The 56028-nt window shown below is 58.0% G+C and carries 51 protein-coding genes and 7 pseudogenes; 15 read left to right on the top strand and 43 right to left on the bottom strand.

Annotation, left to right across the window (positions count from 1 at the left end; genetic code table 11):
- The first annotated feature begins 8 nt into the window (after window positions 1-8).
- A complete protein-coding gene (locus DU29_RS0114265) occupies window positions 9-374 on the top strand; it encodes a DUF3742 family protein (protein WP_442961305.1) in 366 nt (121 codons plus the stop codon).
- A 12-nt stretch (window positions 375-386) separates the two neighbouring features.
- Here the strand turns inward: DU29_RS0114265 and DU29_RS0114260 are convergent, their stop codons facing one another.
- From DU29_RS0114260 to DU29_RS0114185, 16 genes are all read right to left on the bottom strand, one after another.
- Window positions 387-1907 carry a conjugal transfer protein TraG N-terminal domain-containing protein gene (locus DU29_RS0114260; protein WP_028622329.1) on the bottom strand — a complete coding sequence of 507 codons (1521 nt, stop codon included), beginning with the start codon at window positions 1905-1907 and terminating at the stop codon, window positions 387-389.
- 15 nt (window positions 1908-1922) lie between these two features.
- Complete coding sequence (locus tag DU29_RS0114255; RefSeq protein ID WP_028622328.1) at window positions 1923-2273, bottom strand: hypothetical protein; 351 nt, start codon at window positions 2271-2273, stop codon at window positions 1923-1925.
- A complete protein-coding gene (locus DU29_RS0114250) occupies window positions 2270-3661 on the bottom strand; it encodes an integrating conjugative element protein (RefSeq protein WP_028622327.1) in 1392 nt (463 codons plus the stop codon). Before DU29_RS0114250 ends, DU29_RS0114255 begins: the two co-directional genes overlap by 4 nt.
- Window positions 3662-3671: 10 nt before the next feature.
- Entirely contained in the window at window positions 3672-4607 is a 936-nt protein-coding gene (locus DU29_RS0114245; RefSeq protein WP_028622326.1) for a TIGR03756 family integrating conjugative element protein, read from the bottom strand.
- Window positions 4604-5023 (bottom strand): TIGR03757 family integrating conjugative element protein, encoded by a 420-nt coding sequence (locus tag DU29_RS0114240; RefSeq protein ID WP_050483107.1) that lies wholly within the window; start codon window positions 5021-5023, stop codon window positions 4604-4606. Before DU29_RS0114240 ends, DU29_RS0114245 begins: the two co-directional genes overlap by 4 nt.
- Window positions 5024-5217: 194 nt before the next feature.
- Window positions 5218-5697 (bottom strand): RadC family protein, encoded by a 480-nt coding sequence (radC, locus tag DU29_RS0114235; RefSeq protein WP_236645611.1) that lies wholly within the window; start codon window positions 5695-5697, stop codon window positions 5218-5220.
- A gap of 192 nt (window positions 5698-5889) precedes the next feature.
- A complete protein-coding gene (locus DU29_RS0114230) occupies window positions 5890-6660 on the bottom strand; it encodes a DsbA family protein (RefSeq protein WP_442961308.1) in 771 nt (256 codons plus the stop codon).
- Complete coding sequence (locus tag DU29_RS0114225; RefSeq protein ID WP_028622322.1) at window positions 6656-9520, bottom strand: conjugative transfer ATPase; 2865 nt, start codon at window positions 9518-9520, stop codon at window positions 6656-6658. Before DU29_RS0114225 ends, DU29_RS0114230 begins: the two co-directional genes overlap by 5 nt.
- A complete protein-coding gene (locus DU29_RS0114220; protein WP_028622321.1) occupies window positions 9520-9954 on the bottom strand; it encodes a TIGR03751 family conjugal transfer lipoprotein in 435 nt (144 codons plus the stop codon). The genes DU29_RS0114225 and DU29_RS0114220 overlap by 1 nt, the downstream gene beginning before the upstream one ends.
- Window positions 9935-11368, bottom strand: coding sequence for a TIGR03752 family integrating conjugative element protein (locus tag DU29_RS0114215; RefSeq protein WP_028622320.1), 1434 nt, complete (start codon window positions 11366-11368; stop codon window positions 9935-9937). Before DU29_RS0114215 ends, DU29_RS0114220 begins: the two co-directional genes overlap by 20 nt.
- Window positions 11358-12266 carry a TIGR03749 family integrating conjugative element protein gene (locus DU29_RS0114210; RefSeq protein ID WP_028622319.1) on the bottom strand — a complete coding sequence of 303 codons (909 nt, stop codon included), beginning with the start codon at window positions 12264-12266 and terminating at the stop codon, window positions 11358-11360. Before DU29_RS0114210 ends, DU29_RS0114215 begins: the two co-directional genes overlap by 11 nt.
- Window positions 12263-12955: a PFL_4703 family integrating conjugative element protein gene (locus tag DU29_RS0114205; protein ID WP_028622318.1), complete on the bottom strand. Its 693-nt coding sequence runs from the start codon at window positions 12953-12955 to the stop codon at window positions 12263-12265. Before DU29_RS0114205 ends, DU29_RS0114210 begins: the two co-directional genes overlap by 4 nt.
- Window positions 12952-13353, bottom strand: coding sequence for a TIGR03750 family conjugal transfer protein (locus tag DU29_RS0114200; protein ID WP_028622317.1), 402 nt, complete (start codon window positions 13351-13353; stop codon window positions 12952-12954). The genes DU29_RS0114205 and DU29_RS0114200 overlap by 4 nt, the downstream gene beginning before the upstream one ends.
- A 10-nt stretch (window positions 13354-13363) precedes the next feature.
- Window positions 13364-13726 (bottom strand): TIGR03745 family integrating conjugative element membrane protein, encoded by a 363-nt coding sequence (locus DU29_RS0114195; RefSeq protein WP_028622316.1) that lies wholly within the window; start codon window positions 13724-13726, stop codon window positions 13364-13366.
- 16 nt (window positions 13727-13742) lie between these two features.
- The gene (locus DU29_RS0114190; RefSeq protein ID WP_028622315.1) at window positions 13743-13976 is read right to left on the bottom strand and encodes a TIGR03758 family integrating conjugative element protein; all 234 of its coding nucleotides are present in this window, start codon (window positions 13974-13976) and stop codon (window positions 13743-13745) included.
- The gene (locus DU29_RS0114185) at window positions 13973-14329 is read right to left on the bottom strand and encodes an integrative conjugative element protein, RAQPRD family (RefSeq protein WP_028622314.1); all 357 of its coding nucleotides are present in this window, start codon (window positions 14327-14329) and stop codon (window positions 13973-13975) included. The genes DU29_RS0114190 and DU29_RS0114185 overlap by 4 nt, the downstream gene beginning before the upstream one ends.
- A gap of 377 nt (window positions 14330-14706) precedes the next feature.
- Between DU29_RS0114185 and DU29_RS0114180 the strand changes: the two genes are divergently transcribed.
- Complete coding sequence (locus DU29_RS0114180; protein WP_024718120.1) at window positions 14707-15030, top strand: helix-turn-helix domain-containing protein; 324 nt, start codon at window positions 14707-14709, stop codon at window positions 15028-15030.
- On the top strand, window positions 15027-16316 hold the full coding sequence (locus DU29_RS0114175; protein ID WP_028622313.1) for a type II toxin-antitoxin system HipA family toxin: 1290 nt from the start codon (window positions 15027-15029) through the stop codon (window positions 16314-16316). The genes DU29_RS0114180 and DU29_RS0114175 overlap by 4 nt, the downstream gene beginning before the upstream one ends.
- Window positions 16317-16331: 15 nt before the next feature.
- Here the strand turns inward: DU29_RS0114175 and DU29_RS0114170 are convergent, their stop codons facing one another.
- The 17 genes from DU29_RS0114170 to DU29_RS1000000132925 form a co-directional block, all read right to left on the bottom strand.
- A complete protein-coding gene (locus tag DU29_RS0114170) occupies window positions 16332-17081 on the bottom strand; it encodes a TIGR03747 family integrating conjugative element membrane protein (protein WP_028622312.1) in 750 nt (249 codons plus the stop codon).
- The gene (traD, locus tag DU29_RS0114165) at window positions 17078-19249 is read right to left on the bottom strand and encodes a type IV conjugative transfer system coupling protein TraD (protein WP_028622311.1); all 2172 of its coding nucleotides are present in this window, start codon (window positions 19247-19249) and stop codon (window positions 17078-17080) included. The genes DU29_RS0114170 and traD overlap by 4 nt, the downstream gene beginning before the upstream one ends.
- 10 nt (window positions 19250-19259) lie before the next feature.
- A complete protein-coding gene (locus DU29_RS0114160) occupies window positions 19260-19811 on the bottom strand; it encodes an integrating conjugative element protein (RefSeq protein WP_033050504.1) in 552 nt (183 codons plus the stop codon).
- Window positions 19808-20395: a transglycosylase SLT domain-containing protein gene (locus DU29_RS0114155; RefSeq protein WP_028622309.1), complete on the bottom strand. Its 588-nt coding sequence runs from the start codon at window positions 20393-20395 to the stop codon at window positions 19808-19810. The genes DU29_RS0114160 and DU29_RS0114155 overlap by 4 nt, the downstream gene beginning before the upstream one ends.
- On the bottom strand, window positions 20374-21117 hold the full coding sequence (locus DU29_RS0114150; RefSeq protein WP_028622308.1) for a TIGR03759 family integrating conjugative element protein: 744 nt from the start codon (window positions 21115-21117) through the stop codon (window positions 20374-20376). The genes DU29_RS0114155 and DU29_RS0114150 overlap by 22 nt, the downstream gene beginning before the upstream one ends.
- 9 nt (window positions 21118-21126) lie before the next feature.
- Window positions 21127-21783 carry a hypothetical protein gene (locus DU29_RS0114145; protein ID WP_028622307.1) on the bottom strand — a complete coding sequence of 219 codons (657 nt, stop codon included), beginning with the start codon at window positions 21781-21783 and terminating at the stop codon, window positions 21127-21129.
- Window positions 21780-22364 (bottom strand): PFGI-1 class ICE element type IV pilus protein PilL2, encoded by a 585-nt coding sequence (pilL2, locus tag DU29_RS01000000129905; protein WP_081832493.1) that lies wholly within the window; start codon window positions 22362-22364, stop codon window positions 21780-21782. The genes DU29_RS0114145 and pilL2 overlap by 4 nt, the downstream gene beginning before the upstream one ends.
- A gap of 235 nt (window positions 22365-22599) precedes the next feature.
- Window positions 22600-22908 (bottom strand): hypothetical protein, encoded by a 309-nt coding sequence (locus DU29_RS0114135; RefSeq protein WP_028622306.1) that lies wholly within the window; start codon window positions 22906-22908, stop codon window positions 22600-22602.
- Window positions 22909-22986: 78 nt separating this feature from the next.
- Complete coding sequence (locus tag DU29_RS1000000132840) at window positions 22987-23142, bottom strand: hypothetical protein (RefSeq protein WP_158249416.1); 156 nt, start codon at window positions 23140-23142, stop codon at window positions 22987-22989.
- Between the two features lie 494 nt (window positions 23143-23636).
- Window positions 23637-24464: a DUF932 domain-containing protein gene (locus DU29_RS0114125; RefSeq protein WP_028622305.1), complete on the bottom strand. Its 828-nt coding sequence runs from the start codon at window positions 24462-24464 to the stop codon at window positions 23637-23639.
- A gap of 263 nt (window positions 24465-24727) precedes the next feature.
- Complete coding sequence (locus tag DU29_RS0114120; RefSeq protein ID WP_028622304.1) at window positions 24728-25279, bottom strand: STY4534 family ICE replication protein; 552 nt, start codon at window positions 25277-25279, stop codon at window positions 24728-24730.
- A 319-nt stretch (window positions 25280-25598) separates the two neighbouring features.
- Window positions 25599-26441, bottom strand: coding sequence for a Nin-like protein (locus DU29_RS0114115; protein ID WP_028622303.1), 843 nt, complete (start codon window positions 26439-26441; stop codon window positions 25599-25601).
- 143 nt (window positions 26442-26584) lie between these two features.
- The gene (locus DU29_RS0114110; protein ID WP_028622302.1) at window positions 26585-26947 is read right to left on the bottom strand and encodes a DUF3085 domain-containing protein; all 363 of its coding nucleotides are present in this window, start codon (window positions 26945-26947) and stop codon (window positions 26585-26587) included.
- Window positions 26948-27030: 83 nt separating this feature from the next.
- Window positions 27031-27831 carry a hypothetical protein gene (locus tag DU29_RS0114105; protein ID WP_028622301.1) on the bottom strand — a complete coding sequence of 267 codons (801 nt, stop codon included), beginning with the start codon at window positions 27829-27831 and terminating at the stop codon, window positions 27031-27033.
- Between the two features lie 309 nt (window positions 27832-28140).
- A complete protein-coding gene (locus DU29_RS0114100; RefSeq protein ID WP_028622300.1) occupies window positions 28141-28854 on the bottom strand; it encodes a DUF5983 family protein in 714 nt (237 codons plus the stop codon).
- 1608 nt (window positions 28855-30462) lie between these two features.
- Window positions 30463-32487, bottom strand: a complete 2025-nt coding sequence (locus DU29_RS0114095) for a DNA topoisomerase III (RefSeq protein WP_028622299.1) — start codon at window positions 32485-32487, stop codon at window positions 30463-30465.
- Window positions 32488-32805: 318 nt separating this feature from the next.
- Window positions 32806-33177, bottom strand: a complete 372-nt coding sequence (locus tag DU29_RS1000000132925) for a hypothetical protein (protein WP_028622298.1) — start codon at window positions 33175-33177, stop codon at window positions 32806-32808.
- Between the two features lie 387 nt (window positions 33178-33564).
- Here DU29_RS1000000132925 and DU29_RS0114080 point away from each other — a divergent pair, with 387 nt between their 5' ends.
- Window positions 33565-35223: an ATP-dependent nuclease gene (locus tag DU29_RS0114080; protein WP_028622297.1), complete on the top strand. Its 1659-nt coding sequence runs from the start codon at window positions 33565-33567 to the stop codon at window positions 35221-35223.
- Window positions 35216-36415, top strand: coding sequence for a UvrD-helicase domain-containing protein (locus DU29_RS0114075; RefSeq protein WP_028622296.1), 1200 nt, complete (start codon window positions 35216-35218; stop codon window positions 36413-36415). Before DU29_RS0114080 ends, DU29_RS0114075 begins: the two co-directional genes overlap by 8 nt.
- Window positions 36416-36455: 40 nt before the next feature.
- Here the strand turns inward: DU29_RS0114075 and DU29_RS0114070 are convergent, their stop codons facing one another.
- The gene (locus DU29_RS0114070) at window positions 36456-36665 is read right to left on the bottom strand and encodes a hypothetical protein (protein WP_028622295.1); all 210 of its coding nucleotides are present in this window, start codon (window positions 36663-36665) and stop codon (window positions 36456-36458) included.
- A 337-nt stretch (window positions 36666-37002) separates the two neighbouring features.
- Here DU29_RS0114070 and DU29_RS0114065 point away from each other — a divergent pair, with 337 nt between their 5' ends.
- The 3 genes and pseudogenes from DU29_RS0114065 to DU29_RS1000000133275 all read left to right on the top strand — a co-directional run.
- Window positions 37003-41961 carry an AAA domain-containing protein gene (locus tag DU29_RS0114065; protein WP_028622294.1) on the top strand — a complete coding sequence of 1653 codons (4959 nt, stop codon included), beginning with the start codon at window positions 37003-37005 and terminating at the stop codon, window positions 41959-41961.
- The gene (locus DU29_RS0114060) at window positions 41954-43510 is read left to right on the top strand and encodes a hypothetical protein (RefSeq protein WP_028622293.1); all 1557 of its coding nucleotides are present in this window, start codon (window positions 41954-41956) and stop codon (window positions 43508-43510) included. The genes DU29_RS0114065 and DU29_RS0114060 overlap by 8 nt, the downstream gene beginning before the upstream one ends.
- Window positions 43511-43550: 40 nt before the next feature.
- Window positions 43551-43763 (top strand): annotated as a pseudogene (locus DU29_RS1000000133275) (DNA polymerase V subunit UmuC); the annotation flags it as partial.
- Between the two features lie 279 nt (window positions 43764-44042).
- On the opposite strand, the pseudogene DU29_RS1000000132355 reads toward DU29_RS1000000133275, so the two are convergent.
- Window positions 44043-44209 (bottom strand): annotated as a pseudogene (locus DU29_RS1000000132355) (AcaB family transcriptional regulator); the annotation flags it as partial.
- Here DU29_RS1000000132355 and DU29_RS01000000129895 point away from each other — a divergent pair.
- The 5 genes and pseudogenes from DU29_RS01000000129895 to DU29_RS1000000131485 all read left to right on the top strand — a co-directional run.
- A pseudogene (locus DU29_RS01000000129895) lies at window positions 44201-45154 on the top strand (Mu transposase domain-containing protein); the annotation flags it as partial. The pseudogenes DU29_RS1000000132355 and DU29_RS01000000129895 sit on opposite strands and share 9 nt — an antisense overlap.
- A complete protein-coding gene (istB, locus tag DU29_RS0114050) occupies window positions 45147-45950 on the top strand; it encodes an IS21-like element helper ATPase IstB (protein ID WP_028622292.1) in 804 nt (267 codons plus the stop codon). The pseudogene DU29_RS01000000129895 and the gene istB, both read left to right, overlap by 8 nt.
- 396 nt (window positions 45951-46346) lie before the next feature.
- Window positions 46347-46559, top strand: a pseudogene (locus DU29_RS1000000131490) (heavy metal-binding domain-containing protein); the annotation flags it as partial.
- Window position 46560: 1 nt separating this feature from the next.
- Complete coding sequence (locus DU29_RS0114040; RefSeq protein ID WP_028622291.1) at window positions 46561-46770, top strand: hypothetical protein; 210 nt, start codon at window positions 46561-46563, stop codon at window positions 46768-46770.
- 124 nt (window positions 46771-46894) lie between these two features.
- Window positions 46895-47086: pseudogene (locus DU29_RS1000000131485) on the top strand (transposase domain-containing protein); the annotation flags it as partial.
- 682 nt (window positions 47087-47768) lie between these two features.
- On the opposite strand, the pseudogene DU29_RS1000000133270 reads toward DU29_RS1000000131485, so the two are convergent.
- From DU29_RS1000000133270 to DU29_RS1000000131475, 3 genes and pseudogenes are all read right to left on the bottom strand, one after another.
- A pseudogene (locus tag DU29_RS1000000133270) lies at window positions 47769-47885 on the bottom strand (lysis protein); the annotation flags it as partial.
- Window positions 47886-48138: 253 nt separating this feature from the next.
- Entirely contained in the window at window positions 48139-48843 is a 705-nt protein-coding gene (locus DU29_RS01000000129890) for a methyl-accepting chemotaxis protein (RefSeq protein WP_442961307.1), read from the bottom strand.
- A 307-nt stretch (window positions 48844-49150) separates the two neighbouring features.
- Window positions 49151-49315 (bottom strand): MbcA/ParS/Xre antitoxin family protein, encoded by a 165-nt coding sequence (locus DU29_RS1000000131475; RefSeq protein ID WP_081832491.1) that lies wholly within the window; start codon window positions 49313-49315, stop codon window positions 49151-49153.
- Between DU29_RS1000000131475 and DU29_RS01000000129880 the strand changes: the two are divergent.
- Window positions 49315-50323 (top strand): annotated as a pseudogene (locus tag DU29_RS01000000129880) (IS3 family transposase); the annotation flags it as partial. The gene DU29_RS1000000131475 and the pseudogene DU29_RS01000000129880 overlap by 1 nt on opposite strands.
- A 254-nt stretch (window positions 50324-50577) precedes the next feature.
- Here the strand turns inward: DU29_RS01000000129880 and copD are convergent.
- The 5 genes from copD to DU29_RS0113990 form a co-directional block, all read right to left on the bottom strand.
- On the bottom strand, window positions 50578-51543 hold the full coding sequence (gene copD / locus DU29_RS0114015) for a copper homeostasis membrane protein CopD (protein WP_028622290.1): 966 nt from the start codon (window positions 51541-51543) through the stop codon (window positions 50578-50580).
- 3 nt (window positions 51544-51546) lie between these two features.
- Window positions 51547-51930 (bottom strand): copper homeostasis periplasmic binding protein CopC, encoded by a 384-nt coding sequence (gene copC / locus DU29_RS0114010; protein WP_028622289.1) that lies wholly within the window; start codon window positions 51928-51930, stop codon window positions 51547-51549.
- Between the two features lie 152 nt (window positions 51931-52082).
- A protein-coding gene (locus DU29_RS1000000131470; RefSeq protein ID WP_086005488.1) for an IS5 family transposase occupies window positions 52083-52936 on the bottom strand; the annotation gives its coding sequence in 2 pieces (ribosomal slippage) (window positions 52083-52592 and window positions 52595-52936; 852 coding nt in all).
- Window positions 52937-53210: 274 nt separating this feature from the next.
- A complete protein-coding gene (locus DU29_RS0113995; RefSeq protein WP_028622288.1) occupies window positions 53211-54599 on the bottom strand; it encodes a heavy metal sensor histidine kinase in 1389 nt (462 codons plus the stop codon).
- A complete protein-coding gene (locus DU29_RS0113990) occupies window positions 54596-55285 on the bottom strand; it encodes a heavy metal response regulator transcription factor (RefSeq protein ID WP_028622287.1) in 690 nt (229 codons plus the stop codon). Before DU29_RS0113990 ends, DU29_RS0113995 begins: the two co-directional genes overlap by 4 nt.
- Before the next feature lie 209 nt (window positions 55286-55494).
- On the opposite strand from DU29_RS0113990, the gene DU29_RS0113985 reads away from it, so the two are divergent.
- Window positions 55495-55848, top strand: a complete 354-nt coding sequence (locus DU29_RS0113985) for a co-regulatory protein PtrA N-terminal domain-containing protein (protein ID WP_028622286.1) — start codon at window positions 55495-55497, stop codon at window positions 55846-55848.
- Window positions 55849-56028: the final 180 nt, after the last annotated feature.

Genomic DNA, 56028 nt, shown 5'->3' with positions numbered 1-56028 from the left:
AGCAGGTGATGACTATGAGCACAAGAACTCGCATCAGCAATGCAGAACGCTTTGGCCGCTGGCTCGGCCGCGGATGGCGTGCTTATGTGCGCAGAGAACGGCGGGTATCGGGATGGCTGGTTGCGCAAGGCGTGCCTCCGCCAGCGGTGGCTGTGTTGATCTGGGTCGTCAAACTCGCGGTGCTGGCTGTGTTGCTCTATACCGCTTTCTGGCTGGCTCTGCTGCTGGTGTTCGGCGTGGCTGCAGCTTGGGTGGCCCGCAATACCGATTGGGATGAGCCGCAAACTGAATGGCGGAGCGGCAATCTCGGATTTGGCCTTTACCATCCTGATGGCTCAAGGATCGATCCTCACGATCCCAACGACGAAATGTAGGAGTAACTCATTTTACTTCTTGGCGACATTCATCAGTGAGGTACCCCCTTTTCCGCCTGCCGTTTGCGCGTCCTTGCTGCCATTTACGAGGGCCTGAGTGATTGCACCGGCTTGGAAGCCTGCCCAGCCCAACGCAGTCATCCAAAACGCAGGCAGCACCAAGAACATTGTCCCCATGACGAAATTCAGCAACAGATCGCCCAAGGCATTATTCAACCCCATCACCGGATCGAAATTAGTGACGGGCCGGTTCCAACCCCAGCCCGAGCCATAGAGCGCGTCGAGGATGGTGCTGTCGATCCAGCGAGCGAGCTGGAACCAGAAGTCGACGAAAAACAGCGCGAACTGGACCACGCTGACGGTGACCACGGTCTTCAGGTCGTAGGTGCCCATCAACAGCACCAGCGGGATGCAGATCACCAAGGCCATTTTCAGCAGCGACAACACCATCGGCAGGGCCTGGCGCACCACGTCCATCGCCGGAAATGCAGGAATGGCTCCCACCGCAAGTCCCACGTCGCCCGCTGCGCGGGTAACGATGTTCGGCAGGGTCTTGTCGATCTGGCCACCATAGTCGGTGTAAACCGTTCCCTGATTGAGCTTCTGTTGGCGCGGGGAGGCGATCGCACGGATCACCGAGTCATCAACCTCGCTACGGCTCAGAAAGCCTGCCCAGCCGGCCAGGCGTGTAAGCAAGCTGGGATCGACCTGGCCCAGCAGACGTGCCCGCAGACCATTGCCATTGTCGCTCCACCATTGCTGGCAGGTCGGGTAGCCGCCCCCGCCGGGCACCTGCGCAAGGCCCGCGTCGCGGTCAGTGTCATAGGGCCAGGCATCGCGCGGCGTGCGTGAGTGGTAGGTGTCATAGTAGCCGCCAGTGTTGACGAAGTAGGTCGAGCCGATCCAGGTCACGTCATGCATCTGCGCGTCGTCGAGTTGGGGGCGACTCATGAACAATTTCGCCCTGGCGGGTCCATAGCAGTCGTGGGTGAAGTCCGCCACGTCCTGCGCAAGGACAGGGTCGTCAATGCGCGTGGCGTTGATCTCCATCCTCATTTGCCGCAGATCTGTTCCGCACGGGATCGCTGCCACCGAGGCCCCCGTCACCGCACGCGAGAGTGCATGCATGAATACCCACCACACCGGCACCTTGGCGCTCTGGTTGTTGAGCGTGCTGAATGACTGCGACCAGCCGGTATCAGTAGGTTGCGGAACATTAACCTGGCACTGTGCCGATCGCGCCTGGTCGTACTTGATCGTGCCGAGGTTAATATCGATAAACGGGATGCCAGCGAACATCAGCACGACGATGGCCACCCAGATGCGGTTCTCGATGCGCATCGAGGACAGGACGCCCTTGTTGCCTTCGTCGGCCCCTTCAGTACGTGCTTTGAGCCATTCCTGGATAATAATGGCTATAAAGGGAATGGCGAACACGCCGCTGGAAACCAGCACCGCCCAGATGCCGTTGTGGACGATCCAGCCCACGAGGGTCAGGTAATACTCCAGATAGTCAGTGGTGAAAAGCGTCATGTTCGAGGTCTCCCGTTAGACCGCCTGCATCAGCAGGCTGGCCTCCAGTGCGACGATCGCGATGACGCCGGCGATCTCGGTACGTAGCAGCCGGTGCCGTGCCGAGGCATCAGACTCGCGTGTCAGCAGCCGACGGCGCAGCCACACCCAGCCATAGGCAGTTGTCCAATAGAGACAGAGCCGCCACAACAGGAAGTAACCAGCCGCGTCCGCCAGCCAGCGTTCCCAGCCGACAATGCTGCCGACCAGGTAGAGGCCGGCGATGTTGGCTGCCATTGCCAGCGCAACGAGCAGCAGGGTCCACAGCAATGTCCTGGCGACGCGCCTGTTGAACAGCCAGCGCGGCTGCAGCCATCCTGCGTTCATGGCGTGCCTCCTGGATGGGAGCGCTGTAACTGGTCGAGGCGATCTGGCACCGGGTCGCCCTCGTAGATACCACGCGAGCCCGACGCGCGCGTGCCATGGCGTTGAATGATCGTCATCGGCGAGTTGTTCGCCAGCTCGCGCCTGATCTCCAGTTCGGTTTTGAGGTTAAGGATCTCGCGGTCGAGTGTGTCGCTTTCATGATTGACCGCATCGACGGCCAACTGGTTGACCGCGACATTGGGTTCTTTCTTTCCGGTCAGCAGCGTGCGCTGCAGCAGCAGAGCCTTCTCCAGTACCGACGCCAGCGCCACCTCGGACGCCAGGCGGTGGGCGAGGACATCTTGGTCGGGCTCGTCACGTAGGGCTTCGATAACGCCGCGGGTAACCGGCAAGGATGTACTGCCGGCTGCGCGCAAGTTCTCAGCGGTGGTATGGCGGGCGCCGCTGATCAATTCCTGCAGCGTTTCCAGCTTGGTCTCGTACTCTTCCTGAATCAGCGGCGTCAACCCGACGCCTGGCACGGTTTGGGTCTTGGTGCAGGTCTCGCAGGTGCGCTGCTCCTGTTCGCCGAGCACGCGTGTGGCCCAGTCGGTGGCCGCTTGCGGCGACGACCAGGTCTGACAGGCCAGGCTATTACAGCTCGTCGGCTCGATGGATGTTGGGTCGGTTGCACTGCGGCCATTGACCAGGTTGTAGCCGGCACGCGTTACGTCGCTGATCACTTTGATCGACGGCTGGCCGGCACCGCCAGCATTGCCGCCGCCCACCCAAGGCACGCCATCCTTGCCCCGGCTGGTTTCAGCCTGTTCGATGGCCGACACCGCGTCAGTGCTCGCCACCGCCTGGCGCAACGCCATGCCCTCGGCGAGCTGGCTCCAGTCCATCTGGCCGCCTGCCGTGTCGGCCATCTTCTCGGCCATCGCGCGGCAGGTCAGTTTGGAACGATCAAAATCGAGCCTGGCCTGAAGAATACCGTTGGTCAACAGGTTGTAGAGGCCGGGGTCTGCCCGCTGAATGATCAGCGCCGGCAACGATGCGACCGCGCTCGTCGCGTTCTGGATCACGCTGCTCATGATGTTCTGAAAACCATTGGTGAGGCCGTTGAGCTGGTTCTGGATCGTGGTGCTGATGTTCATGTCGCCGCACATCAGGTTGCTGTTCCAGCCCGCGCCCACACCGAGCGAATGCATGCCGGCCGCGCGGCTCATGGATACCGCGCTGCCGCCACCAATTGAATACATGAGGTCGTCGCCAATCACGCTGCCGCTGTTCTGGAAACCGTCGGTTTGGGCCGATACCAGGTTGCTGACCAGCACCAGCGCGCTGGCCAGCAGGGCCACCTGCCACCGCAACGGCAATTGGTGGAAGAGGGTGACAGGACGCTTCATTGTTTTCCCCTCAGTTGAAGTCTGTACTGCCGAGGAACGTCTGCCCGCGGCGTTCGCAACAGCTGTATGGGCGCCAAAGCGCCCAGGCATAATCACCTTGCTGGGCCTGGGTCAGCGGTTCGCTGTGGGGGAACACCACGCAGCTGTTGGAAAGACGCGGGGTGAGTTCCTGCCACTTGCCGGTCGAGGCATTGCTTTCCACCAGCGCGCCGGCCGGCCAGTAACCGGGCTGCGAGTTCGCGAGCAGTGGCTGGTAGACATGCAATTGCCCCTGCCGGGTGACGATGTCGCCGGCGCGTTGGGCGACCACGGCACCGGCCTTGTAATCGTCGGTCTGATGCAGAAATCCGCCGCGCGGATAGACGGCACCCCACAGGTTGAACGTGCTGCGCGCGCCGATCTCGCGCATGCCCGGAATCAGGGCCTCTGGGTACACGGCTTCGGGCACGTTGTAGCGCCAGGCCACGGTGTCGAGCGTGCTCAGCAGGTACGGCATGAACGCGGTGCCGGCACCTTTGCAGGCGTAACCTGAGGTGCTGGCAAATTGGCCGAACACATGACCGCCGGGATGGCCGATCACGTCGGCGTTCTTGAACTTCGCCATGTTGCTTTCATTGTCATGGTTAGTCGTGCCGTCGCCGCCTGCCTGGGCCGTCACGTTGGGGGCGCTCATGGCCCGCACTTCGATCCACGGGTTCTCACCGGTGTTGGAGTAATTCGAAACCACGGCATCCGGAATGTAGTGGCGCACCTTGGTGGAGCTCCGCACCGAGCAGCCGAACGGCGTGCAGAATAGCCAATAGCAGATCCCTACCACTCGGTATTCCAGGCACGATGGGGACAAAGTGGAAGACACGATGGTCGCGGTGTTGAGCGCGAACGATGACGAGGCGGTCGCCAATAAAATGGTGGCGATGCCGGTACGCCGAAGACGGGCACACTTCATGGTTGAGTCCTCCGGTAGGCCTCGATGCGTGCGATTGCCTTGGCGACGTCCGGCTCGCCATAAACTACGTAGCGTTGATCCATAACGATGGCGGGGAGGGTGGTAATGCCCAGGCTCCAGGCATCGGTCACGTCCTGGTAGGTCCTGGCCAGACGTTGTTGCAGCGCGGGGCCGCCGTGCTTGAGGCGCTGCTGTACCAACAGTGATGCTTGCTGGACATCACGTGGAAGATCGGTCGACAGTTCGGCTTCAATACGCGCGGGTGCATCCAGTTCGATCAGTCGGTCAGGTGTACCTTGCACGGGATGTTGGCGGTCGGTGATGACCCAGATATCCATTGCACTAGCCGCAGAGGCATACAGCGCTATGACCAAGGCCAGGCACCTGATCGGGCTGGGGGGAAGAGAACACAACATGGCGCAGCATCCGGTGGTTCATGACCTCGGTAGTGCAACGCATCGCGCTTAACGCGACGACAAACAATCGGAATTGGGAGGTGCCCGGTTTCCATGCGCCGATGAATCGCGGTATTTCGTGGACAGCAGATACCCCATCGAAAGCATCGCTTCCGATGGGGTGTTGGAGCGTCAGCAAGCTGGCGCGAAGAGGATCAGATCAATCCGTGTTCGGCGAACGAATAAGGATCGCCTTTCCCGATGATGAAGTGATCCAGCAGACGGATATCGACCTGTCCCAATATCTCCTTCAATCGCTGGGTCAACGTTTCGTCCGCCGTACTGGGTTCAGTGCAGCCGGAAGGATGATTGTGGCAGAGCACCAGAGCGGCGGCGTTATGGTCCATACAGCGCTTGAGCACCACCCGTGGATAGACGCTCGCGTTGTCGATAGTGCCTTGGAACAAAGGCTCGTAGGCCAGCACCTGATGCTTCGAATCGAGGAACACGGCGCCAAAGACTTCATGCGGCTGTGCTGCGATTTTCAGCTGCAGGAAATTGCGCACATCCTCCGGGCTTTGCAGCGAGGGGCCACGAGTGAACACTCGCTGCTCAAGGATGAGCAACGCCTGTTCGATGATTTGGTCGTCGTCCGGTGTGCCGACGGGATTGAGTGAAGCATTACCACTGATCATGGAGAGGGATGTGGACATGGGAACCTCCTTTAGGAATTGGAGGCAGCCGTCCCTGGAGGGCGGACCCTCCGGGACAGTGACGATAGGCATCCGCCACCGCTTGCGCGGATGGCCGTTCGCTCGGGGGATGCGTGGCGAACTGGCGTGCAGTCAACGCGGTCGAAACCGCGCCATAGCCTTGAAGACTGCGAGCTATCTGGGCATGTCGCCGACGACGTCGGCAGGCATTTGGTGATGAGGTTGTGCTGCGTTTGGCGCTGTACCGTTGGCAACCAATAGGTCCAAGGCCGACAGCAATGCGTCGTCTTCGGCCGGGCCGGCCAGGGTCAGTGACTGGCCGCTGTGGTGGTCGATCAGGCGCAGGGTCGGGGTAGCGCTCACGCCGTTGTGGCGTGCTTCGTTGGCCTGCCCCTGGATGACGGCATCGGGCCGCTCACTGGCGAGGCAGGCTTGCACGGTGGGGTCCTGGCCGGGGTACTCGGTGTCGGGCGGCAGGCCCTGGCCGTCGCTGCGGGTGTGCTGGTAAATCCAGCTGATGGCTTGCCAGAACGCGTCATGGCCGTGGGACTCGCCGATGCATTCGGCCAGACGCGCCTGTCGGGTCGCTGCCGGCTCGTGCATGGCTAGCGGCAGGTGGTGCCATTGCAGATTCACCTCCGGGTGCTGGTCGATCCAATGCCGCAGAATGGGATCATAGGCCTTGCAGTACGGGCATTCGAGGTCGGCGTATTCGACAATGGTGAAGCGCGCATTCGCGGGGCCATAGCGCCAAGGTGGGCCGGCTGGGAGCTGGGCAGCGGTAGCGTCCGACGTGTGGGTCGTCTCATGCGACTCGTCGGCCCACGACCAAAACCAGAGCACGAGCAGGACAGCAATCACCCAGCCCAGCAGCCAGACCCCGCACGGCCACCGACGGTAGAGGAGAAGAGTGGGCGAAGGCATGGCGGGCTCCTCGACGTCAATCAAACAGGTCGTAGCGCAGCGGCTCGATGCCCCGCGCCCGGTCGATCTGGTCGGCAACCCGTAGCGCGGCTTCCAGTTCACTGATGCCGTGCTGCTGCATCAACTGAAAACGTTCGGCCTTCTCTTCGGGTTCCGTCATTGCCAGCGCCAGGTACAGGCTGGGCGGTACCGCACGGAACAGCAACTCCATTGATTTTGACAAAATCACCCCTTCCGTGAATTTTCCGGCTTCCTTGCGCGCGGACAGCATCAGGGCCTTCTGCGAGGCGTTCAGTTCGCGGAACCGGGCAATCTTCTCCACCTCGTCCGGCGGCATGCTCAGGCAAATCCACCACTCGATCATGTTGAGCATGGGCTCGGCGGCTTTCGGCAAATCGTCCAGGTTCTGCGTTGCCAGCCAGTACCAGGCGCCCAGTTTTCGCCACATCTTGGTGATCTTGACCACGTAGGGCGCGAGCAGCGGGTTCTTGGTGATGATGTGGCCTTCATCGGTGACATTGATGATCGGGCGGCCGAGGAACTGGTCGCGCTCGGCGATGTTGTTGACGGTGTTGATCAGCGAGATATAGGCAATCGACAGCTGCGCGTTGTAGCCCTCGCGCGCGAACGTGGCCAGGTCGACAATCGTGATATCGGCCTCCGGCCAGGGCGTCCCCGGCCTGTCGAACATCTCACCGTCGACGCCTTGACAGAACATGTCCATCGCATCGGCCATTTCCAGCAGACGGGTACGACGTGTCTCGGGCAACGTCGAATCGCAACCGCGTTCGCGCAGCGCATTGCGCACATCACGGGTCAGTACCGTGCGTTTTTCTATTACGCAGCGATGGGCGGCCTCGAGGATGCACTGGCGGATCAGGCTGCGATCGGCGCGGGTCATCCTGGCTTCCTCTTTGTCTTCCCCGCCGGTGATCATCAATCGCGCGGTGATTTCCAGTTCACCCAGCACGTCGCGTTGCTCGTCAGCACTGGCATCGCCCTCGGCGGATTCTTCATCGAGCGCGTCGGCATCAAGTGTCTGGACCTGGCTGGGTGTGTCGACCAGACGCCAGGCGTCGGCGAAGGGTGCAAGGCTCACGCCTGCGCCGGGCGAAAGCCTGACGCGATGCACCGTCAGCCCCAGGCGCGCGGCGAACTCACCGTAGAGGCCAAAGCTGTTACCGGCTTCCACGATGAACAGCCGTGGCCGGTAGATGGCGGTGATCTGGTTGAGGATGTTGTTGAGCGTGGCCGACTTGCCTGAACCGGTGGGGCCGAACAGGAACAGGTGTGCATTCATCTGGCGGTCGAGTCGGTTCAACGGATCAAAGGTGATGGTGCCGCCGCCACGGTTGAAGAAGGTGATCCCGGGGCGGCCGGTGCCGGCACTGCGGCCCCAAGTCGGTGCCAGGTTGGCTACATGCTGCGCGAACATGAGCTGCGTGTACCACTGACGTTTGTCTTTGCCCGGGTCATAGACACAGGGCAACCAGCGCAGGTAGCTGTTGAGCGGCGCGACTTCATCCTCTTCGCGTACCGGTTGCAGCCCCGCGTTGAGCAGGACGTTGCCCAGTTGCAGACCGCGGGTATCGAGGTCTGCCATGTCCTGACCCCGCAGGTAGAACGCCAGCGAGGCGCGATACAGCTTGTGTGCACTGCCAATCAGCCCGCGCGCCTGCTGGACGTCCTTCAATGCCTGTTCCGAGGCCAGGGTTTCACCAACTGCCTTTTTCGCCAGGTGATTCAGGTGCGCCTCGAGGATGTCCTGCGGCGTGACGACCATCGTCAGGCACATCACGGTGTCTTCGGGCATCTGATCCATCAGGGCGTTGATCGCATCACCGCCCTTGCGGGTTTCCCCGGTGATGTGCCCGGTGTTGGGCGGCGTGCGCAACCGGTCGACAACAACGGTCCGGTGGGGCAGGTCGTCGAAGTACCACAGGCCGTTTTCGACGTCAGAGCGGGGCAGGCCGAAAAACAGGCGCTGCGCGAAATCCGTACCACTGGCCAGTTCCAGCTCGCCGGGTTCGGACTCCGTCGGATAGGACGTGAGGCGGTAGAAGCGTTCGCGGTCTTCTAACGTGGGGCCGAGCATTGTCGGCCGGGGGTTGAACCAGAGTACCAGCCAGGCATGAATATCTGCCGCCTGCAGGCGACGGGCGCGTATGCCCGCATTGGACAGGCCCCCGAGCAGCCGGTCGCAAATGACATTCAATGCCTGCTCGGGGGATTGCCCGCGTCGGGCGGGCGTACTCCCAGCACGCCGATACACCACCAGGCGGACGCGGCGCGTTTGGCCGCGCCAGGGTAACTTGGTGACTGTGCGGTCCTCGAACAGGCCGCCCTGCTTGGTAACGGCCCGCAGATGGTGACCGAAAAAGCGCAGGTAGAACTCGCTGAAGGCGCTGCCCTGTGCCCGTGGCTGGAGGTAGCTGCTCAGGGAGGCAAGGTACGGGTTCCAGTCGGTCTCGTCCTGAGCGTAGAGCTGCATCACCCAGGGCGAGTCATCCAGTTCATCGAAACTGTCCTGTAGCGCGTTTTCCAGGGCGTCGCGCGCCTGGGCAAGCCAGGCTGCCTCACGGCCCTCCGTACCGACGGGCATCAATTCAAAAAATGCCGCGACGGAGACGCCGTCTTCGAGCAGCATGCATTTTGAATCGGGCAGGTATTCGACCCAGGGCAACAGATCAGCGAATGAGGGCGCGACGTCATAAAGCGCCTGCTCGTCGGCCTGTGTTGCAGGACGCCGCCGCGCGGCACCGGGCTTGCCCGGCGCCGGAATGCCGTGCGCCTGCAGTTCGGCAACATGGCGCTCCCAGGCATCCGGGGTTGGCCTGTCTGCCTGAGCCGCCTCAGGGACGCGGGAGAATGGCCAGCGCATCAGTAATCCTCAACCCGCTCACCGGGCATGGCGTACTGGACTCGCTGGTACAGGGGAAAGACGGTCGTGTACCCGGGAACGGGAGCGGGATCAGTGCCTGCCAGATGGGGGAAGACGTACATCACAAGGTCCGGATTGGGCAGGCGGTGGAACTGCCGGTAGATCTCGTTCTGCGCGGTACGGGTATAGCTTGCGTTGACAGTCGGCGCCGCGTTCACATCGTCTTGCGTGAGTGACCGGCGCAGCGACTGCCGGGCGTCCAGCAACTGCTGGGCACTCTGCCCGCCACGCGCGGCACCGCCGGTCTCCTCGTTCCAGATATCGAGCATGGTGTTGCCGTCATGCGGCAGCATCTTTTCCTTGCTGGTCGAGCAGCCGGCCAAGGCCACGGCCACCATGAGGACCGTCAGGCCGTTAATCCAGATCCTGCGCATGGGGAGCTCCTCCTAAACGGTGATCGACGCGACGACCTTTGGGGGCGTAGTCGATGGTGAGGGGTTGTTCGAGATGGACGGCGACCTGGGCGCCGGGCTTGACGTAGACGGCTGCGAAGGCCTGCCCGTAGAGCTTGTTCACCCACTGCGACATGTCCTGCACACCGCCCGCGAGGATGCGGCCCACCGCTTCGTTGCCGGTAATACCCACGGTGCCCATTGAACCGTTGTTGGCCACCACAGCGACGCTGTCGTTGTCCGATTTGATCAGCGATGCGATGCCGGCACCCGCCGCCGTAATCAGCGCCTGACTGCTGAGGTACTGCTGGGCGTTGCTGCGGCGTTCACCTGAAACGCACGGGATGCCATAGGGATCGCTGATCCAGCCCAGGCCCTCCTGGGTAGCGTTGCTGCCCCTGTTGTCCTGCTGCTGGTTGCCACCGCGCTCGCCCTCTTCGGGCACGGTGCGGATGGTGCCGTCATGGAACACGAACGTCACACTGCGGACCTGGCCGCGCACGCAGGACAGCGTCCAGTCGCCTGATGCGGTACCGCTGACCACCGCGCCGGACACCTCGGGGAGGTCGATGCCGTTGGCGGTGAGGTTGTCGGGACCAATGAGGACCTTGAACGGGTAGGGGTCATTCACCGTACCGTCCACTGGCACGCGCCCGATCAACGCAGTCATCGCAATCGAGCCCATCAGCGTCGCGTTGGTTGGTACGGTGTAAACCGGCGTTGCGGTGGACACACCCGCCGCCTTGCTGCCAGCTTCCACGACGGTCTCCCGGGTCGCTTCCAGCGTTTTCTGCGCGGGCCCGAAACGGGTGGGGAAGCTGAAGCTGTCGCGCTTGCCGGAGGCGCTACTTTTGCCATCGCGCCTGGCATCGTCCGGTTCAATCCAGTGAATACCGTCACTGCCGAGTCCATCGCCGTCCCCGGGTTGCAGGCCCAGACCGATGGGAAGGTCGGCATCGCCACGCTGACTGGACAGCCCTTCGATTTGGCGCTGCAGGTCTTGCAGCAAGCCCTGAGCTTGCTGCCGCTCGCCGGAGACCTGTTCACGGTCGTTGCGCAACTGGTTACGTTCGGTCTCCAGCGCACTCTGAATGCGCCGGTCAATTGAGCCTTCACGCTGACGCAACCGCTCGTTTTCAGACTTCTGCGTTTTGTTGTCCACCATCGCACCCTGCAATTCGGTACGCAGTTGTTTGACCTGACCTACCAGCGTCGCCACGGTGTCGCGGGGCGTGTCGCCCTCGATACCCAGTGCCTTTGCCTCTTGCGACGTCAGCCGGGGAGTGCCGTCATTGACCGGTTGGACGTTACCGCCGGAAAACAGCTTGATCCCGACGAACACCAGCAAGAGCGCCATGGGCACCATCAGCCACTTCAGCAGACCGTTACCTTTCATGACGAACTCCGTCCTTCGGGGCAGGCGTTGAGGGGGGCGGCAGATTCAGCGCCGCATTGATCGGGCTCACTCTCGGCAGCAGAGATTCGGCCACGCCATGCCCTCGGGTCACCAGGTAAACCACCGAGGTGTCTTCCGGGGTACCGACAGGGCCCAGGGCTGAATGCTGAAACGTTGCGGTCATGAAATCACCCTGCAGTTCGCGCGGATCCAGGGCGAGCCAGCGGGTCGACCTGTTGACCAACCTGACGGCGGTCACCCACAGATCATCCAGCCGCCAGGCGGCGATGGCTCTGGCCTGAACGGGCAGGGTGGGCAGCAGCGCGTCTAGGGGCAGATGGCGGCGCAGGTTTACGCGCGTCACGCCAGGAATAGACCCGACTGTGCGCAGTGGGGCGTACAGGTTCTGCGCGGCGTAGCGGGTCAGCACCACGGGCACAGGCGTTTCATGGGCGGCGCGAGGCGGGGCGGTTGTGTCGACACTGCCATGACTGCCCTGGGGTGTTTCCGTCTGGCCGTAGCGTTGAGCAGGGCCCTCAGCCTCAACAATACGCACCGGCTCCATCGCCGCCTGACCTGTCACAGCGGGCTCGGCCGCGATGTCCAGCAGGATCAGTGTCCCGTTGTCAGCATCTTGCAGTTGCAGGCGTGTTGGTTCGATGGGCTCACTGGCGCGCAGATAGAGTGCACCACCGGCACTTTGTACCCGCAGGCGTCCGGCGAGTGAAGCAGGCACACCCACGCGGACGTTGCGGTCGATGAACACGATCCGCTCCTGATCCACGACCAGGGAGACCGCCAGGGGCAGGCGTTCCCAGTGCAGGAACTCTACGGCGTGGGCTGCTGGCGACAACACAACGGTGAGCAGCAAACTGAAGGCACAGAGCAGGTGTTTCATGGCGTCTCTCCCATAGCGGCACCCAGCCCGCCCGGCGTTGTGCTGGCAGGCGTGACAGGTTCGGGGGTGGTGATGCGTTGCGGCGCGCCGCTGTAGCAGTCCAGGGCCAGGCCGAAAGGGTTGCGCTCGGGGTCGACGTCCACCCGTACGACCTTGAGCGGGTAACGAACCAGCGCTCGCTTGACCTGCTCGGCGCCGTAGTACTCATCCGCCGTCACATCAAGCGTGACGATCCAGTCGCGGTCGGAGACGACTTTCACCCGCTGGGTCGGGTTCTCGCCGTAGCCGCGCCCCGGGATCTCATAGAGGCCTCGTACTCGCTGACGCAACTCACCTGCCGTACGGCGGTATTCATAGTCATTGCGCAGAAAGGTCTGGCAGGCGGGGGTGAAGTAGGGCGCCAGTACATGAATGTTGCGCGCATAGTCTTCGTCACCGTTGGTGGGCCAGCGCTGGAGTTGCTGCCAGATGTAGAACGAGAAGGCATAGACGCTTTCGGGTGGCACTTCCCACCATTTCCGGGTACTGCCGGAGCGCAGGTCTGGCGGGACGTGCACGGTCAGGTCACGCGGTGCGCTCCACCAGCCGCCGCCCATCACCAAGGCGATAACAAGTAGTGCGCCAAGCCCCAGCCGCAAGGTCTTGATGTGCGACTGGAGGTGAGTGATTTCGTTCTTGAACCGGCTCACGCTGCCTTGCTCCTGCGCGTGCTCCAGTAACCCGATCGGATCACTAACGCGTGCGCGCCCACAAAAGACGCTAAGGCTGGATGACGCTGTGCAATACGCCACTGCAGTTGGCGATACAGCCAGGTATCGGGCCTGCCACGTTTCTGGCGACGCAGCATGCCTCCACCTGCAAACACCCCGGCAGCGATGCCCAGCATGATGGCCGTGGGCACGATGGCGATCGTCGAAAATACAAAGGCCAGCGGCACGCCAACCACCAGGCTGCCTGCCGCCGACAGCCCGGCGCAGATCCACAGCTCATCCGCGGTAAGGCCGCGGACGACCACGGGGTGACGGTTGAGACGGTGTGGAAGAAACACCACCGTCCCGTCAGGCCGAATGTCCTGATGCGTGCTCATGGCATGACTCCTAGAGCACGCCGGTGGCTTCAGTGAGCAGCCAGACACCAACGACCAGCAGGACGGCGCCCACGGCCACCGTCAGGCCGAATTGCCCCCAGGTTTTGCGGCCCGTGTGGATTTCCGCATAGGTACCGTAGGCGTGGTAGCAGACACCGACAAACATCGAGGCGACCACCAGCAAGGCGACGAGCATCACGATGTCGTAACCGTAATTGCGCAGCGTCTCCATGATGCCCGAGCCGGTGCCCCGTGATGGGTCTTCCAGTGTTGGGAGATCGGCCTGGGCAAGCGATGGCAGCATAGCGAGTGTGGATGCCGTGGCCAGGACGGCCATACGTGCCGAATGCAAGCGATGCGAGAGCGGGTTCATGATGTGAGCCTTTGCGTTAGGAGAGCAGGAAAAAAGTCAGCACGACGTACATCGCGATAAATTTCACCGCAACGCCGAGGAACTGACGCTGGGAAATCCGCTGTTCCGACCAGCCGACATAGGCTGTGCGCAGGGCCCATACGCCCCACAGCAGCAGGACTGCGAACACGACACCGAGCAGTACGCCGGCGACAGCAGAGGGGGTGAAGCCTGCATTGGCCTGAAAGGCGGCAAGCTGGTTGGCGTTCATCGGTCATCCCCCTGTTCGGCGTCCTGGCGGTAATCGCCAAGCAGTGCCGAGGGATCGCGTGGCTGTGCACGCTGGGGCGTCAGGTAGTCGTTGATGCCCGACCGCATGCGCTGCAGGTCGGCGTCCAGACGCCGATAGTCGAAGTGATAGCGGGATCGTGACTCGGGGGCGGTGCTGGCGGATTGTTTGGCCAGACGGTCAAGCAGGTCGAGCTGGCGGGCGACGGCCGCCAGGTGTTCACGCTCATACCCATCGTCAGCTGCGGCGGCGAGCTGAGTGATGAAGATACTGGTGAGCAGCAGCGCTACGACAGGACGTCGCCATGCGTAAGCCGAATTGTGAAACCTTGCCATTGCGCCATTTCCGATGGACTCGAATGGCTCGATGCTGCGGGGATGGCTGGTGGAAAGCCGCAAACAATGGGGAGTTACTCCTCACCACTTTCCTTACATACATTTTTTCGGTGGTGTTGCGTTGTGCATTCTGAAGAGAGTGGTATGGGCGACTGTTTCATCGCAGAACAGCTATCTCTTCATCTGTGTCTCTGCGTATCGAAATCGTGGACGCTAAGGGCTGATATATTTTCAGATTTCACTTTAGCATTCTGATTGGACTGCTAATCGCTTACTAGCGCTCCCGTGGGATGTTTATTGACAACAGTAACGAGACGTGAGGTAATTGTTCTCATGGGAGCTGATAATGGCCTTAAGAATTCCTATGAGGATGATAAATGAGTACACCACTGCCGTTACCCGTCGAGCGGGCGCTCCGCAAGCTCGGCAGCGACATTGAGCTTGCACGCAGGCGTCGACGGATTTCACAGGCCTCGCTTGCAGAGCGAATGGGGGCTTCTGTATCCACTGTTCGGCGCATGGAGAAAGGGGATATGCGGGTGCCTATTCATTTCTTCGCCCGCGCCTTGCACGTGTTCGGTGAGGTACAGGCGCTGGCCAACCTGCTGGATACGGCGCACGACGACATCGGGCTGACGCTGATGGATGAACAATTGCCTAAACGGGTACGCAGTAAACCGCCGGCATCGGGGGCATTATGAAATCGGTTACTTCAGTTCGCCAGCAAGTCCAGGTCTGTCTTGGTAAGGCGGGAATACCTGTTGGCACTCTTATTTACGTCAAACAGGGGCGCCGCGAGAACACCACCTTTGCCTATGAGCAGGGATGGTTGGGGAATCAGGAGGGGTTCAATGTTTCTGCCGATCTCAGCCTGATCTCGGGTTATCAGCCACGTAGAGCTCCCTCAGCTCACGATTCGGTCTTTCATTTCGCCATTGCCGATACAGCACCGGACGCTTGGGGACGCCGGGTCATCGCACGTGACCATGCCAAGCGTCGTAAGGGTAATCCATCGCTCGCGTCGCTGACAGAGATGGACTACCTGCTGGCGGTTGACGATTTCAGCCGGATCGGCGCGCTGAGACTGCGCGATCAGAATGGACATTATTGCCGGACGATTGAAGATGGACGGCGCGCTACACCGCCACTGCTGGAATTGCAGCGCATCTACCAGGCCAGCCGGGCAGTTGAGAAAGGTCAGGAGAGCACTGAAGATTTGCGTTACCTTCAGGGCAAAGGCACATCGCTCGGCGGGATGCGCCCCAAGAGCACGGTAGTCGATGAGGATGGTGCACTCGCCATTGGAAAATTCCCAAGCGTGGGCGACACCCGTAGCGTGACGCGCGGCGAAGTGCTGGCCTTATGCTTGGCAAAACAAGCAGGTATCAATGCCGCGCCGGCCCGTATCATAGAGCTGGATGGCGTACCGGTCGCTATCATCCGCCGTTTCGATCGCGATAGTGCTGATGGGCGTATTCCATACCAGTCCGCCGCGTCTTTGCTGCAGGCGTCGCGCGAAGAGGATCGAAGCTATACCGAAATCGCCGATGCTATCCGTTCCGTGGGGCATGCACCGACCGCAGATGTGCAGCAGCTGTGGCGGCGACTGGTTTTTAACCTACTGATCACCAATGTGGATGACCACCTGCAGAACCATGGCTTTCTTCATGTGGAAAAGGGGCTATGGCGGCTGGCACCGGCATTCGACGTCAATCCCTTCCCGGACAAAGAGCGAGAGTCGAAAACCTGGCTGTCGGAGGAGGATGGACCGATCACCGATCTTGAGATGCTGCTGGCGCGGAGCACCTATTTTTCGTTGAGTCGGGAGGATGCGTTGGCCGTGCTGGCAGAAGTGTATGACGCCGTGCTGGACTGGCGGCAGATTGCGCTCAGTGCAGTGGTGGGGTTGCAAGCGAGCGAGTTGGACGATTTTGCTCCAGCGTTTGAGCACGAGCAAATGGAGGCGGCGCAGGCATTACTGGCCTGAAATACCGGTCAGCACTTATAGGTATTTTTTGAAGCTGCCTGCTGCGAGGTCTGTTGCGGCACCTAACAGAATTGCGCAGGGAAGCAAGATAAGAAGCGGGTGTGCGCTGACGGGCAGGGTCAGGTAAAGGACCCAAGGCATGACGGCGAGCGGCATCAGACTGGCCTTTGCCCGGTGGTAGACAAAGCCGGATTCACGGCCCGCACCAAAACGCCTGATGTCCCGCCGCACCAGACCATCGACCAGACCGACGAATGCTGCCATCAGGAATAGTGGGATGGTCAGTACCAGCACCAGCAGCCGGACGAGGAACACCAGTAGCGTGTACGCACTGGCGATCAGATAGTTCTCCAGGTACACATAAACCTGACTCAGATAAAAACGAAAATCCCGACCCGCTCCCTGGCTGGGTGAACTGGCCTTGGCGGATGTATCGCGCATCCAGTCGATGAGCCCGCTTTTGACGAACACCCATTGGTAAGCCGTTTCTACCAACCAGGACGCCGTTTGTCCCGGCTCCTGCACCACGGCGCTGCGTGTGAAGTGTTGTGAGAGTTGCGTCAGTTCGTAGTCCAGCATGCCTTGCGCGTGCCGCCAGCCTTGATCGGCCCAGAACAGGTGCATACCCACACATTCGATCACGATGGACAGAAACAAAGACCCCAACAGCACGGCCACAAACCGGAATGGCAGCGTGATGATGCCGGTGATCAAACCCTGCTGTTGGGTCTGCTGGCGCTGCGCTGTGTTGGCCGGGTCACTCACGGTTGCGCCTCTTCAGCATCCACTTCGGCGGTCGCCATATGCCGGAACCCGTCAAGCAGGTCATCAGGCAGGGGGGCATCCTGCAGGCCCGGTAGTGCTTTGCTGTCCCACCAGTCACCCGCCTCGACGTAGTGTTGGCGCATGTACCCAGCAAGTTGCTGCAGGTCCCTAGGCATCACTTCGTCAGGGTCGGGTGCCGGCAGCGGCATGCGAATCTTCCAGAGGTTGCCGCCTTCGATCAGTGCAAAGCACTGCCCCTTGGGCAGGCCGACAACATGGGCGGGTTCGATCAGGGGCACACTCGTCGTCGTGATGCGGTCCTGGGTGTTGCTGGTAAAATCGGTCTTGCCGTGAATGTCGGAGCTGTCGGTGGCGCCGCTCATCAGTGAGGTGGTGTACACCTCAACCTTCGGCAGTTGCTTCGTGAGTAATTCGGCGGTCGCAGTTTCCCGCACCCTCAACATGAACAGATTGTTGAAGTTACCGACCACCTGACCGGCTTTGGCGCGGTTGCCAATACGCGCTTCAATGTCACTGAGCGTTTGCGTGTAGGCGGTGACCTGGAGACCGGCACCGCCGCCTTTGTTGACCATGGGGATGAACTCATCACCCATCAGTTCGTTGAACTCGTCGGCGTGCACGTTGATCGGTACTTTGACCCCAGACGCCGTGCCGGGTAGACCATCGTCAATACCGAACTTGTAGATGTGTCCAGCGACCGACACCAAGTCGCTGAACATGCTGTTGCCCACGGCGGCTGAAACCTCGGCATCCGAGAGCGCATCGAGGCCCACATACACCACGGCCTTCTTCCGGATAATCTGCATCCAGTCGAAAATGGGACGGGGGTCGGCCAGATCGGCATAGTCCGGGGCCAGCAACTGAGAAATCTTGCCGGTCGTGAGTTTTTCCAGCAGGGGCAGCAACGAGGCGACGATCTTGTCGAAGTAAGTGCGGTCATAGCGTACCGCAGATCTGAGCCCGTCCAGCACCGGATCGTAGACCCTGACCTGTGACAGGTATTGTTCGAGCGCAATGACGCGCTTCTCGCGGCCGATCATGTTGCGGGGAGTGTTCTTGTCGTTGAGCCTGGCCTCGATCTGCACGATGACTTCCCAGGCCTTCGGCTCGTTGCTCGCGAAGTAGTGTTGGGCGTATTCGATGAACAAGGCATCGATGTTCACCACGTGCCGCTGGATCAGCAGGTAGTCGGGCCGCTGCCCCAGCTCGACGAGTGCACGGGCGATGATGTTGACGAAGCGCCAGGCGAACTCGCGAAACGCCGCAGAGTTGCCCTCGCCGGAGAGTTGGCCGGCAATGCGCGTGGCCACCTCGCTGATGCGGCCAAACCGGCCCACGGCGTTGTAGCGCGCACTGATATCCGGCCAGCCAAGATGAAAAACATAGAACTCGCCTTCGCGTCCGGCGCGTTTGGCCTCGACATACACGCGCTTGAGCAAGTCTGCATCGCCTTTGGGGTCGAAGACGATGACCACTTCATGCTCGCCGGCTGCGTTACGCCGCCGGATGTCCTGGGTGATGAACAGCTCGGCGAGTCTTGTTTTGCCCACCCGCGTGGTGCCCAGGACGAGTGAATGCCCAACCCGTTCCCCCAGCGGCAGCGTGACGTCCACCTCATGCGGTTCAATGCCATGCAGGCGCGGCATGCCACCGACTGGAGGTAGCGGCCGCGCCGGATTAAATGGGCTGTCCCAGGTCGTCAGTCGGGCAAGTTTTGAGAGTGGAAAGGGTGCGAATTCCAGCCGCTCTTCCAAACGGCGGGCGATGCGGTAGGCGGCCGTGGGTTCCACATAACGACGAAACTCGGGGCGGTACGTTTGCATCAGCCGATGCGTGTGCCGCTGATCCCAGCGAAACCCTCGGCCGATGAACAGGCGCTGCTGACTGACCGGCACAGCACGGCTGGTCATCACGTACTTCGGCAGACGGCGGACATTGCGCCGATAGCGCAGGATGAACCATGCCTCACGGAGCCGAATAATGCCAAACAGCAGGAACGCCAGGGCTGATCCCAGGCCCAGCAGTGGATTTAACGCCAGCGACCATGGCGCCACCAGGCACAGAAGCGCGGCAGCGGCGCAGACGGCCACGGTGTACAGCTCCACCGCTGGCCGTAGCAGGACTTCCACCGCATGAGGCTGGGCCATGGCGAGTGGCTCACTGCTCAATGCCGGTGGCAGTGACCAGCACGGGGTAATGGCGCAACCCCAGACGTTCTGCGAGATCGTCGCCCGATACCGGCGATAGTGTCAGGCCCGGGGCCAGCCCGCGCAAGGTGGCAAGTGCGTCTGCAGATGCCACGTTGACGACCAAGCCGACCGCATTCAATTCGCCCAGGATTGCTGCACGCTCGCGTAACCATTGGCGCGAGCGGTCGTCATCGCCGACCAGAAACATTGGCCGCAGCCCGGGGGCCTGGATGACCCTGCGCGGCTCCTCCCCCGGCGACAGGCGTCCGGAACGAACCGGCAGCATGTCTGTTTCGTTGAAACGTTGCTGTGACGGATGAGGTGCGGCGAGGGACGGGGCTAACGGCTGGTCCTGGTGGGGTCGCAGATTCAGTGATTGGTAGTAGGGCCATGCCGAAACACCGCCACGATCTTCGACCACGATCAACGAGGCGGCGTCTGCGAGCGCTCCCCCGGTGGCCAGGCATAGCAGGCCGAACAGCGATCGGGCGGCGATTCGCAGAGGAGGATGGAGCTTCATAGTGGTTTTCTCCTGGGGGAGTTTTCAGCGAGGGCGCCGCCGAGCACGCGCTGCAGGTGCTTGTGCACACTCATGCGGTAGCGGGCAGCCGCTGCCCCGCCTGCCGGGCGGTGGTAGCGTCCAATGGCGAGCAGCCAGTCCTCGCCGTCGGTGTGCTGTTCGCGCAGAATTTCCGCTGCGATAGCGAGGTTGCGATACGGGTCGAGTAGATCGCAGGGCTGCGGGTAGCGGTGCTTCTGATAACCCAGGTTGACCTGGCCGAGGCCGGCGTCGACCCGTGTGGGGGGAGCCTCCCGCAGCGCCTTTTGCAGACCCGTACATGCTTTGGCGCGGGAACTGAAACGGCGCGATACGCCCGCCACATTCAGGGTCCAGGGCCACGGCACCAGCCGGCCATCGCGTTGCAGGCCGCTCTCCTGCAACGCCACCGCATACAGCACCGCAGAGGGAATGCCAGCTCGGTGCGCGGCGATCTGGTACGCCGGAGGCGGTACGTCCTGCGCGCCGGCGGGGGCGATGATGGTCATCCAGCCCAGTACCACGAGCAGATGACGCCAGCGGGTCATTGCCGTTGCCGTTGCCATTGGCCATTGACCTGCCGCACAACGGCAGGCAGGTCCCCCGGCAGGCCCAAAGACAGCCAGCGTCCGGCATCGTGGTTGAGCGTGATTGAACCGTTGCGTACGCGATCTGGATTGATGCTGGCTCGCTTCGCCCAGTCGCGAATGAGCGTGTCGTTGGCGCGGCTGCCGACCATGTAGAGGTCGAAGCCGACATCAGATGCCTGCAACTGCTGAACCGCCAGGCCACATGGCGCGCAGCCGTCCTTGATGAACACGGCGATGCGGTCCGTGCTGTTGACGGTGGTGGAGGAATTGCCTGGAGTATGGCCGGGCAGGGTGACACGTTGCATGCCCGGGTGTAGACGTTGCCAGGCGGTGTCGTAGGCCCGCTGGTATGCCAGCGTCTTTTCGGCGCGGCGGGCTTCAACCTGAACCTGCAACTCGGCATAGCGACGGCGCTCCTTGTCGGAGCGCGCTTCGATGCCAAGTGCGGTCAATGGGTCGAGGTTGGGCGAAAAGAGGCCCAGCGGTCCCTGCATTAATTGGCGATAGCGAGCCCATTCTTCCGTGTGCAACCCCCAGTCACGGGCCTGTTGTTCGTCGCTGACGCGTGAGGTCGCTGTTTGTTCCTCGCTGGGCGCGACGGTGGAGGCAATCGTGAGAGCGTTCTGTGCGATCACCGGAGAGTTAAAGAAGGCGATCAGGCTCAGCGTTAACGCGCGGAAAACAAGATTGCTGTTCATCCGGAGCCCCTATGGCAGCGTCAATCGGTGCATCTGGCCACCGTTCTCGCGCTGGAACACGGCGGTCTGGCCATCGATGGCTTGCAGGCGCCAGCCGCTGTCGGTCTCACCGGGACGCAGGACGCGTATCTCGGAAAAGGCGGTAGTGCCGGTTGGCAGGATCGACAGGAATCGTTCGCCGCCGCGAAGCTCGGTCCCCATAACCGTGAACGGTAGGCTCGCTGCTTGGGTCGGTTTTGTCGGGTGTATCACACGGGCGCGTACCGATACTGGAGTCGTCTGGTTGGGTTTATCCAGACGACTGGTCAATTGGTCGATGCGTGTTTCCAGGGAGGAAAGGCTGGCTGCTGTCAGACGCTGATCAAGCCCGCTTTCAACGGCGGTCATCCGTTGGGCAAGAGCTTTGCTATCAGCCTCATAATGGGCTTGGGTCAAGGCGACAGGCTGTTTCTGCAATGAGTCGAGGCGCTGGCTCAGCTCAGTCAGACGGGTTTCCAGGGCAACAACCTGGCTGGCCTGAGCGTTGGCTCTGGCCTGGGTGGCCAGACTCGACAGCGAGACGTGGTTGACGATCGTGGCTGCGCTGATGAGGGTCAGCCATGCGATGCTGGCCGCACGTAACAGCATGCTGAGGGAGTCGCCTGGGGTGGATTGAAATCCCCTCATGGCCTGGCCTCCGTTTTCAATGGAGGCCGCGCTATGTCGACAGGGGCGACCGGTCCGGATTGGGGAAGTGCACCACCGGTGGTGGGCTGCACTGCGCGTGTGAAGCAGATCCGGCGTGCGCCGTCGTCGACCTCCAGATCCCAGGCAGGACCGGCCAGCGTGAGCAGGGCATCACGCAATAACAGCGGGCCCAGTCGGTAGTGCGAAGCCGGTAGCGGGAGCGCATTCAGCGCTGCGATATCACTGCTGGAACACAACTGGTAGCCAGAACGGAGCAGGACATGACGCAGGGCGTCCCCAACGGTGGCTGTGCGTGTGCCGGGAACGGTCACGTCGACGACCTGAAGCAGCAGGTCCTGTTGCGCTGATACCGGAGCCAACTCGACCAGGGTGTACCGACCATAACGCACCACTGAGATGAACTCCGGCACCCCGCGCGTGGACGTGCTGGGACCTTTCTCTGCGGGTTCAACCGGAGTGGGTGGAGTCGGAGCGGATGCCGTCGTGCAACTGGCCAGAGCGGCTGTCATCAGCAGGCAGAGTAAGACCCTGCTGGGGTGATTTTGGCTGAATGCTGGCATCGGTCAGTTCTCTGGAGCGTGGAACCGACACCATCGCCTCACAAGGCCGGTGTATCAGCAAACAATAGGATTCGCCGAGTCACCAGATTGATCATGCCTTTGACCTCGCTCGGAAACTCTGCCTTAGGCCAAGGGGGACAGGGGGGGCAGGGGCCGAGTTAGGCCCCGGGGCGGTGAAAAAAGTGACTGACCGGTACTGGCGACCGGAAGTCGGTAGATAATTGCAAGAGCGGCCTCAGCGTTCCGACGGTAGCCGGATCATGGTGGCACTGCGGTCGGCCTCGGACATGATGCTAAGGCTGATTTCGCGGGTGACCACGTAGAATGAATTGAGCTGCCCGTCGATCTTCAGCGCGGCGTTGTTGGCGTACCAGGTCTCGTCGGAAACCTGGCCCCAGTCGCCATGCGCATGACGTTGAAAGAACGGCATTGGATCAAGGCGACCTTCACGCATCAGGCGATCGACGCCCTTGCTGAAGATCAACGCGCCAACCGGAAACAGCAGCTTGGAGTGGCGGCGGTGGTTTCTGGATGAATGTGCCATGGAAGTCTCCTTGTTGAGGACCACAGCACCCTTGGGGTGATGGGCCCCAACAGGTGGATAAACCGACAATCTCGGCCTTCAGGGTGCAACTGCCTCGACGAGTAATTGAATGATCGTGAGACTGCGTTGCTCGTCAGTGATAACCACCAACGCCAATCGTGGCGTCACTTGATAGCGTGAGGCCAATGCCCCCGGACTCAAGAGCAGCACTGGTGGCACGGCGCTCAGACTCATCAAGTTCGCCCCAGTCACCGTGCAAATGGCGATGCAGAAAGCGTTGGGGGGCGATCAGTCCCTTGCTGTCCAGCGACTGCATTCTGTCGCTGAGCTTCAGGGGGCCGCTTGAAAACCTGGGGGCAGAGGAGGGCCGCGCGGAGCGCAGACGTGGAAGGTATCGAAGGTTCATGGTAAAGCTCCTTTGGGATGAAGAAATCGATCGCCTACCTTTGAACAGGCGGTTGCTTCCGATTGTGGATTGAGGCGACACGAGGGCTACCGGGAGACAAACATCACTAGCACAGCCGTCGGCCATCAGGTCTGGGTATTCGTCGATGCGCAGTAGCGGTTGGATGGCGGATACATGAGGCATGGTGATGTCCTTTCGAAGAAGCAGGGACGGCACCAGCCCGCGAGGCCAGTACAGCCCCTTGGGGATTGAAGAACGCTCTGGCAGGAACGATGTGTGAGAACCGCGGACTCTGCCCGGAGTGGGCGCAGTCAGCGTGCGGTCAAGCTTTGAGTTGCCGCAGACCTTCGGCCAGCAACCACAACGCCCGATTGAGGCGCACGTTCTGATCGATGCCTTGCACAGGGCGTGTGCGTTGATGGCGACCGTTGGCGGTCCGACTAGACAGACCTCCTTTGACCAGATTTTCCTGTACTCGGTTAAACACCGACCACAGATCCGTGCGTTGGTCATCGAACCGGCGTGTCGCCAACACCTGGCTTTCAGTGATCGGCAGCACCTTGTCCGGGCTGTCGTACTTGAGCATCAGTGCCGAGAGCGCAAAGACCTCTGCTTCGCCATCGTCGAGCGTGATAGCTCGCATGGCTTCGTGGGAGTCCTGTACCTGGTCGAAGCCACGCAGGACTTCATAGGCGCCCTCGATGACATGTTCCGTCACGTTGCCCTTGTGAGGCACACGGACGTCGCCGACGATGTTGCCGCACACCAGACCGTTTTGGCAGACGAAGCGGAACATGCCAGCCAGCATCTGATAGCTGCTCGTGCCGTCGTGACTATTGAGCAAGATAATTTCATTGGCCTCTTTGCCATTGATCTGGCTCGCATGACGAAGCCGGAGCATGTGCTTGGTGAATTCACGACGGTCTTCGTGACGCACGCGGGTCTGGCACACCATGAAGGGCTCGAACCCTTCATCGCGTAGTTTCGCCAGTACAGCGCAGGTCGGTATGTAGCTGTACCGCTCGGAACGGCTTTCATGCGGGTTTTCCGCGAAGATGGAAGGGGCGATTGCGCGGATCTGGTCATCGGACAGCGGATGATCAGCACGTAGCACTGGGGAACGTGATGCAAAACGAGATGCAAGTTGCATGACAAACTCCTTGAAAATTGAGCAGCCGGCAACGACTGGCATGGAGCCAGGCGAACACGAGTGCATAGGACAAAAGCCCTGCAATGCAGGGGCTGGACGAAAATTGGCAGGGAGAAACCCATCTGCATGTCGGTCGTACCGATGCGGATGGATACGCCATTGGCGTAATAACCCATTCAGGCAATGAAGGAAGGCCGGGGCTTATGTCGGCCCGAAGTCAACCCCACGAGGGTTGAATCGAAGGACCACCCCGGCGTTACGGATTAGAACGACTCGGCCAGTGCTGGTGCTTGCGCATCGGTGGCTTCGTCGACAGGTTCTGCGACAGGCTCGGAGGTTTCCGAGGCGGGTGCTTCCTGGGTGACAGGCGTTTCGGAAGCCGCAGGGGCTTGCGATTCGCTTTCATCGGCCTTGGTCGATTTCGGCTCGGCTTTGTAAACCAAAGCACTGTCGACCTTGATCCAACTGATGAACAACAGACGGGCCTTGAAGCTCACGCCCTGTTCGCCTGCACGTTTACCTTTGGAGTAAGTGAAGGTGTCGGCCCACAGGTCGCTGAGTCGGAACCCGATCATCACTTTCTTCTCAGCCTCGACGGCCTCGATGCAGCGACGAACCAGATGTTGTGCTTCCGAGCCCGAAACGCGCGTATCAAAACGCACGTACGAGACGTCGTCGCTCGGACCATTGAGCGCTGCGATATCGCAGGCCAGGAACGGATCACCTTTCTTTGGCTTCACTTCGCGAACGCGATTGAGATAACCGAGGCCGGTGATGTGAAGATCAAAAAAGGTTTTTTCGGATGAAGTGGTCATGGTGAATCTCCAGACTTGAAGGACAAGAGTGCGGAGACACACCGACCCGGACGGGAGGTGTGTAACCCCCGCGTGGGTTGATGGATCCTGGGATCCGGTACAACTAGATTGGCATCACCATCGAAGACTCGATGGGCGTTCGCATCTGGGATGCCGAGTGCGAACTGGATTGATCAACGCGGACGGAACCGCGCCGTAGTCTTGAAGATCGTGACCACCTGGGCATGTTGCTGACAACGTCAGCGGAACATGGCTGTAACGTGGCACCCGTGCGATGTGCCCGCTACCGGAAATCGGTACTGGCGCGCATCCCCATTGTTCAGTCACCACAAAAACAGGCGATGGACTCTTTGTCGGAATCGAACATGTCGCGCTGGTGGGCGGCGAATCGGGCCAAGTCGGCATAGGTCGGGCCATCGTTGCGAAAGCGCGCGCCGCTGGGTTTGCTGGCAAGATTCAAAGACTCCATACGTATCCACCAGACGGCGGACCCCGGTTTGGCCTTGATCAGTGCCAGCCGCTGTCCCTGTGGCTTGAGAAAGCACAGGTCGCAGTTGCCTTCGAGCGTGCGGCCGTTCACGGTCAGCAATTCCAGATCGAAGGGCTGGGCCTGCCAGAAGGCGGTCACCTCGCGCACGCTCACGCCAGCCTCGGCCAACGGCATGCACATCGTCTCTCTGCTGGACTCTGTGGAATGACCGCGCGTCCTGATCTTCGCCACGCGGCGCTGCTCGTCAGCCCGGATGCCGATGAACTGATCCCAATCGGTCCAGCCCAAACTGCGTACGAACTTGTGCATTGCACGGATTTTCAGGGAGGTGGTGCAGCCCCGAGCTACCGGGTTGGGCAGGTACTGGCGCTTGCGGATTAGCGCCTCGAAGGGTTCGCCTTGCCGGCTGGCGCTTGCGAAATCGACCACCGCGAAGCCGGGCAACGCATCGCGGTATTCGAGCCATTGGATCGGCACCTGCCACCGTATGCTGCACTCGCGCACGAAACGCAGCGTGGCCTCCACTTCCTTGCCGGTGTTGGCGAAGCAGACCACGGTATCGATAGGCCGGCCCGCATTGGCTTGCAACACTCGCCACAGCATGTAGGCGCTGGTGCGACCAGCGCTGAAACTGATACAGGTGGGCTGGTCGATCTTGAACGGGTCGCGCATGTGGGCTGTCTCCAGGCTGGCGTGCCGGCGGGCACCGACGGCAGAGGGCGCTCCTTGTGAAAGGAACGAGAGACAGGCATGCGGTCACATGGCCGCTGTTCAGAAAAAGCCCCTAAATAGAGGCTTTGTGATCAGGTGGTGAGCTAGCCTTTACCAGGCTTGGACGCAACGGCTTGCAGCGAAAGCTGGGTCGGCGTGGCCGACAATTCAAGATCGTCTTCACTGTTGAGGATGCGGGTGAAGACAGCATCGTGAGGATCAAGAAACTCCCCGAAGTCATCCCCGCCAAGCTCGGTGCGGGCGAGTTCCCACCAGTTATCGAACGGATCGATGTCGGGATCGCAGCCAACGGCGTAGGCCAGCAGTTTTTGCTGCCCATCGGGTGTACGCTCGCCGAACTCGGCCAGGAAATACACCCCATGATCCTTGGCGAGGATGAGGCGGCCCTTGTGAGCGATAGCCTCGGCCAGCACGGGACGCAAATTTGTACCTTTGAATCGCAACATGGTGATCTCCATTGCTTGAGGAAAATGCTTCCCGCCAGGAAGGCAGGAAGCTGGACAGGTAAGGAGTGGCGTTGGCCGACTGATCAGTGCCGAATCGGCTTGCGCCCGTCCGACAGGATTTCCACCTGGATCTGCCGCCAATGCCCGTCGTCGATCAGGTGTTCCAGCGTTTCGCCGAGCATGTCGAAGTACACCTCGTCCACGCGCTGGATGAGTTCATCAGCGTGGCGCAACTCCACGGCGTAATGGTCGCCGGCACGGTCATAGAGCACCGTGACGCGGCCCTGGAATTTCTGCGTGGAGACCGTGAAGTTGATCGCGGGTGGCGTCTCGATGATGTTGTTGGGCAACGGGTCGACCCAGGTGAAATCCCTGGCCTCGGCATCCACCAGGAGGTGGGTGATGCGCCGGAAACCATCGGGAGCGGGCAACTGCTCCAGTTGATGAACCAAGTCTTGCAACTCCGAGCAACGCAGTTCAGGGGCCGGCAGTTTGGCCGGCGCTGATCCGAGAATGTGTGTCTTCACCGTGTAGGGAGTGCCGTCCGAGGCCACTTCTATGCGCTCTTCGGGCGTATCCGCGCGAAGACCGTCGAAGCGGCGACGAACATAGGGTTGGACTTGTACCTTGGTGCCTTCGTCGGGTTCCTGGCTCACCTGGTGGCGATCCAGTACGGCGAATTCGGCACGACCGATCTTGACCACAATGACCTGATCGGTCTTGGCGACAACTTTGCCCTCGAAGGGCTGCGGGTCCATACGGAAGCCGAGCGAGGATTCCTGCGGAAGGTCTTCGTAGATGCGGAACTTGAAGCTGCGAACATTGCGCGGAACATGGGCCGACACCAACGCTGGTATCTGCGTGCGAATGGATGAGTGATCCATGGGGAGACTCCTTTGAGGAAAACAAGGGACTCCTGCCCGCAAGGGAGGGTATCCCTTGGGGGGTGAGTAAATAGATGCTGCGTGCATCAGGGAGTACAGTGACCAGCGCGCAAAGCCGCACCGAAGTCTTGAAGGTCTCGACTACCTGGGATGGTGCCGGCTACGCCAGCAAACCTGTGCGCAGAATGACATCGCCATGCGGCGGCAGGCCCGCGTCAATCGGCAACCGGCGTGCCCCGCATTGGTTGTTTCATCCGGGCAGAAAAAAGCCCCTCGGTTGAGGGGCTAGAAGGTATGTCGTGGCAAGAGTCATTCTTCGTACAACGGCAAGCCGTCGAGTACCGGTGCGTCGGCGTCGAAGATCAGGATGCGGACATCAGCCAGCGCGGCCAGATGAAGAACATTCACCAGCGACTCTGGCATGCCTTTGTCGCATTGTTCCTGCCGCAACTGCTCGGCGGTGATGCCTTCGACGTACTGCAGGTTGGCATCGGTCCAGGGCGTGGCAATCACCTTGACGCCGATCGCCGGGCTGTATGGGATCCGGAAAACGACGAACAGAAAGCCGATCGGCGTGGCGATGTCTGCAAGCTCTGTCAGGTAGCAACCAGCTTCTTCAGTGATGTGCGCCGTGCTGATTTCCCAGCATCGGCTGTAGAAGCCGGTCTCAAAAGTCAGGCGCCGTACAACTTCCCGTGCGTTCTCAGCGGCGTAGGTATCGCCGATGTGGATGGGCTGCCCGGCATCGCTGCCGAGGACGGCGTAGATCACAGAGCGGACGATGCCTTCGGTTTGGCACTGTGCCTCAAGGTCGTCTCCGACCTCCTGGCCTTCCGTGATCAGGACGAAGTCATTGCAGAGAATGCAGGGAAACTGTGCGGCCTGATCATCGCGGAGATGTGCCTGGCTGGGATGGAGTGGTCGCCAAACTGGCGGACTGTCGTCCTCATAGGTGATGCAGAGAGTACGAACGACATGCAGGTTTTGGTAGCCGCGGATGAAAGGATTGGGAGTCTGAGACATGGTATTTCTCCAGCAGAGGTTAGGCGGAGCCCATCCCCAACTGGGGATGGGGTCCCAGTGGGTGAATAAATGCAGGTGCTTCAGTCGAAGCACTCAGCGTTGGAGGTATCAGGCAGAAGCTGCGCAACGCGCGCTCGCAGGATCGCTCGAATATGCAGGTCGGAGATGCCGACAAGCAGGCTCACCGTCTAGCGCTTGAGTAGGCACGATGTTTCATCGATCTGGTTCTGCAGCACGACCTCGCGCAGTTGTTCGCCGAGATTCAGTGCCTGTGTTGAGTCGTGGGTGGAATATCACCTCGTTGCTGATGACGCAGCCATGGCCGCCGAACTCGAACAGTCGTGATTTGCTGCACAGTGCCATGGGAGCCTCCAGAAGACGATGCGCCATAGGCGTGGTGGTTTGAATTCGCGTAAGCCGACACGACGGCAGTTCTGAACGGGGCAGTGCCATGCGTCGAATGAAGAAACGCGGGATTGCGCGGGAATGAAGAGCATCGGCGCTAGGTGTGGCGCACGTCCGCGTAAAACGATGCGAAGCGGACTGGATCGGTCTACGTGGAACCTCCACGTCGCAGCCTGGGACCGTGGCTGCTGGCATGGTGCTGACCGGAGTTAGCAACAGATGGTGGCAGAATGGCAAAGCGGGTTCATGGCGTCTGCCGACAATAGGCTTTTTGCGCGCCCCTGTTATTGCAAGACCTGTTGCAGGTGTCGTCCGAGCTAGGCCGCAAGGCACGGCCATTGAGTTGCCAATGGCTTTGCAGCGAGGTGCACGCGATACGGCACCAGGGTGTAGTCGTCCGGTATGCCTTAAAGGCGGCGGCACTCCTTGGGCATTAGCCGGCGCCCCCGTCATTGGTACCTGTCCGCTGTGCCGGGATATTCCCGTAGTAGCAGAAATAGGGTTTCGTAGTTCGGCACCGGTATGGGGCTTTTGTCATCATTACCGGTGCTGACGCCTAATTTATGGCGACATGCCACTCTCCCTGTTCGGCGGCCAAGTTTATGATTTTGATGCGGCGGCACACGCTGCCGTACCGAAGGGGTTGAAGGTGCATGTGTCCATCTTCTGTTCTGGTTGTGGCGAAGTCACCCGGTTCTGGACAGCCCGCAGGCAGACGGCGTTCAAGATGCGGAAAGGAACAAGGCGCTGGAGGCAGTACGCCTCCAGCGGGGGACAGGGAAACCACCTGTGGTTGTCGCAGGGACTCTGGCCGTCGTCAACGCCTGTCGCTGGAGCAGATCGCACCCGACCCGTTTCGTGGCTGGGGTCGATATCTTTCGGCGCACATCCGCGCACAAAAGGAGCCCGTTATTTCACCGGCGGGCACCGGAGGCGAGCACCGTCGTCCCCGAAGGGTCTCCTGGCATCTCGCGCACAAGGCGCCAGGAGACCCTTCGGGCCGGACGTAGAGAGTGCCGATCAGCAGGCCGTGTTATCTGGCCGGTCAGGAAAGCACCTTCAATCCTCTCGGCGACGCGAGTCGCAGGAGAGGGACATGCCATTGCAGAAGGCGGGGACATGCTTGGGACGCCCCGCGGGTCGCGGGGCCATGCCTGACAACCGCTGGAGAACGCGGCTGGGGCAGGACGTGTCTGGCAGGCTTCAGGAAGCCCTGGGGGCGGTCCGCCGTTTGCGCGGGGCGGCTCGTTTACTACCGGACGATTCGATCGCTACTGTGCCTTTGCAGTCGGGATAACGGGTGCAAGACCAGAAGGAGCCAGTCTTGCCGGTGCGCTGCCGCGTCGCTGCACCACACAATGGGCAAGCCGGACCTTCGGGAATCTGGATGGACAAGGTGATGTCACGGTACTGTTGCACCAGTTGCGCGACCCAGACCGATTGCTTCTCGATGAAGGTGTCCAGCGTCAGTTGCCCCGCCTCGATCAGGTCCAGCGCCTGTTCCCAGATCGCCGTGGTGCCGGGATCGGCAATCGCAGCCGGCACAGCGTCGATCAGGGTGAAAGCTGCGTCGGAGGCGCGGACGGATCGACCTTTTTTGATCAGGTAGCTTCGGCTCAACAAGCCATTGATAATATTTGCTCGGGTGGCCTCGGTGCCGATGCCCGTGGTTTCTTTCAGTTTCTGTTTCAGGCGTGGGTCTGTCACCAGTTTGGCGACACCCTTCATGGCTTTGATCAACTCACCCTGCGTGAACGGCTTGGGCGGCAGTGTTTTCAGCGCTTTCAGATCGACAGAGCCGACTTGGCAATGTGTACCCTCGGATAGCGGCGGCAGGATCTGGCTGCGTTGGGCGGACTCGTCGTCCGCACCGTCGGGTGTACCCGGCCCGCTGTTGATTAGCGCCCGGTGCCATCCCAGGACGGCAACCTGCTTACCCGTCGCCTGCAGTGTCTGGTCGCCGGCTGACAAGGTGGCGACTGTTCTGTCGAATTCATGGTGAGGTAGAAACTGCGCCAGGTAATGCGAACGGATGAGCCCATAAACGGCCCGCTCCTTCTCCGACATGGCAGAAAGGTTGGTTGGTTCCAGCGTGGGAATGATGCCATGGTGAGCAGTGACTTTTCCGTCGTTCCAGGCCCGTGAACGCTGGGTGCAGTCAAGTTGGTCGATCAAGGGGCGCAGGCTGGGATCAGTGGAGAGGATGGCGTTGAGTACCGTCGGCACTTCGGCCAGCATGCTCTCCGGCAGGTAGCCGGAATCCGAGCGGGGATATGTGGTCGCCTTGTGCGTCTCGTACAGCGATTGCGCGATGTCCAGTGTTTCTTGCACGTCGAGACCAAACTGGCGCGAGCAGATTTCCTGCAGCGTGCCGAGGTCGAACGGGAGAGGCGCGACTTCGCGGACCCGCTCGGTTTCCACCGACAGCACCTGAGCCTCGCGAGCGCCGTCGATCTGGCTTGCTGCCTGCTGGGAGGTTCGTTGGTCCAGGCACCGACCTGCAGTGTCTGTGGTGGCATCGGGCGGCATCCAGTTCGCGGTGAAAGAATTGCCGGCGTGCGATAGCTGCACTTCGACGGACCAAAACGGAACAGATACGAACCGGGCGATCTCGCGGTCGCGATCCACCACAAGACGCAGCGTGGGCGTCTGCACACGACCGACTGAGAGGACGCCCTGGTAGCCGGCTTGGCGGCCGAGCACCGTGAACAATCGGCTGAGGTTCATGCCGATCAACCAATCGGCGCGAGAGCGGGCGAGTGCCGAGTAATACAGCGGCAGGGTCTCATTCGAAGGCTTGAGCGCGCCCAGTGCCTTGCGAATGGAGGCGTCATTCAGTGCCGACAGCCACAGCCGTTGAATGGGACCACGGTAGCCGCATAGCTCGATAATCTCGCGAGCGATCATCTCGCCTTCGCGATCGGCATCGGTGGCAATCACCAGCTCGCTGGCCTGGCCGAGCAACTGTTTGACGACCTTGAATTGCGCGGCAGTGGAGGCCTTGACCTCGCTGCGCCAGCGCTCGGGAAGAATGGGGAGCTGTTCGATCGACCAGCGTTTGTACTGTTCGCCGTAGGCTTCCGGTGGTGCGGCTTCGATCAGGTGGCCGATGCACCAGGTCACGACAACTCCTGGTCCGTTGTAGCAGCCAGTTCCGCGCTGTTTCGCACCCAGCACGCGGGCAATGTCTTTGCCTTGCGAAGGCTTCTCGCACAGATACACGCGCATGTAGCCTCCCCGGAGTTGGCGTGGTGTTTATCGAATGAGCACCAGCATGTCCGGGGAGACCGCGAGAGACAGCAAACAAGGTGGACTCGATAATGACCGGCTTTTTGAGCGGGGGATTAAGGTTGCGACAGTTGAGTCCAGGGTCGTTTAGGAGATCGCCAGAGAAGGTGCTTCGTTTCGGGCGCGCGCGGGGAGTTCAGTGGACGTCTATGGCGCTATACCCTGGGTATAGAGGTGTTTGATAGAGGCCGGTGCTTTTCAGGCCGACAGGCTCTGGCGCATTGAAGGCGACCATAGACTGCTACAGCCGCCCTCGGATCAGGCATCGGGTTCTTCACGCCACTTCAGATAGTCATCAACCCAAAAGAAGCCGGCAGCGGCCGCATTGCGCTCAAGCGTCCATGCCGTCTCGCCGGGACGGATCAGTGCCTGCAGGTCTTCGGAGAAGTGCGCTGTCGGGCCATCACGAGAAGCTCCTTGAGAATCATCGGGCTGGTCGGCGTATTTGAGGTCGCTGTCTTCAAATTCGTCATAGCCTGAGTGTTCCAGGTCGTCAGCCTCCCAGGGCTTTGCAGTCCACCGGGCATGAAGCTCTTCATCGCTCAGATCCTCGCGCAGCAAGTAGCACAGTGCGTCAGGATGGACCTCTTCAATCTGTACATTGAATAGCGTGGCGAGCTTGCCAATCAAGCCTCCGCGCCACCTCCGCCTGACTCAATTCTAAAGCCTTACGTTCTCTCACAGCATTGGCATTCTCGGTATTGCCGGGCTTACCCGAAGGCCGCTTTTTCAGTTCTTTGCCAGCAAATTGACTCCGGACAAGCTCCTCTCCTCCGCCTGCTTTGAATGAGTCAAGCTCTGCACGTGCTCGCTCTAGAGTGGTGTCGGTAGGTTCATCCTTCTGGATAGCGACGCATTAGACCACTACAGTCAGCAAGACTTGGCAAGCGACTATAGTCTTGGGCCTATCTGATCACTCAGCCTGCCAACGTAACATGGACAGCTGGCACCCTGCGCGGTACCGTTCGATTGCTTTGGCGATGAGCCATCAGGGAACGATTTTTAGAGGGGTTTAGAGTGCACGTTAAATCAATCAAACTGATCAATTTCAAAAAATTCCGCGACGAACATCTTGAGTTCAACGACGATGTGAACATCTTTGTCGGCGACAACAATGCCGGTAAGAGCACGATCCTTGAGGCGCTAGAGATCGTTCTCAATTACAGCCATCGTGGTCGCACGTTCAACGGCGAATTTAGCCCCGATCTGTTCCATCAAAAGGCTGTTGATCAGTTTCTCGCCACCGATTTGAGCTCTAAGTATCTGCCCAGTCTGATTATTGAGGCGTATATCGATGGCGTTCCTGAATACAGGGGATCGAACAACAGCCTCAAAGCCGATGCCCAGGGTGTTTTAGTGCAAGCCTGCTTCGACCCAGCGCTCGAGGCTGTGTACGAAAGCCGCAGGCTGATGAAGCCGACTTTTACCAGCGTTCCTGTTGAGTTCTACAAAGTAGAGTGGCTCGATTTCGGCTGGAATCCGATAAAGCCGATCGCCAAAAAATTCAAGGCGCTGTACATCGATCCCACACGCATTCACCCCACCCTGGGAAAGAATCAGTACATCTCCAGCATCCTTAACACAGCGTTGGCCAAGGAAGAGTTGGTCAAGCTGACGCTCAATTACCGTGAAAACCTTCAGGTGTTCAATCACTCTGGAGAGGTCATGGCGGTGAACGCGAATCTCGACGCCGAACATCTCATCACGGATAGCAAGCTCACCATCGCGGCTAGCACGTTGCCGGCTGGCTCCATTCAGACTGGGCTACAGCTTGAGGTGGACGATGTTCCGTTCCATTTTATCGGCAAGGGTGAGCAGAGCAATGTGCAGATCAAGTTGGCCATCCAGAACAAATCTCATGACATTGATCTGGTAATGATGGAAGAGCCGGAAAACCACCTCTCCCACGGTAATCTGAACAAACTAGTGCACTACATCGAAACTCAGCGTGGGGATAAGCAGCTTTTTCTGACCACTCATAGCTCGTATGTTCTGAACAAGCTGAGCATCGACAAAATTTGCCTTGTGCAGTCCGGTTACAAAAGGCTTCACAAGCTTGACTCTGAGGTCGTGAAGACGCTCAAGCGTCTCCCAGGGTATGACACGCTGCGGGTGGCGCTATCCGAGAAGGTGATCCTCGTTGAGGGGCCATCGGACGAACTGGTGCTCAAAAAGATCTATCTACGAAAATATGGTTGGCTTCCCGAAAAGGATGGGATCGATATCATCGTGGTGCGCGGTGTTGGGTTCAAAACCTTCATCGAGGTGGGTAAGGAGATCGGTACCCGCATTCATGTGCTCAGGGATAACGACGGCGATTTTCAAAAGCATGTGGTACCCGCTCGGGCATTTTATGCAGGCTTCGTGAACATCAAATTGTTTTCCTCTGAAGTCAACGAGGAATTCTCGCTAGAGCCCGCGATGATTTACGCAAATGCTATCAGCATCGCCAGCCTGGATGCATTTGCAAAGGAAGTGCTGTCACCTCAGACATTCAATCTGTATGACGAGGTTGTCACCTTGGAGGAGCGAAGGGATTTCCTTATTGAATGGTTCAGAAGCGTCAAGGGCAATGGGAAAGGGACGCGGAAGGTAGATTCGGCGATTCGATTGTTCGATGGAAAATTGGACTTCAGATATCCAGCGTTTCTGGACGAGGTACTCGATTTTGCCTAATGAACTATGGATCGCTGGTGCCGGCTCTGGGAAAACTCAGAAGATCATCACTGATGCGATCAAGGTCATCGAGGCCGGCGGGCGGGTACTTGTCGTTACCTACACCACCAACAACCAGGCAGAGTTGCGTTCCCGCTTTGTTGAGCTTCACGGTGCGAGTAGTGAACACTTTGTCGTCAAGGGGCTGTTCTCGTTCTATTTGGAGGATATGGTGCGGCCGTACCAGAGCGCAGTATTCCCCAATCGAATCGCAAGGCATTTTTTCACTGAGCATAACCCCCATCACCTACCAGGTGTCTTCGTAAAAGGACGGCCTGTTTACATTAAGGATAGGGCGGAAGAATTGGCGGACGGGTCAGTCAACCCATTCCACTACCTAACGGCCTGCAACACCATGGCCTACTCGGGATATCTCGCGAAACTTGCTGCGCTTGTAGCCAAGCGATCCAAGGATGCACCAGCCAAGCGTCTCAAGGACATTTACGAGCGAATTTTCTTCGACGAAGTGCAAGATTTGGTTGGTTGGGACTACGAGGCAATTAAATCGCTCAGCAACGTAATGCCCGATTCGATTTGTTGCGTTGGCGATTTTAGGCAGACAATTTACAGCACTACCTTTGGCCAGAAGGCACCGTTGAAGCCTCAGCAAAAGATCGATTATTTTGTAGTAAAGCTGAAGTTTGAGAAGCATTCGATGCCCACGAATCGCAGGTGCATCCAGCAAATCTGTGACCTTTCAGACACCATTCACCCGGGGCTGTATAACAAAACTGTATCCAATGTAAGGAAGGTGCCAGATGAGGTGTCGCATCATCATGGCACGTTTATCGTTAAGCAGTCTCAAGTCGCCGATTACCTAGCTACCTTCCAGCCGCAGGTACTTCGTTGGTCATCTACAACTGGTACTGCATATTTGCCCGCCGACTTGAAGTGCTACACGTTTGGTTCGAGCAAAGGGCTCGGTTTTGATCGAGTGCTCGTCATTCCACCGGACAAACATCTTAAATTTGTTCGAGGAGATACGAAGGCATTCGACACGGACAAAACGGAGGAGTCTCGGAACAAGCTCTATGTTGCGATCACTCGTGCACGTTACAGCTTGGCTTTCGTTGTGGAAGATAAAAAGCTTAAAGGGCTGCCTTTTCCCGTATGGCAAGCGCCGGCACAGCCCGTAGCGATCAAAATTGAGTAGTGAGGCTGCGATCGTGCTCATGCAAAGTCGGAAGACCTACTCACTCAGGCGTCATGAGCACCGCTAACGTCATGTTGATGAACTCTTCGTTCTTGCTGATCGTTGCCAGCGCACCGCGCACATTGTCTTCAACCTCACCTGAGCCGCGCTGCTCGACCCAGAGGGTAAGCTCCATGATCGCGGCTTCGAGGGCCAGCTGGTTCTGATTGATCTTGAAGAGTAGGGAAGGGAGTAGGTCTGCATTCGACATTGTGATTCCTCCGTGGAAGAGGTCAGCGTAGCAGCAGGCGATAGTGGAGAGGTTACGTCGGAGGAGTTCAACGCTGATTTGGCAGCCATGAGAGTCACACGAACGAATATTTAATTGCTGGGCTGATACTTGAGCAGCTGTATGTTTCGTTTTCCTATACGATCCACATCAATCTTGATTGGGCAAGCCTACGGTGCTTGCCGATGTCTGAAGCCAGCACTGACAGTTTTTTTCAAAAGCCAGCAGAAGCTGTGGCTGACACGAGCTGGTTGCCAAGGAGGCACTATTGCCCCAGGCGCCGCTACAAGGGCCGCAGGTCGGCAGTAGGGAAGCCATTATGCAAATCGTCGTTCGGGGCAATGGGTTGCACAAGAGCGAGACAAACGCTCTGGATCAGATGCAAAAGCATCTGCGTGAAAGCTGGTTCGGTTACGCATCGGTATTGGTCGCTGATAAGCAGGGTTCGATGGAGTTCGACCTCATTGTCGTGACGCATGACCGCGTGCTCGTGGTCGAACTCAAGGAATGGCACGGCAAGCTGACCAACTACGATGGCAACTGGATCATCACCACCCAGCGTGGCGAGCAGAACAGGGGCAAAAGTGCCTATCACCGCAAGCGAGACCAGGGGTATCGTCTGGCGGCCATTCTCAAAAAAGAAATAGGACACAAACTGTCCTACGACCCCTACGTCGAAGCGCACGTGGTGCTCTGTGGCAGCGCGACGCCTGAGCACTTGCCTGAAGGGGAGCGCAAGTATGTTCACACCCTTGAAGACTTTCTGAAGATCGCGGGCAACGGCTACGAGAGCTTTGTTCAGCAAGTGAGAATGATCAAGTTCGACGAAATGGGCAGGCCAAGACCCAACAAAGCCCAGCCCATTTTCGACAGCTTCTTTCGGGGTAACCGTGTAGAACTTGCTGAATTCCAATACCTGGAATACACCGCTGCTCATGCCCCAGACCGCGTGCATGATCAGCATCTGTTCAGTGAGTATCCCGCCACAAACGCCGGCCCTCCTGTCGGCAAGGCCATGATGCGTCGCTGGGATCTGGCAGCTTTGGGGTTGGCATTTCACGATGACGAGACTTGGCGCCGTGTGGTGACGCGAGAAGACTTTGTCTTTCGCACCGCCAGCGCTGCGAACAGCCCGCTAGAAGATTTTCTTCTCAGGCCTTTGTCCCCGATGGTTGAGGACAACATCACCAGCGACTGCGTCGAACTGTTCGAGATTCGCAAGAACACCCTGCGCCTTGAGCAGCACCTGAATCTGCATGGCCACAAATGGTCGGTTGACGATCGTCTTGACCTGACCAAGGCTCTATTGGCGCCCTTTGCCGAAATGCACAGCATGGGTTTTGCGCACCGGGACATCGACACTCAGAACCTTTGGTACTCCCAGGATTCGCGCATCGTCTTGGCCTCCAGTTTCCACGCCGCCTTCGTCCCTGACAAAGGCACGGTCAAGGATCTGGCCGAACGCCTAAAAAGCAACACGACTCTCCTGCCCGAAGATGTTTATGCCTCACAGGGTGATGTACTCAGCCCGTTTGCCAAAGACGTCTACCTGCTGGCCCTGGTCGCCCACAAGATTTGTTTTCACGGCGCCAAGTTTGTCCTGGAAGAAGGCATTTGCGTATGGCGCTCGGTGGCCAGTGATCCCTTCGATGGCAAGCTGGACGGATTCTTTGCCAAGGCAATGGATCTAGAGCAGAAGAACCGCTTTGCCAATGCTTCTGAAATGCTCGCTGAATTTAACACCCTGGCGATCGGCAAACCGCTGCAATATGACGACACCCAGGAGGTCATGCAGGAGATTGCCAAGGGCGATTTCGTCAAGGTCGATTGGAACCCCTACATGCTGATGAGCTACTTCCCGCCAGCGCCAGGGATCGTTCCTATCGGCACTGCAGAGAAAATGGTCTATCGGTGTGTGTTCGACTCTGAAGAGGCACTATTCAAGTTCTGGCCGAAGGCCGTGGTCGACCTGAAGAATCCTGGCACCAACCGCCGCATCCTGCGCATGAGAAAGCGCATCGAGCAGTCCCTTGAGGACGAATTGCCACTGCCAGCGCTGCTGACCCATGGCATGTTTGCAGGCGGCAACGGACTGTTTGTCGTCACGCGCTTCGAGCAGGGCACCGGCTGGCCTGAATTTGTTACGACCCTGGACAACCTTGAGCAAAAGCTGGAGGCCGCTTCGGCACTCTGCAATCTGCTGATCAACGTGCATGGCCGGGATTTTGCGCACGGGGATCTGCACCCAGGAAACATTCTGGTTCGTCCAAGCGATGAGGGCGACCCTCTTTCGCTGATGTTCATTGACGCACTCGATTTTGGCGACACCTCTGATCCCTACAATGTCGAATACGGCCCGGCAAACCCGGCCAGCACCGACAGCTTTGGTCGCGACTGCTATGCGCTCTACAAGATCGTAGGCGAGCTCCTGGGAGCTGAAGCCCCTACATCTCTGGTCACCGAGTTAGCTTTGGCTAAAGAGCAGCCGAACGGGATTCCCGTTGCCATCGATCCGCTGAATGAGAGCCTCAAGGCAGAGCTCGAAGCTCTTCGAAAGCCTAAGGCACCTGAATTACCTGCGCTGAAATTTGTCGCTGACGTCTTCCGGTGGCCCACAGAAGAGACATTGCTTCAGGGCAGAGAGTCCGCGTATTACCTGCAGGTCGAGCGCGCTGACCGCAATCCAGAGCAGCTGTACATTAGGCTGACCGCGCTGGACAAGCGTCTGGCATTCAATTTTGATCCCGTGCACCAGACGCTGTCTTCGCCTTGGCTCTCCGATGTGTCGTTCAGCGATTATATTTCGGCAGGGCACAAAGCTCAGGCTACCTTCATCCAACCCATCACCGTTCAAAAAGGCATATCAACCAAGGCTACCGATGAGGCGTTCGTACGCTTTCTGCTGAGCCAAGAGCCCGTGCAGAGCTTCCTGAAGAAACCCGAGTCGGTGTCAGGCGAAGAGGAGGGCGGTGAAGAAAGTGATGAGTTCGCCGATCAGAGCATCGGGCCGTCGGCTATCTGGAAGGCAATGCTGGAAACCGAAGGCGACCAGCTGATGCGCGTCGAAATCGAGAATGCCACCTTCGAAGAGAGCGCTAGTGGCGCACTACTCATTCCCTACGTGCCGCAAAATGGCCAGGATCTGGACTTCAACGAAGATGCCGGTGACATCGGCATCTTCCTGGAGGGCGAGAACCGTCCGTTTGGTGAGGTGGTGGCCGAAGAGTGCAGTTCAACACGAATGGCTGTGCGCATGTTTTCTGCCGGCATTCGCAGCGTCAAACAGAAGCTGACGCCGGGCACGGAGCTTATTTTTGAGTCCAAACTCAACAACGCCTCTCGCGAGCGCCGCAAGAAAGCCATGGAGCGCGTGCTCAACGGAGTTTCCCGAATTGCTCACCTCCCTGTCTACTTCGATCAAGCCGGGGCCCTGCAGTCGAAGGTGACTGGCAAGATCCCGGATGAAGCGGCAATCCGAGGGCGCTATGACTCGGATAAGGAGCAACTCAATCCACGCCAAGTCATCGCCTTCCAGCGGGTCATCTCCGAAGGGCCGATCGGTGTATTGCAGGGGCCGCCTGGCACGGGAAAAACCGCCTTCGTCACCAAGCTGATCCACTACCTGTTTGAAAATGAGCTGGCGGGTAACATCCTGCTGGTGGGGCAATCACATGCCTCGGTGGACACGGTCGCGCTCAAGGCCCGCGAACTGTGCTCAGAGCTCGGTACAGACGTCAGCGTCATTCGTCTGGGCCACGAGTCGGCCATTGACGATCAGATGCTCCAGTGCCATTCCAGCTCGATTCAGCGCCAGATCCGCTTCAAGTTTCAACGTGAGTACGAAAAGCGGATCAATGCCCTGTCTTCCCGGCTCATGCTCAGCCAAGATCTGGTCGAGGAACTGGCCAAGCTGCACCGCAGCATCAGTCCGCTTCTCGATCGTATGCGCACCTACACCAAGCAGAGGGACGATATCGCTTCCAAGCGCCAAATCAGCGAAGAAACCCGCATCGAAAAGGTGATGGACTATGACAACAAGATAAAAAGCTGTGTCGAGTCACTGCAGCATCACATGGACAGCCGGGGCTATGAGTTCACCCTGCCATCGCCCACCGCGCCGGAGTTCTGGAGCGAGCTGTCCAACCAGGTGGCGCGCCAGCACGGTGTGACCAATCAGCTGGCCCTGCAGCGCCTGAACAACCTGATCAGCATCAGCCAGGACTGGATCGATGTTTTGGGCTCGGGAGCGGCCAACTACGACAAGTTTCTGGTCAAGACCTCCCAGCTGGTGTGCGGCACCCTGGTGGGCATTGGAGCGGGTGCCTTGCACATCGAAGAGATGGAGTTCGACTGGGTCATCGTCGACGAGGCAGGCCGCGCCCAAGCCTCGGAGCTCATGATTGCCATGCAGTGCGGGCGCCGCGTTTTGCTGGTGGGCGACCACAAGCAGCTGGCCCCCATGTACGAGAAAAAACACGTGCGCGCGGTGGCCAGGAATCTGCAGATCGATGAGCGTGAAGTGGTCAAGACCGACTTCGAGCGCGCCTTTACGGTGAACAATGGCATTGCCCTCGACACCCAGTACCGCATGATCGACCCCATTGGAAAGATTGTCAGCCACTGCTTCTACAACAACGAGCTGCACAGCTACCGCAAGAAAGCGGATTCGTGGTGCGATGAACTTCCGTATCCGCTCAATAAACCTGTCAGCTGGATCGACAGTGGTTCAGGAGAACGCGCGGTCAATGAGGATGAGCCCCAGAAGGGTAAATTCGTCAACAAGCATGAGGTTGCCGTTTGCTTGCACTTGCTGCGCCAGCTCGCACGGCCTGAACACATGGAAAAGCTCAATGCCAAGCGCACGCCGATGAATCCGCAACCCATCGGGGTGATCACCATGTACCGTGGTCAGAAGCGCTTGATCGAGGAAGAATTGAGCCGGGCGGAGTGGGCGGCACCGCTTCGAGATGCAGTCAGAATCGACACGGTTGACTCGTACCAAGGAAGCGAAAACACGTTATTAATTCTTAGCTTAGTGAGGAACAATGACAAAGGACTTCAAGGTTTTCTTGTCGACCAATCGCGAATCAACGTGGCCTTGTCCCGAGCCAAAGATCGCTTAGTCATCATCGGTTCCAAGAAAATGTGGAGCGGGGTGAATGCACCATCTGCGCTGGGAAGTGTGGTCAGTTACGTGACCGAACAACATGCCAAGTCACCTGATGATTATGAAATCGTAGATGGCACCACTGTGATCGAGGGTCAGCGCCATGAGTGAAGAATACCAAGCCGTCGATGCCTCGGGCTTTCGCATCTGCAACACAATCTCCCTGCTGTTGCCAGCGTACCAGTACCAGATAAGCTGCTCATGGACGAAGGAAGTCTCTTTGCCTGCGGTGGAGGAGTTCACTTGTCGTCTGCTGCTGGCCCTGCACGAAGTGCTGCCTGGCGAGATCCGTGAGTATTTCGGCCTATCCAAGCGCGAATGCGAGGTGTTGATCGAGACGCTCATTCGAAACAAGCTGGCCGTCTACACCAATGACGGGCACCTGACGCCTTCAGCGACGCTCACAGATCGCACCAAGGGAAGCACATCGGCCAGCCCGAGTCTCACCAAGTATGAAGAACGAATCGAGCGCCCGATCTTTGAGTTGCTGACCAAGACCATCATGCCGGCCAGCCAGAACAATCGCACTCGCTGGGGACTGCCTCAAATTCCGGTGCCGGCGGAAAATAAAGCCTGGTCGGTTCAGGCTGTGGCGGATGCCTTCGGCGACCAGTACCGCGCTTTTCTGGATTTCTCCAAGCTGCCTGAGTCAGAGGCTCGGAAAACCAGGCTCTACAAGGTTGGTACCTGCGATCAGGCTGCTCCGGTGAACATTCAGGTGGATTTGGAAATCGGTCTGCTGCCAACCCAGGCCGGTAATGTCGAAGTCATCAAGCGCGTTGCCGAGAAAGTTGGCGGCACTCGCCAGCGCCCCTTGAGCATGGAGCTTGAAGCCAAGATTTCCGACTATCTCAACAGCCTGCGCATGCCCAAGGGCGGCATGACTCCCCAAGCCTATTGCGAGGAGTTCGGCGATGACGTGTTGACACGCTATCTGGATGATCGAGGTCTGGATATCAACACGTGGCTGATCGATCACAAGGAACGCAGGACTGGCTACGGCAGCCAGGACACCAGGGCCATGATCGGGCCGGTTTACGACAACAACAACCGGATCACCTTGGGGCGGATGCTCGAAGACCTCTCTAGGGACTGGCCAGAGGGTAAGATTCACTCGGCATTGTGGCTGTCGAGCTCCGTACCGCTATGGGCTGCCAACGGAACATTGCTCAGCGACTTCTGCCGCAAGACCGCCGAGAAGCTCAGTGAAGCGCCTCACGTCAAAGGCCGAATTACCGCTATCCTCCCGTTTGATGAAAAAAGGGAGTTCGGCCAGATGCGCAGCATGTATCACAATCGGATACCTAACGGGATTGCCTTCGAAGGATCGGATCTTCAGGATCGATTCGAGATCTTCCTGATTCCTGGACAGTTGGCCGTGGTGCAGTACCACTTTCAGCCCAGTGACGAGAGCGCGGCGACCGTCCCGATTGGTTACATCACCTGTGATCCGCAGCGTGTTGCCCACATTGACAGCTTCCTCAATTCCCGGCTGTTCAGGAGAGGGGAAGGCCATGTGGTGTGGAGTGAGGATTCTGAGCGAGACATCGCCAATTACATGGAAAAGGATCGGCTGGAGCTAATTCAGTCCAATGGACTTGGCCTTCCTATGTCTAGCCAAGTGAAGCTAACAATTAAGAAGCAGCCTAGAAAGCTCTAGTAAGCTAAAACTGACTACTTGGGCATTTGTATCGGTTTGTATGTCCAACCCGGAGGAGGCGTGGTATGCCCGCGGCGCTTTGGTCGAGTTGCCGTATCCCACTAACGACGTGCGGTTGATGACCAAGGCTGCGATAGCGGTGGTGAATCGTCTCTTTCGGCGCGGATTCAAGTACAGCAAAGCGAAAGTGCTGCAGATAGATCTGCGCCAGCCTGGGAAATTCACAGATGTCCTGCTCGCGCATTCGCAGCCTGTTGTACAGGTCTACGCCTGCCAACGGCATCCTCGGTTGAGGATTACGAAGCCTTGTTGTCGTGGAAATGATCGCCGACATCGCCTAGCTGAGTGCGCCACCCACCTTGAGGCGGGTGGGGTTTATGGAACGCTTAGTGCGCCAGCCAAGCCGGCAGTTGATGAAGGGTGAAAGTCCCTACGAGAAAAGTTATGGCGAAACACCTCGACCCCGAGTCATGCGTCATGCCCCGTGAGGTGTATGGCGAAGCGTTGGCAGGGGAAACCAGCAGGCCAGCCATTGAGCCGCGAAATCATCAGTTTGGGGCGCCGACGCTGTTACACGCCCGGCGTGTTCACCGTCGAACAACACATCCGTGGCAAGTGGGTGCGGTCGATCAGGGCGGTGTGGTGCGCCAGGATCAGACGCCGGGCCAGGTCGTCGTAGTCGGCGAGCAGATAGGTGGCGTGCCGCGTCGCGGCATCTACGACAACATGAAAACGGCTGTCGACAAGGTCAATAAAGGCAAGGGTCGCACGGTCAATGCGCGGTTTTCCGTGATGTGCGCGCACTACCTGTTCGATCCGGATTTCTGCAACGTAGCCTCTGGCTGGGAAAAGGGCATCGTTGAAAAGAACGTCCAAGACAGCCGGCGACGCATCTGGCTCGACGCTCAAGACTGCATGTTTCACACCTTCGAAGAGCTTAATGCCTGGCTCGGCCAGCGCTGTCGTGCACTCTGGGGCGAACTGCTGCACCCGCAGTACAACGGACTGACGGTGGCAGAAGTCCTGGAGCTGGAACGGGTGGAAATGATGCCGATGCCCACCACCTTTGACGGCTACGTCGAACGCACCGTGCGCGTCTCCAGCACCTGTTTGATCAGCGTGGCGCGAAATCGCTACTCGGTGCCTTGTGAGCGGGTAGGCCAATGGGTCAGCAGCCGTCTGTATCCTTCCCGGATTGTAGTCATCGCCGATGAAACGATGATTGCCAGTCACGAGCGCCTCTTTGATCGAGATCAGGTCAGCTTTGACTGGCAACACTACATCCCGCTGATCGAGCGCAAACCCGGAGCGCTGCGCAATGGCGCGCCGTTTGCCGATCTGCCAAAGCCGTTGCTGCTTCTCAAACGGGGTCTGAGACGTCACAGCAACGGTGATCGAATCATGACGCAGGTGCTGGCTGCCGTGCCCATCGCCGGTCTCGACCCGGTGCTGGTAGCGGTAGAACTGGTGCTTGAGTCGGGAAGTCTGAGCGCCGATCACATCTTAAATGTTCTCGCCCGACTCACCGCTACTGCACCGCCACCTTCCGTAGAAACCAGCCTGCAACTCAAGGTGGCTCCCGTTGCCAACACGGCCCGATATGACCAACTCCGTACAACAGATGAGGAGAGCCGCAATGCGTGATCTTATGGCGGAACTCAAAGAACTGCGTCTGCATGGCATGGCCAGCGCCTGGGAAGAACTGGCTTCGCAAGGAGAATCCTCAACGACCTCCTCGAAATGGCTGCTTGAGCATCTGCTCCAACAAGAACATGCGGATCGAGCGGTGCGCTCAGTGAACCACCAGATGAACATGGCCAAACTCCCCATGCATCGTGATTTGGCAGGCTTCGACTTCAGCGCTTCCAGCGCAGACGCCCACTTGGTCAGGGTTTTATCCAACCTGGAGTTCACAGATACCGCACAGAATGTGGTGTTCATCGGCGGGCCTGGAACAGGCAAAACACACCTGGCCACCGCCTTGGCCGTGTCCGGGATCACGACGCATAACAAACGCGTGCGCTTCTACTCCACGGTGGATCTCGTCAATCTGCTGGAGCGTGAAAAGTACGATGGCAAGGCAGGCCGAATTGCCCAAGGACTGATTCGAACAGACCTGGTGATACTTGATGAACTTGGGTATTTGCCCTTCAGCCAGAGTGGTGGCGCGCTGTTATTTCACCTGCTTTCAAAACTGTACGAACACACCAGCGTGGTCATCACCACCAACCTCAGCTTCTCGGAATGGTCGAGTGTGTTTGGCGACGCCAAGATGACCACTGCGTTACTAGATCGGCTGACACACCACTGCCACATCGTCGAAACGGGCAACGAGTCCTACCGTCTGCAACACAGCACCTTGGCCGCCCAGACAAAGATCAAGTCGCGTGAACGAAAGCGCAAGGATGAAGAGGGTATCGAGGACGATGAACCGTTTTGATCTGCACCATAAACACCCTGCCGCATGCCTGCATGCGGTGGGGCCCGATGCGTCTTCAACCAGGACACTACTGCTAAGCTTATCCACAATTGCTGGGACAAAAGTCAGCAATCCGCCCTGGGTCAATTTTCAATCGGCAGGGTGGGTCAGTTTTCAATCAGCGCCAACAGACATATAGCTCTGCTCGCTGTACTCACTGTTTACAGCGGTTGCCGGTAGGGTTAGAGCAGACTCCGTTTCTGCCTGTAGATTAGGTACGACCAGAACGCCCAGCAACGATAGAGAGGCTGGGTAAATGCGCGATAGAGCCACTATGGACACCTTTTGTATGAATAATGGCACTAATGGTAACGATTATCTTTTGAAAGTAAATACATATCATTTTTATTCAAGGCGTTGACACTACTTGGTACGGTAGTCTCAGTTTATGGGTGCTGGATCGCTCAGCAACGCATGTACACAATGCCAGATGCGCTCGCCGAGCAGAGCCCTAAGGCACAAGACGAACGCAAGGTGCTGTATTGGTATGACCCGATGGTCCCGCAGCAGAAGTTCGATAAACCAGGCAAATCGCCCTTTATGGACATGCAGCTGGTACCGCAATACGCGGATGACTGACAGCCAAGCGGGTGAGCGCGCCGGCGTGCGCTTTTTCGAGTTTTTTACGGCGACGATCCGCAACCCCAACACCCGGCGCGCCTATGCCCGCGCGGTGCAGGAGTTCCTGACCTGGTGCAATACAGTCGGTGTGCCTAGCCTGGCTGCGGTGGGCCCTTTGCATTTGAGCTGCAGACGCAAACGCTGGCGGCCCCCTCGGTGAAACAACGGCTGGCGGCGATCCGGCAGCTGTTCTATTGGGCAGCCAGGCGCGCCGCCACCACTGCCGGATACCCGACATAATTTCCGACTGCGGATAATTGCGTTTATGCCAAGCTTGGCATAAACGCAAGAACTGGCTCTTCGCCGGGTCGCTACGCAGCGGAAAACGGGCAGCGGCGATCATGAGTTTGATCCAGTCCGCGCGGCTGAATGGTCATGACCCGTACGCCTATCTAAAGGATGTCCTCACGCGCCTGCCGACGCAGCGGGCGAGTGAAATCGAGCAGTTGCTTCCGCATAAGTGGCAGTTGGTTTAATCACGCAAGACGTGTTGCCCGGTCGCATACCACCATAAAACAGAGGGGCAATCTGAAGCCTCAGAAGTTAGGTGTCGGCCCGCCAGTGGATAGGATTGAGCGAGTGGTTTCGACATTTCAAATGACAAAACCTCGCCCCGCATTGCGAACTGGCCAACGCCCTCGATTTGAGGAAGCTAACTCCTGCCATTGCCGGAAGTCTCCAGTCTCGGCTGGGGACGGACAACTCTCCCAGTGAGGGGAAGCTAGAGAGCCATCGACGACTGCGCGACGAGTCGCTGGGTTTCCACCAGCGGTGGGATATGGGGTAACGGGTAGTTGGGGCATGAGATCGCATTTCACGATGCCATCGGCGGATGGAAAAGAAGATGGTTGAAAGGGCGTGCGAATTCCGCACTTTCTCCCCGAGACCCCGCTGACCGAACACAATCACCTATAGTCGTAGTGAAATATCCGAAGACCGCTGGTAATCTCCTGACCACGTTCGCCAAACATTAAGGGATGGAGGCGAAAATAGAAGCCCTGGAGCCGCGAACCTCCGGGGCTTTGCTTTTCTACTTGGCGAGCACGTAAATGATCAGCGACATGGTTAAGACCCAGGAAATGATCAGTATCATACCCATGTTAATAAAATGCTGATCCATCGCCATTCCTTGTTCATGGTTTGACCTTCAAGATCAGCTTAGCGCATCACGGCCCTGACGCACGCTTGGCAAGCCCGTAACGCGATCAGTCCTTGATCGCTGGCGTCGGTGATTCCGATAATTTGTTGAGCATGCGCTGGGTCAAGTCTGGTCCGCTGGGTACGGCAATACAGCAGACCAGATAGCGACTCACCTGTTATCAACAGTTATTTTTGCCAGACGCTGGTTACCATTTTTGTTTCCATCGGAAGCAGGTGTTTTGATTGGAAACCTATTCAATTGCCGAACAACCTACTGAGTATTGCGTAAAGCGCTAACCAATTTGTGAAACGCTCCCGTGTAGTCACCGGGTAATGCGTTGCTCGCCATCGTCAGCCTTAACCTCTCCAGGATAGCTTTTAGACCAGCCTATAGGCGAAAGCGCTTAACCAAACCGTCAAGTTCATGACCTAGGCGTGCCAACTCAATACTTGAGGCGGCTGTCTCATCACTAGCACCAGCGGTTTGTTCAGAGATATCACGCACGTTCAGCACGCTACGGTTGATCTCTTCAGCCACTGCGCTCTGCTGTTCAGCGGCTGAGGCAATCTGCTGATTCATCAACTGGATTGTAGACACCGTGCGGGTGATACTTTCCAGAGATGGTCCGGCGCGACGAGTTAACTCAACACTGCTATCAGTCAATATACGACTGCTTTCCATAACGTCGGATACTTCTTGAGTGCCGCTTTGCAAGCTGGCGATCAGCCTTTCAATTTCTTCGGTGGATTGCTGGGTACGCTGTGCCAGGCTACGAACTTCATCGGCAACCACCGCAAAACCTCTTCCAGCTTCACCAGCTCGCGCTGCCTCAATGGCGGCGTTGAGAGCGAGCAGGTTGGTTTGTTGTGCGACCGCCTTAATAACATCGAGCACACCGCCGATTTTGTTGCTTCCCTCTCTGAGATTACTCATAGCCACGGTGGAGTTGCCGACTTCGATAGCAAGGCGTTCGATTTGAGCCACAGCCGCGCCAACAACTTTGTCACCTTCGCGGGCCTGCTGATCTGCGGCAGCGGCGGCGTCAGAGGCCTCTTCAGCATTGCGTGCTACCTCTTGCACGGTGGAGGTCATTTCGTTCATGGCAGTAGCAACTTGATCGGTTTCGACTTTTTGGCTGTTCACGCCAGCACTGGTGGCGCCAAACATCATAGTTTGACACACGAAAGTCAATAAAATCAGTCATTTACGGAACCTGCCGGGATGCCATGTTGACAACATAGATTGACACAATCCATGACGATATTCGAAAGACGGGATGAGTCTATAACAACATAGTTTGACACCACCCGCGGGAGCCTTTTTAAAGTCGAGATTCGGCGTTTTTCAAGGTAGTTGTCGCGTACCCGCTTGTGATGGTTCTACTTAACTGCGGTTGGAATCAAAATGACATGCCCCCAGCTACCTGAATCAGTATTTCTTTGACCAGATGTGTGCCGTGGGTTGTAGAGAGCATCGCAGTTGGACTTTTGCCCGAAAAACGGGATTTGGGTTTGAAAAGCCAGTGTTTGGCCTTCCCCGCGTCCCCGAAGATTACCTCGGCCACTGTGCCGCGAGCACGGCATCAGCTCGGCCACGCTCTACAAGTGGCGCACCAAGTTCGGCGGCATGGACGCATCGCTGATGGCTCGGTTGCGCGAACTGGAAGACGAAAACCGGCGCTTCAAAAAAATGTACGCCGAAGAGCGCCTCAAAGCCGAAATCATCCAGGAAACCATGGCAAAAAAGCGGTGAAGCCATCGCGGCGACGAGAGATGGCGCAGGAAGCGGTTCGTTCAGGTCGGTGCAGTATCAAGCTGACGTGCCTCGCCTTCGGGGTCAGCATCACGTGCTATCGCTATCAACCGTGCTTGTCGCCTGAAAACGCCGAGATCGCCGATCACCTGATCCGACTCACGCATAACCAGCGTAACTGGGGGTTTGGCTTGTACTTTCTGTACCTGCGCAACGTGAAGGGCTATCGCTGGAACCACAAGCGGGTGTACCGGACTTACCGCGAACTGTAACTGAACCTGCGAATCAAGCCGCGTAAGCGCATCGTGCGCGAGAAGCCCGAACCGCTGGCCGTTTCTGAGGCCACCAACCAGTGCTGGTCGATGGACTTCATGTACGATCAATTATCGGATGGGCGCAGCGTTCGGGTTTTCAATCTGATTGACGACTTCAACCGTGAAGCCCTGAGTGTGGAAATTGATTTGTCGCTACCGGCTGAACGTGTGGTGCGTGCGCTGGATCAGGTCATAGAATGGCGTGGAAAGCCGCTGGCGATCCGCAGCGATAACGGTCCAGAATTTATCAGCGCCAAGCTCGCTGGGTGGGCCGAGAAACGGGGCATCCGACTGGAATATTTCAACCGGGCAACCCGCAGCAGAATGCCTACGTCGAGCGCTACAACCGCACGGTACGTTATGACTGGCTGGGACATTACCTGTTTGAGTCGATAGCTGAAGTTCAGGACTACGGTACGAAATGGATCTGGACATACAACCACGAGCGCCCGAATATGGCCCTCAGAGGCATCACCCCTAAACAAAAGTTGGCCCTAGTGGCCTGACCTCTATTTCTGGCGAGTATTAAAAATTGGGGGTTTACCGATTTTGTTCGTCTAGCACCCAGGTAGAGTTATTGTAATTCATGGGGGCTGAGGTGAGAAGCAAACACCAACCCGGAGGAGCTGCCCCTTTACAACAAAGGATTTACGCCGCCGCGACTAATTCCAGGTTGCCATAGATTGAAAATCTGATGAGGGAGAGGCGCCATTCGCATTTGGGCCGTAGGCGCTTCAGATAGCTGTAGACATCGTGTGGTTTATTGATTTTGGACCGAGCTCATATCCATCTCCGAGCTCATATCAATCTCCGGGCTCAAGGTTCCTAGCCAAGCGACTAGACCCACTATGATTATTGCTACCGAGAACTCTATGGCCATACTGCGCCGCAAAACATTAACGACGCCAGTGTATTCTCCGCTCTGGATCGATCGTTCTAAAAGTGGGCTCAAGTGAAAACGGTTCAGCGTAGCTAATACAATCATCGCTGCAAATAGTAAAATTTTCAAACAAAGTAGCACGCCATAAGTAGTAAACGTTATCCCGTCCAATGTTGGACCTACAATGAAAAGATAATTTACTATGCCCGTAATACCTAGACTCACTACGATCAATGCACCCGCTGATTCAAACCCGGTAAGAACTCGGGAGAGAATTCGTACCTCTTGTTCGCCATTTAGAATCTTCGTGCGCAGCAGTAAAGCGAATGCGGCCAGAGCCCCCATCCAGCCACCGGCGGCCAAAAGGTGAAATATATCGCTAGTGAAATGTATATAACGACGATTGCCTTCGTCCATCGCGCCATGCCCTGTCCACGCTAGGGTAGCGAGAGCAATAGCACCAAGGACTGTAACCGCCCATAGGCTGAGGGTGGGAAAGCGTTTGTTAAGTGTGACGGCAATACCTGCCAGCACAAGGGCTGCTATTCGGACCATCCAAGTGAGCCCGACGTCGGTACCAGTGATAACCATCTCAAAAATATGGCGATGAAGCTCAGTGAGTTCTGAGACACCGCTCATTGCTTTCGCAAGTAACAGCATAGCGGCAAGGGACATAAGCACACCAATAACTACTGTACCGAAAAGGAGCGACTCAAAGTTCAAGACCGTGCCGGATACCCGCTCTTTTCCCCTAAGGCTATACAAGCCAAAAATTGCTAATCCAAACAGCAGCATCAGGTCTAAATAAAGAGCGAGGCGAAGGGCTATGTTGATTGAGTCGCTCATGGATCATTTCACTTTAAAAGAGAAGTTGCCTGTGATGGGATGAGTGTCAGAAGAGACCGCCCGCCATTCGACCTTATAAGTACCCGTGGTTAACGGAGCGGCAGGCGTGATAACCATCATTTTCGGATCGTCGCCGCCTGCGACACCAGCCTTAACGCCCATTGGAGAGTTCGGCATGCCAGGCATGTCGGTCATGATCAGTTTTGCTCCTGAGAACTGAGTCGTGAGGTTCTCCGAGAAGTGCAGCTCGATCTTGGCAGGCGCTGCGGAGGTCGAGCCTTCCGAAGGAGTGGAAGAAACTAGCTTTGGATGTGCTTGAGCAATCGCGCTCAAGAGCAAACCAGCGGTAAGCGCAACAGCTACGGTGGTAGTTTTAAAGAGTGACATGCAAGACTCCTCACAGCTTGAGCTGTTGGTTCGAGGTTGGGTGGGGGAGATCTAGTTTTTACTTCTCAATTCCGGTTAAAACCACAAGCGAATACCAAGCGTATGCCGCGTACTGAACCGAGGTAGCAGATCAGAATGACCGCGTTATAGAGCTAGGCTCTGTACGTAAAGTATTGTCGCAAGCACCGCATAGCGCAGGCCAATGAGACCATCGCCGCAAAACTTGTTGCGAGCTTGTCGAAGCGCGTCACGATGCGACGGTTCTCCTTCAGCCAGCCAAACATGCGTTCGATGATGTTGCGCTGCCGATATTTGGGGCGATCAAAAAGTCGAGGCAATCCTGGCTTGGTTTTGCGCTTCATGCTTCGCAACGGAATGACTGGCTGCATGCGATAACGATCACAATACTGGCGCAGCGCTTCAGCGTCGTAACCCTTGTCAGCCAGCAACCAGCGGCAACGCTTGCGTGGGCGACCGCGCAGGCTGGGTATGCAAGCCTGATCGAGTAGCGGTTGGGCATAGGCTATATCGCTGGCTTGTCCGCCTGACAACAGGAAACGCAGAGGCACACCATTGGCGTCGCACAGCATGTGAATCTTGGTCGTCAGGCCACCCCGGCTGCGCCCGAGCGCGTGGTCTTGCGGTTCTTCAAATCCCCTTTTTTCCCGGCACCTGATGAGGCCCGGGTTGCTCGTACGGCAGTGGAGTCGATCATCCATGTTTCCAAGTCAATCAAACCCTGCTCATTCAATCGGATATGAAGACGCTTGAGCATCTGATCAAAAGCTCCGCAATCACGCCATCCCCGGAACCGTTGATAGATCGTTGACCAAGGGCCGAATCGTTCGGGCATGTCTCGCCAGGCTGCGCCAGAGCAAAGCACCCAGAGAATACCGTTTAGCATCAGGCGATCATCGGCCCGAGGGCGCCCGGTGCGCTGATTTTTGGTGAAGATATCTGCAACCAGATCCCAGGCTGCGTCGGGGAGTTCATACCGCTTTGCCATCTTGGCCTCCTGGCTTTAATGGCGGTGTATTTTACAGAAAATCGTATTTCTTGGGTTTACGTACAGAGCCTAGGACACGATGCCACATGACTGCCGACTGTTCGATTACATTTCAGTAAGCTTTGCGCGTGCTCTCTGGTCCAGATTGAGGGTCGTCATCGTGGCTTTTACTTTCACGATGTTCGTTATCTTGGCTTCCTCTCTGAAACCTGTTGGTCAATCCTCCTAGGAGCAAAGGCCGCTACCTTTGCTCCGATGCAGCGTCTGAAAAAGGTTAGGCACGTTTCAGTCCGGCACTAGGGAGCTCCATATGGAAGGCTGTTTTTCGATTGGCTGAGGTACACCAGATCTTGCCTTCGTGGGCTTCTATGATCGATCGCGTAATCGAGAGCCCCAGTCCAGCGTTGCTGGGGCTCCCTTCGCGCCGCGCCGGATCCACGCGATAAAATCGATCGAAAAGCTTTTCAAGGTGTTCGGACGCAATGGTTTCTCCAGGGTTTTCCACGACTACCAATGTCGACATCCCTTTTTGTTGGATATCGACATTGATGGTCTTCCCCTCCGGGGTGTACCGCAGCGCATTAGAAAGCAGATTCGAGATGGCTCTGTGCAACATCAAAACGTCGCCCCAGACACTTCCTCTTCCTGAAACCGTAAGGTTGATACCACGCTCATCGGCTAGCAGACGGTAGTACTCGAGCAGCTTCTCCACGACCTCCAATAGGTCTATCGGTTTGTTCTCATGCGTGATCAGACCGTTGTCAGATTTAGCCAGAAAGAGCATGTCATCAATCATCCGCGACATACGCTTCAAGTCATCCAGATTCGAATACAGATTGTCTTCGTAGTCCTCGATATCCCTTTTTCTAGAGAGCACCACTTCGGTATGGGTCATCAGATTACTGACCGGAGTACGCAGTTCGTGAGCAATGTCTGCTGAGAAATTTGATAGCCGGACAAAAGCATCATCCAGCCTGGACAGCATCGCGTTGAATGACGACACCATCTGTTGAAGCTCTTTTGGAACCGGTGCTAAAGGGATGCGTTCTTTGAGTGATTTGGCGGACATCGAGGCCGCGACCATGGTGACCTGACGGATAGGACGCATGCCGCTACGTGCAACCATCCACCCCAGCCCTGCACTGACGAGCGCACTGATCACCAGCCCTATCCAGAACCATCGCTGAAGCGTCTCGAAGAAGGACATATGCTGAGTAACATCAAAGATCAAGATGACGGTCAGCGGTTTGTCCTGACCAGTCACTATCGCTGGTGCCGTCAAGCCACGGAACATCTGCTCTTGGTCTTGCCATTCCCAGACATTGTTGTTTGTCGTCGTGCGGAACTCCTCCGGAACATTTACTGGCCCTGGATCAGCGAAAAGTATTCTACCGTCACCATCTATAATTAGGGCAGTCAGATCACGGTGAGCTCCGAGCAACGCCTGCAGCTCAGGCTTAAAATCGCCGAATTGATCGATGCTTTTCAGCTCTCCCAACATTCTCTGTGTTGAGTGGAGCTTTTCGTTCAGGGCCTGCTGATCCAGCATTTTGAAGTGATGCCGGCTGAGGTGGTTAAAGCTGACTCCGGCGACAGTGAGCACAGCTGTTACCGCAAGCATGAACATCAGGCTCATGCGTGTAGTCAGGGATAGGCGGTTCATTTTGACTCCGGATCCGGTGCATCAAGCATGTAGCCCATACCACGTGAGGTGTGGATCAGCTTGACCTCAAAGTCGTCATCAATCTTCGCCCTGAGCCTGCGCACCGCAACCTCGATTACGTTGGTATCGCTGTCGAAATTCATGTCCCAAACTTGCGAGGCGATGAGCGACTTCGGCAGCACTTCGCCTCGGCGACGGAGCAGAAGTTCCAGCAGCGCAAACTCCTTGGCCGTCAGGTCTATGCGTTTACCTCCCCGAATGGCCCTGCGTTTGAGCAGGTCCACCTCTAGATCGGCCAGTTTCATACTGGTTGGCGAGGGCGCGCCATTACCGCGACGCAGTAGTGTTCTGACGCGGGCCAGCAATTCAGAAAATGCGAAGGGCTTGATCAGGTAATCATCCGCTCCGAGCTCAAGCCCCTTAACGCGATCTTCAACACGGTCTCGCGCAGTCAGAAATAACACCGGTACATCTTTTCCTGCCGAACGCACCTTCTGAAGCACTTCCCACCCATCCAGACCGGGCATCATGACGTCCAGAATCAGCAGGTCATACGCTTCGCTCAAGGCGTGTTGCAGGGCCTCCGTACCATTGGTGAAACGATCAACGTTGAACCCAGCCTCAGTAAGGCCCTGTTGCAAGTAGATACCTATTTTCGGTTCGTCTTCAGCAACCAGAAGTCTCATTGGAGTGGCTCTAAAAGTGATGAGGGGGCTGAGTTTGCAACGAATTAGCCCATCCAACCAGAAACTGACAGAAATGTAATTCTGGCTTCAGGTAGATGTCAGCAAGCGTTGTCTAGGGTTTCCACATGAACACCTTCAAGTGCTCATCCGACTCTCCAGCACGAAAATTTTAAAGGAGCCGGACAATGTTTCCACTAAGGAGCAGCCCCATGAACTACCTCAAAACTTTGTTTTTTGTGAGCTCAATATTCGTCTCGGCCTCGGCATGGGCTGAGGGCGGCGGAGACCGAGTGATGGAGCGCATGGAAAGCATGCGTAATAAAGCGGAAACCGTTCTGATTCAAGCCGAAAAAGCCCCTGCGGGCCAACGCCATGTGCACATGGCAGAGCACATGAAAATGCTTGGCGAGATTATGAAGGAGCTCCATAACGATCATCCAGACGCATCAATGACAACTCAACAGCATCTCGCCTGGATGGAAAAGCACGACAAAATCGTCGATGACGTTTTGATCCAAATGCAACGCGAACACAAGCTAATGCTTTCAGAAAACCATCAGTAAACATCCTCCTTTCAAGGTTTTTCGTAATTAATCCCGGTTACAAACGGCGTCGCTTCGACGCCGTGATTTATTTCAAAAACTGACAGAAATGTAGTGTTCAGGTCAGTTAACTGGCAGTTCAGTTTCTTTAGCATAGCGAGTGTTTTTCTCGCTCATCCTTGAGGTCACTATGAAAGCTAA

Origin of the sequence: Pseudomonas sp. Ant30-3 (assembly GCF_000690905.1) — a bacterium.
GTDB lineage: Bacteria > Pseudomonadota > Gammaproteobacteria > Pseudomonadales > Pseudomonadaceae > Aquipseudomonas.
This window is presented reverse-complemented; position numbering and strand designations above follow the sequence as displayed.

What these genes read in the sequence shown, in the direction of transcription:
- DU29_RS0114265 (WP_442961305.1), top strand. Translation starts at nt 9, where the DNA reads ATGACTATGAGCACAAGAACTCGCATCAGCAATGCAGAACGCTTTGGC.
- DU29_RS0114260 (WP_028622329.1), bottom strand. Translation starts at nt 1,907, where the DNA reads ATGACGCTTTTCACCACTGACTATCTGGAGTATTACCTGACCCTCGTG.
- DU29_RS0114255 (WP_028622328.1), bottom strand. Translation starts at nt 2,273, where the DNA reads ATGAACGCAGGATGGCTGCAGCCGCGCTGGCTGTTCAACAGGCGCGTC.
- DU29_RS0114250 (WP_028622327.1), bottom strand. Translation starts at nt 3,661, where the DNA reads ATGAAGCGTCCTGTCACCCTCTTCCACCAATTGCCGTTGCGGTGGCAG.
- DU29_RS0114245 (WP_028622326.1), bottom strand. Translation starts at nt 4,607, where the DNA reads ATGAAGTGTGCCCGTCTTCGGCGTACCGGCATCGCCACCATTTTATTG.
- DU29_RS0114240 (WP_050483107.1), bottom strand. Translation starts at nt 5,023, where the DNA reads ATGTTGTGTTCTCTTCCCCCCAGCCCGATCAGGTGCCTGGCCTTGGTC.
- radC (WP_236645611.1), bottom strand. Translation starts at nt 5,697, where the DNA reads ATGATCAGTGGTAATGCTTCACTCAATCCCGTCGGCACACCGGACGAC.
- DU29_RS0114225 (WP_028622322.1), bottom strand. Translation starts at nt 9,520, where the DNA reads ATGCGCTGGCCATTCTCCCGCGTCCCTGAGGCGGCTCAGGCAGACAGG.
- DU29_RS0114220 (WP_028622321.1), bottom strand. Translation starts at nt 9,954, where the DNA reads ATGCGCAGGATCTGGATTAACGGCCTGACGGTCCTCATGGTGGCCGTG.
- DU29_RS0114215 (WP_028622320.1), bottom strand. Translation starts at nt 11,368, where the DNA reads ATGAAAGGTAACGGTCTGCTGAAGTGGCTGATGGTGCCCATGGCGCTC.
- DU29_RS0114210 (WP_028622319.1), bottom strand. Translation starts at nt 12,266, where the DNA reads ATGAAACACCTGCTCTGTGCCTTCAGTTTGCTGCTCACCGTTGTGTTG.
- DU29_RS0114200 (WP_028622317.1), bottom strand. Translation starts at nt 13,353, where the DNA reads ATGAGCACGCATCAGGACATTCGGCCTGACGGGACGGTGGTGTTTCTT.
- DU29_RS0114195 (WP_028622316.1), bottom strand. Translation starts at nt 13,726, where the DNA reads ATGAACCCGCTCTCGCATCGCTTGCATTCGGCACGTATGGCCGTCCTG.
- DU29_RS0114190 (WP_028622315.1), bottom strand. Translation starts at nt 13,976, where the DNA reads ATGAACGCCAACCAGCTTGCCGCCTTTCAGGCCAATGCAGGCTTCACC.
- DU29_RS0114185 (WP_028622314.1), bottom strand. Translation starts at nt 14,329, where the DNA reads ATGGCAAGGTTTCACAATTCGGCTTACGCATGGCGACGTCCTGTCGTA.
- DU29_RS0114180 (WP_024718120.1), top strand. Translation starts at nt 14,707, where the DNA reads ATGAGTACACCACTGCCGTTACCCGTCGAGCGGGCGCTCCGCAAGCTC.
- DU29_RS0114175 (WP_028622313.1), top strand. Translation starts at nt 15,027, where the DNA reads ATGAAATCGGTTACTTCAGTTCGCCAGCAAGTCCAGGTCTGTCTTGGT.
- traD (WP_028622311.1), bottom strand. Translation starts at nt 19,249, where the DNA reads ATGGCCCAGCCTCATGCGGTGGAAGTCCTGCTACGGCCAGCGGTGGAG.
- DU29_RS0114160 (WP_033050504.1), bottom strand. Translation starts at nt 19,811, where the DNA reads ATGAAGCTCCATCCTCCTCTGCGAATCGCCGCCCGATCGCTGTTCGGC.
- DU29_RS0114155 (WP_028622309.1), bottom strand. Translation starts at nt 20,395, where the DNA reads ATGGCAACGGCAACGGCAATGACCCGCTGGCGTCATCTGCTCGTGGTA.
- DU29_RS0114150 (WP_028622308.1), bottom strand. Translation starts at nt 21,117, where the DNA reads ATGAACAGCAATCTTGTTTTCCGCGCGTTAACGCTGAGCCTGATCGCC.
- DU29_RS0114145 (WP_028622307.1), bottom strand. Translation starts at nt 21,783, where the DNA reads ATGAGGGGATTTCAATCCACCCCAGGCGACTCCCTCAGCATGCTGTTA.
- pilL2 (WP_081832493.1), bottom strand. Translation starts at nt 22,364, where the DNA reads ATGCCAGCATTCAGCCAAAATCACCCCAGCAGGGTCTTACTCTGCCTG.
- DU29_RS0114135 (WP_028622306.1), bottom strand. Translation starts at nt 22,908, where the DNA reads ATGGCACATTCATCCAGAAACCACCGCCGCCACTCCAAGCTGCTGTTT.
- DU29_RS1000000132840 (WP_158249416.1), bottom strand. Translation starts at nt 23,142, where the DNA reads ATGAGTCTGAGCGCCGTGCCACCAGTGCTGCTCTTGAGTCCGGGGGCA.
- DU29_RS0114125 (WP_028622305.1), bottom strand. Translation starts at nt 24,464, where the DNA reads ATGCAACTTGCATCTCGTTTTGCATCACGTTCCCCAGTGCTACGTGCT.
- DU29_RS0114120 (WP_028622304.1), bottom strand. Translation starts at nt 25,279, where the DNA reads ATGACCACTTCATCCGAAAAAACCTTTTTTGATCTTCACATCACCGGC.
- DU29_RS0114115 (WP_028622303.1), bottom strand. Translation starts at nt 26,441, where the DNA reads ATGCGCGACCCGTTCAAGATCGACCAGCCCACCTGTATCAGTTTCAGC.
- DU29_RS0114110 (WP_028622302.1), bottom strand. Translation starts at nt 26,947, where the DNA reads ATGTTGCGATTCAAAGGTACAAATTTGCGTCCCGTGCTGGCCGAGGCT.
- DU29_RS0114105 (WP_028622301.1), bottom strand. Translation starts at nt 27,831, where the DNA reads ATGGATCACTCATCCATTCGCACGCAGATACCAGCGTTGGTGTCGGCC.
- DU29_RS0114100 (WP_028622300.1), bottom strand. Translation starts at nt 28,854, where the DNA reads ATGTCTCAGACTCCCAATCCTTTCATCCGCGGCTACCAAAACCTGCAT.
- DU29_RS0114095 (WP_028622299.1), bottom strand. Translation starts at nt 32,487, where the DNA reads ATGCGCGTGTATCTGTGCGAGAAGCCTTCGCAAGGCAAAGACATTGCC.
- DU29_RS0114070 (WP_028622295.1), bottom strand. Translation starts at nt 36,665, where the DNA reads ATGTCGAATGCAGACCTACTCCCTTCCCTACTCTTCAAGATCAATCAG.
- DU29_RS0114065 (WP_028622294.1), top strand. Translation starts at nt 37,003, where the DNA reads ATGCAAATCGTCGTTCGGGGCAATGGGTTGCACAAGAGCGAGACAAAC.
- DU29_RS0114060 (WP_028622293.1), top strand. Translation starts at nt 41,954, where the DNA reads ATGAGTGAAGAATACCAAGCCGTCGATGCCTCGGGCTTTCGCATCTGC.
- istB (WP_028622292.1), top strand. Translation starts at nt 45,147, where the DNA reads ATGCGTGATCTTATGGCGGAACTCAAAGAACTGCGTCTGCATGGCATG.
- DU29_RS0114040 (WP_028622291.1), top strand. Translation starts at nt 46,561, where the DNA reads ATGACTGACAGCCAAGCGGGTGAGCGCGCCGGCGTGCGCTTTTTCGAG.
- DU29_RS01000000129890 (WP_442961307.1), bottom strand. Translation starts at nt 48,843, where the DNA reads ATGACCTCCACCGTGCAAGAGGTAGCACGCAATGCTGAAGAGGCCTCT.
- copD (WP_028622290.1), bottom strand. Translation starts at nt 51,543, where the DNA reads ATGAGCGACTCAATCAACATAGCCCTTCGCCTCGCTCTTTATTTAGAC.
- copC (WP_028622289.1), bottom strand. Translation starts at nt 51,930, where the DNA reads ATGTCACTCTTTAAAACTACCACCGTAGCTGTTGCGCTTACCGCTGGT.
- DU29_RS0113995 (WP_028622288.1), bottom strand. Translation starts at nt 54,599, where the DNA reads ATGAACCGCCTATCCCTGACTACACGCATGAGCCTGATGTTCATGCTT.
- DU29_RS0113990 (WP_028622287.1), bottom strand. Translation starts at nt 55,285, where the DNA reads ATGAGACTTCTGGTTGCTGAAGACGAACCGAAAATAGGTATCTACTTG.
- DU29_RS0113985 (WP_028622286.1), top strand. Translation starts at nt 55,495, where the DNA reads ATGAACTACCTCAAAACTTTGTTTTTTGTGAGCTCAATATTCGTCTCG.